Below are 56,813 nucleotides of genomic sequence, written 5' to 3' on the forward strand. Positions count from 1 at the left end.
GGCCTCGAAACCGCCCTGCACCGGTGGGCCGGCACGCCATCGTCCTAGCCACGACGGTCTGCGCCGGCGCCCCCACCTCCCCGTTACGTACGTCCACGTCTGCCGCCTCGACGCCTACGCCTCCGCTACTACGGCTTCGCGGGCCGCTGCGGCACCGGCACTGTCCCCCCGCGGGCTGCAGCCAACCCGTGCCACCGTCCGCCGCCAACGACGCGACGATGGAGCCGGATCCCATGCCCACCGGCGTCGAAACCCCGGGTGACGACAGAACGGCCGCCCCCGAGTAGACGCCCGGGCTGTGCTCGAGGTTTGGCGTGTGTCACGCAGGCAACGGGGTGGTGCGGAGGCTGGCCGCTGAGCGGACGAGTGATGCGACCGCCTGGGAGCGGGTGCTCGGCGGCCACGCGATCACCGTGGTGACGCGCGGTGCGTCGACGACGGGCACGGCGACGTGTTCGGGCCATTGCCAGGCACGGCTGGAGGCGGGGATGACGAGCAACGTCTTGCCGAGGGCCACGAGCTGAGCGAGCTGCGACTGGGTGCGCACCTCCGGTCCGGGCCCGTCCGGATAGGACCCGTCGAGCCGGGGCCACCGGGCGATCGGCAGGTCAGGCACGTCGCGAACTTCCGCCAGCGCGAGCTGATCGCGTGACGCGAGCGGATGCCCCCCGGGAAGGATCGCGACCTGGCCTTCGACGCAGAGGTCCTCGGTGTCGAACCCGGCGAGGTCGTCGTACGGGTGATGCATGAGTGCCACGTCGGCTTGCCCGTCGCGGAGCAGCCGTGCCTGCTCGCCGACCTCGCACAGGAGGACTTCGACCGGTGTCGCACCGGGTTCGCCCGCATGCGTGTCGAGGAGCCGGCGCAGCAGTTCGTGGGACGCCCCAGCCTTTGTCGCGAGCACCAGTTGCCGCTTCGGATCCCCTGCGCGCCGCGTCCGACGCGCGGCGGCCGCGACCGCGTCGAGGGCCGCTCCGGCCTCGCGGAGCAGCACGCTGCCGGCATCGGTGAGCGCCACACCACGGCGGTCCCGGTCAAGGAGCTGGACGCCGAGCCGCCGCTCCAACTGGCGGATCGCGCGCGAGAGCGGCGGCTGTGCGATTCCGAGCCGACCGGCGGCACGTCCGAAGTGCAATTCCTCGGCGACGGCTATGAAGTACCGGAGTTCGCGGGTCTCGAGATCGTCCACGCGGGCAGCCTATCGACTGATACCTGGTGAGTATCACAGCTGACTGATCCGGTATTGGACGACGAGTGCGCGGCTCGCCGAGCATGGATCGAGTGAAGGACACGAAGACCGCGCTGGTAACCGGCGGGTCGCGGTGGGGGCTCGCGACGATGCCAGGCGCAAGGAGGCCGTCGAGCATCTGCGTGCCGCGGGTGTCGACGCGTTCGGGGTCGCCCTCGACGTCACCTCAAATGACAGCGTCACCGCGGCGGCAGCGGCGATCGAGCAGACGGCGGGGCGGCTCGATGTGCTCGTCAACAACGCCGACATTGCGGGCCGGACCGACGGTGGCGCGCAGGATCCGACGACGCTCGACCTCGACGTCGTCCGCACCGTCCTCGACACCAACGTGTTCGGGGTCGTTCGGGTGACGAACGCGATGCTCCCGCTGCTCCGTCGCGCGAACTCGCCACGCATCGTCAACATGTCCAGCAACATGGGCTCGCTGACGCTGCAGACCGGCCCGATCATGGCCGCGTACGCACCGTCGAAGTCGATGCTCAACAGCGTCACGGCCCAGTACGCCCGCCAACTCTCCGACACGGACGTCATCGTGAACGCCTGCTGCCCCGGCTACGTCGCGACCGACTTCACCGGCTTCAACGCGCCGCGGACACCCGAGCAAGGTGCCGCGATCGCCATCCGGCTCGCCACACTGCCGGATGACGGACCCCGCGGCGGCTTCTTCGACGACGAGGGTGCCGTCCCCTGGTGATCCAGATGCCTCAGCTGCTCAACCTGACCATGCGAAAGCTGGGCTCGACGTCGAAGCGTCGGAGGAAGGACTGCCGGCAGCGGTCGACATCTGCGGAGGTGGCGTCGGTCCCTGACCACCAGCAATGGTCAGTCGGGGCGTGCAGCCGTGAACTTCCCTTCGGTGCGTTTGCTGTTTCAACGGGTCTCCGCGACCTGTGCTCGATGCCACCTACACAGCAGCACCGCTTGCGGCCCTGCGGGCGCATGCGGCGCCTCGCTCATCGCCCGGCCGCTCAAACGCGAGTTCTACACGCTGTCGGCCTGGGAAGACCGCGATGCCCTCTACGCGTACGCCCAGACCGAACCGCACCGCGGCATCATGACGTCCCTGCGGCCGACGATGCGCACCTCCACCTTCACCTTCTGGGAGGTCAACGCCGTTCAGTTTCCCATCACTTGGGCCGAGGCCGAACGGCGCCTGACCGAGCAGGCCCGCAACGAGGCGGCGGGCAGCGGTGCCGTCGACTATAAACCCCCGCCGAGGATCAGCGGCATCGTCCTGCGCCTGAGCACAGCCACACAGCCCCTCGCCGCGCCGACTTCACCGCCGCACTCGGCCTTCTCGGTACCCCGTAGCGGCCGCGACCTCCCACCGACGCGCCCACCACGCTCATCGCTCACCAATATCCTGCGCTGGTGAATCACCCGAGATCGCCGTATCAGCTCCCGGCATCGGGTTCTTGGGCCAGGAAGCTGGCGACCGTCCTCTTCGCACCGTGGCCGGCTGCCTGTACGAGCCGCGCGGTGACGACGAGCCCGGCCTGCTCGAGCAGTTCGGCAAGCTGGTCCGCGGGCTGCAGATACGACGTGAACGACACCGGATGACCGCCGTATGCCGTCTCCGGCCGCAGCCGCTCACCGTCTCCCGCGTATCCGGCCATGAAGAGTCGGCCCCCGGGCGCGAGGGTGCGGTGGAACTCGGCGAACACGGTCGGCAGCAGTTCCGGCGGCGTGTGATGGGTGGAGTAGTAGGCGAGGATCCCACCAATCCCACCGTCCTCGAACTCGAGCGCGGTCATCGACCCCACCAGAAAGCGGAGCTCCGGATACGCCTCACGGGCCACCGCGACCATTCTCGGCGACACATCGACACATCGACACATCGACACCGAACGCCGGCACGCCCAGCCCGGCCAGATACGCCGTCACCTTCCCGGGCCCGCACCCCAGATCCGCGACCGGTCCCTGCCCGCCGCCCTGCATCAACTCGGCGAAGACCCCCAGCATCGCCCGCGACAAAGGATCCAACGCACGCGGGTCCGGGACGCGTTCGGTGTAGGCGGTGGCGACGGTGTCGTACGACTCCCGGACGGCAGCGAGGTAGGACGGCTCAGTCATGAGGCGAATCTAGGGGACGGCACTGACACCGGCCCGCCGCCCTCTCCCACTCCCGCCGTAGCCCGCATCAGTCGATGACGGGCGGCCGACAGCCTCGACCTCGACCAGATGCTCGGGTACATCGTGCCGCGACGCCCGACCGCGAGGTCGGCGGGACCAGGGTGACCCCGGTCATCTTTGCCACGTCGTTCGAAGGCGGCGCCGGCCGCGGCCAGGGCGGTGGCGATGTCGAGGCAGCACTGCTCGACCTGAGCGGCGAGATCGCCTTCGCCCACCGTGACCCCGTGGGCGTCCGAGGCGACCTGACCGGCGATGAAGACCAGCTTCGACCCGTTCGCGATGGACACCTGCCGATAGGCGTCGACTGATCGCTCAGGTGATCGCGCAGGACGAACCGCAGCTCGGCCGCAAGCTGAGTCTCTATAAGTAAACTCAAACTCGGTTAGAATCGCCCCCATGGATGCGTGGACCGAAGTTCTCCAGGACACCGGCATGGACCCCCGACTCGACCGGGACACGTCCAACTGCTCGATCGCGCGGACTCTTGAGATCGTGGGCGAGAAGTGGACGATCCTGATCCTGCGCGAGGTCTGGTACGGCTCGTCCCGGTTCGGTGACTTCGAACGCGTCCTGGGCTGTCCGCGCAACCTCCTCGCGACGCGGCTTCGGATGCTGGTGGAGGAAGGGATCCTGGCGACCGAGACGTACAAGGAGCCCGGTTCGCGGAGTCGGCCCAAGTATGTGATCACCCCTAAGGGCATGGATCTGGTGCCCGCCGTGATGGGGCTGCTGCAGTGGGGCGACCGCTACCGCGCAGACCCTGAGGGGCCGGCGGTAGTGGCGCGACACCGCGAGTGCGGCGCGCACGTCGGTGTCCAGATCCGCTGCGAACAAGGCCACCCGGTGCAACCGAAGGACATCGAGAGCGTCCCCGGCCCCGCCTTTCGCATGAAGCCGTCCGGATGACCTGAGGACTCTTCGTCAGCTTGCCGTGATCCGGCCGCTCTGTCGTGCACGCGTCTGGTGGAGGCGGACCCTGGTGCGGTTTCCGCAGCGGGACATGGAACACCAGTGGCGGTTGCCGGCCGGCGAGCGGTCCAGGAAGCGCGTTGCGCAGCGGTCCGCTCCGTGGCGATGGGGACGTACGTCTCGATGCAGTTCACCGCGTTCAGCAGTCATTCGATCGATGGCTGAGTGGCGGTGTCGTGGATGTGCCGTGGCGCGCGGAGACCGGTGGATGCGTTCGCCCACCGTCGGGCAGGGCTTCTACCGGCCGTTCAGGGGGTGTGACCGGCGTGGCGGAGGACCGGGCGCAGGACCTCGATGACGCCGGGGTCGTCCACCGTGGAGGGGATGGGTTCGTCGTGGCCGTCGGCGATGCCGCGCATGGTCTTGCGGAGGATCTTTCCCGAGCGGGTCTTGGGCAGGGCGGCGACGACCGTGACGTCCTTGAGGGAGGCGACGGCGCCGATGCGTTCGCGTACGAGCTGGACGAGTTCGGCCTCGACCTCGCCCGGTTCGCGGTTGCTGCCCGCCTTCAGGACGACGAAGCCGCGCGGGATCTGCCCCTTGAGTTCGTCGGCGACGCCGATGACGGCGCATTCGGCGACGTCGGGGTGGGCGGCCAGGGTCTCTTCCATGCTGCCGGTGGACAGGCGGTGACCGGCGACGTTGATGACGTCGTCGGTGCGGCCCATGACGAAGACGTAGCCGTCGTCGTCGATGTGGCCGCTGTCGCCGGTGAGGTAGTAGCCGGCGTGGGCGGAGAGGTAGGAGGCGATGTAGCGGTCGTCGTCGTTCCAGAGGGTGGGGAGTGCGCCGGGCGGCAGGGGGAGCCTCACGACGATCGCACCGTCGACGCCCGCGGGCGCCGGCTCGCCCGAGGGGTCGAGGACGCGGACGTCCCAGCCCGGCAGCGGGCGGGTGGGGGAGCCGGGCTTGAGGGGAGCGGCCTCGATGCCGACCGGGTTGGCGACGATGGGCCAGCCGGTCTCGGTCTGCCACCAGTGGTCGATCACCGGGATGCCCAGCAGGGCGCTCGCCCAGTGGTACGTCTCGGGGTCGAGGCGCTCGCCGGCGAGGAAGAGATAGCGCAGGTGGGAGAGGTCGTATCCGGTGGTGAGCGCCCCCTTCGGGTCCTCCTTCCTGATCGCCCGGAAGGCGGTCGGCGCTGTGAACATGGTCTTGACCCGGTAATCGGCGGCAACCCGCCAGAACTGGCCCGCGTCCGGGGTGCCGACCGGCTTGCCCTCGTACAGGACCGTCGTCGCGCCGGCCAGCAGGGGCCCGTAGACGATGTACGAGTGCCCCACGACCCAGCCGACGTCGGAGCCGGTGAACATCGTTTCGCCCGGGCCTACGTCGTAGACGGCGCCCATCGACCAGTGCAGGGCGACCGCGTAGCCGCCGCAGTCACGTACGACTCCCTTGGGCTTTCCGGTCGTTCCGGACGTGTAGAGGATGTAGAGGGGGTCGGTGGCGGCGACGGGGACGCAGTCGACCGGCGGCGCGGCGGCGACCAGGTCGGCCCAGTCGAGATCGTCGGGCCCCAACTCAGCCGGTTCCTGCGGGCGTTGCAGGATCACGCGCTTCTCCGGCTTGTGGACGGCGAGCTCGATCGCCTGGTCCAGCAGGGGTTTGTACGCGATGACCCGCTTGCCCTCGATGCCGCAGGAGGCGGAGACGACCACCTTGGGGGCCGCGTCGTCGATACGGAGGGCGAGTTCGCGCGGGGCGAACCCGCCGAAGACGACCGAGTGGACGGCGCCGATGCGTGCACAGGCGAGCATGGCGACGGCGGCCTCGGGGACCATCGGCATGTAGATGACCACGCGGTCGCCGTGTCCCACGCCGAGTTGCGCGAGCGCTCCGGCGAAGGCTGCCACCTCGTCCCTCAAGTGGGTGTAGGTATAGGTGCGTTGGGCGCCGGTGACGGGGGAGTCGTAGATGAGCGCGGGTTGTTCGCCTCGGCCGGCTTCGACGTGTCGGTCGAGCGCGTTGAAACAGACGTTGAGCCGGCCGTCGGGAAACCAGCGGTAGAAGGGTGCGCTCGAGGAGTCCAGGGCGCGTTGCGGAGCTACATCCCAGTCGATGTTCTCTGCCGCCTTCAGCCAGAAGCTCTCCGGGTCCTCGGTACTGGCGCGGAAGACATCCTCGTACGTTCCCATCGCGTCGCGCACTCCTTTGTGGCATCGAGGGACGGTGGTGGGGCTGCGTGCGGAAACAGTGTCGGACACAAGTACCGCATACCGGCCGCCAGACCAAGCCGTCAGGTGCGGCTGCCGCTCACGCGCCGAGATGCTGACGGAGCCACTGATCCATCTGCTGGATCGCCCGGACCACCTCGGGTACGCGACCCGCGCCCAGGACGAACGAGTGCTGCCTTTCGGGTAGCGGGTGGAATTCGGAGGTGACGTTGAAGTGAGAACTCCTTGCGCTCGTATCAGCCTGTCACGCCGAAGCCGAACGCCGCGGCCGCCGTGAGGTCAGCGGCCATCAGCAGCCGGCCAGCCGGCCAGCCAGCCAGCCGGCCAGCCAGCCGGGTCAGGGTCGGTGGTCGGCGCCGTCTCAGTCGTTGTCGGGTGCCATCGAGACCACGACCTTGCCGGCCTTGGTGCGGCCCTGCTCGACGTGTGCCATCGCATCGAGCGTCTGGTCGAACGGGAAGGTGCTGTCGATGACTGGGCGGAGCTTCCCGCTGTCGTAGAGGGCGCCGAGTTTGCGCAGCTGGGAGCCGTTGGCCTGCATGAAGAAGAACTCGTAGCGCACGCCCAGTGCCTTCGCCTGTTTGCGGATCTTGCGGCTGAGCACGTTCATGACCAGGCCCAGGAAGGCGGGGGCGCCGAGCTGCTTGGCGAAGCCGGAGTCCGGCGGGCCGACGACGCTGACGGCCAGGCCGCCGGGCTTCAGCACGGTCAGCGACTTCTCGAGGTTCGCGCCGCCCAGGGAGTCCAGCACCAGGTCGTATCCGGACAGCACCTTCGAGAAGTCTTCCTTGGTGTAGTCGACGACAATGTCGGCGCCGAGGCTCCTGACCAGCTTCTCGGACTCGGTGCGCGCGGTCGTCGCCACCGTGGCGCCGAGGTGCTTGGCGAGCTGGATGGCCGTCGAGCCGAGGCCACCGGCACCCGCGTGAATCAGCACCTTCTGGCCCGGCTTCACGTGGGCGCGGTCGACGAGTACCTGCCAGGCGGCCAGGGCCACCAGCGGTACCGCGGCTGCCTCTTGGTGGGTGAGGGAAGTCGGCTTGGGCGCGACGTCGTCCATGTCGATCGCGATGTACTCCGCGAAGCCTCCGATCCGCAGGTCGCGTGGCCGAGCGTAGACCTCGTCACCGACTTCGAAGCCGTGCACGGCGTCGCCGACCCGTGTCACGACGCCGGCCAGGTCGTGGCCGAGCACGAACGGAAGCTTGTACTTCAGGACCTGCTTGAACTCCCCGTTGCGGACCATTTTGTCCAGCGGGTTGATGCTGGCGGCGCTCACTCTGACCAGGACGTCGCGGTCTCCGACGGTCGGCTCAGGTACGTCGGCGGCGCGCACGCCGTCCTTGCCGTACCTCTCGACGACGAATGCCTTCATGCCGGACGCCTCTCCACGTGGATGCTGTGGTGATCGTTGTGATTCTTCACGCAGGCCGCCCTGCGCGCCCGTTCTCGTGCGGCCGGGTTGATGTGCCGACCACGACGCTATCGTCTGAGTATAGAAAAGTAAACTCAGAAGGGGGTCCCTCTGTGAGGTCAGGTGGAGGAAGGGATCCTGGCCATCGAGACTTACAAGGAACCAGGCTCTCGGAGCCGACCGAAGTACGGGATCACGTCCAGGCGCATGGACTCCCGGCCGTACTGGCGAGACACGGCGGATGTGGCGCGCACGTCGATGCCCAGACTGTTGTGATCAGGGCTACGCAGTGCAGGCGGAAGGCATCGAGAGCACTCCCGGTTCGTGGTGGGCTCGACCTGCCGGGACGTGCTTACTCCGTTCGGCGGCGTGTCGAAGTCGATCGTGCGCCGCTCACGAACGAAGGCGGGCGCCTGTTCCCAGCCGGGCCGTGACTTCACGAGGAGTGAGGGTGGAGTGCTCCGCGGAGCACTGGACGACGACGCGGACCGGGGCGTCGCAGTCGGTGTGGCGAACGTCCAGCGAGGGACCCTCGGGGCCGAGGGCGTACGCCTCGCCCCACTGGGTCAGTGCCATCAGGACGGGCCACAGGTCCCAGCCCTTGCGGGTCAGGCGGTATTCGTTGCGGGAGCGGCTGCCGGGCTCCTGGTAGGGGACGGTCTTGAGGATGCCGGCCGAGGTCAGCTTGCGGAGGCGGTCGCTGAGGACGGCTTCCGACAGGCCGATGTGGCGGTGGAAGTCATCGAAGCGGCGGACGCCGTTGACGGCGTCTCGCAGGATCAGCAGCGTCCATTTCTCCCCGATCACGTCGAGCGTGCGCTGGACGGGGCAGTTCTCCGTGCTCGCCTCAAGCCACTCCATCCCGCCATCGTACGAGCCTGGCTTCGCCATTGACAGTCAGGTGGGCGAAAGCCTAGCTTCACTTGGAAAAGTCAGCCGAAAGTCAGAGGGAAGGGCGCCGGCCGTGGGGCGAACGCGTACGTACAACTGGGACGATCCCGCGATCTCGGCGGAGGCCGCCGGGCGCATGGCCGGCATCGACTTTCTGCGCGAACTGCAGGCGGGGCGGCTGCCGGCGCCGCCCATCAACTACACCCTCGACTTCGCTCTGGACGAGGTGGAGCCTGGCAGGGCGGTCTTCTCGCTGACGCCGGGGGAGGAGCACTACAACCCCATCGGCAGCGTGCACGGCGGAATCTTCGCCACCCTGCTCGACTCGGCGGCGGGCTGCGCCGTCCAGTCCACCCTCCCGCAGGGCATGGCGTACACCTCACTTGACCTGACGGTGAAGTTCCTGCGACGGATCACGGTGGACACGGGTACGGTGCGCGCCATCGGCACGGTCGTCAGCAAGGGTCGCCAAACCGCCCTGGCCCAGGCCCAGTTGGTCGACGCGACGGACCGACTCCTCGCCCACGCCACCAGTAGCTGCATGCTCTTCCCGGTGCCCCCACCTCCGGTGTGACTCCGCAGGCAGGCATCTCCGTCCGTGGGGGCAACCGGGACAACAGGGGCGTGGCTCGTTGCCCCTGGTGACTCGTCGATGGTGAGGCTGGTGTGTGTCGCAGCCGCGCCTGGGCGCCCGGGGGAGATGTTTCCCTCGGGCGCCGGGCGCCGGGTGCTCTGCTCAGGCAGCGTGGGTGGCGTAGTCGGTGTAGTCGGCTGCGCCGCCGCCGTAGAAGGTGTCGAGGTCGGGGGTGTTGAGGGGTGTGCCGGCGCGGACGCGCTCGACGAGGTCGGGGTTGGCGAGTGCCATCGGACCGACGATGATGACGTCGGCCAGGCCGTCCTCGATGTCTTTGGCGCGGGTGGGGAGTTCCGTGCCGTCCCCGTCGAGGATCAGCGTGGCCGGCCACAGCTTGCGGAGGGTGTGGAGGAGTTCTTCGTCGCCGGCGTGGTCGAGATGGCGATGGCGTTCTGCACGGCCCAGGCGTGCGCCAGCTTGACGTCGCGGTCGGCGCCGGGGCGGCCGGCGCGGAGCAGCGCCAGGGCGGCGTCGGCCTGGTCGGCCTCGGTTCGGCGTGCTGCAAGTTCCTTGCCGCGCAGATGGCCCTGTTCACCGGCCTGATGACGCAGTGGCTCACCGATCCCGGCCAGGCTCCCGACGCCTCCGAGATTGTCGCGGGTCTCCGCGCCCTCACCGGCATCGTCGACACACACGAGTAGCCAGAGTGCGCCCGACCTGATCGACCGCGGACCGAGGACGTCGGGAGGCACCCAGACCACCCGGTGTTCGATGTCCACAAGACACGGCAGCACCGCGATGTGGCTGCACGCCACGGCCCCGGACCGTCTCGGCCGGTGGCCCGGGTCCCGGGCTACTCCTGCCAGCCCGCTGTCGCGGTGGCACGCATCTGCCACTGCTTCACACCCGGACCGTTCGGCTCCCACCGGTCGCAGAACTGCCGCAGCGTCTCGCATCTGGCCAGCATGGCGGCCCTGCGGACCGGCCAGGGCGGCACCTGCCCGTCGTAGGCCCGGAAGAAGTGGCCGAGTGCAAAGCGGTATTCGGGGTGGTGCATCCGTACGATCCACTCACACCAGGTCAGGTCCTCCACCGGATCCCCGAGGTGCGCGAATTCCCAGTCGACCACTGCGGTGATCTCGAAAGTGCCGGGATCCAGCAGTACGTTGTTGGGGCCGAAGTCGCCGTGCACGAGCACCTTGCCCGCCCTGGGCGCGCCCACGGTCAGCAGGCTCGGTGCGGTTGCGTGGATACGGCGCAGCAGCTTCCCGCAGCTCGCCAGGACCTCTACAGGGTGCCCGGCGTCCAGGAGTTCCTGGCCGGGCACGCCAGCCACGAAGCCGAGCGTGAGGGTGGTCGCGGTCGCTGCGCGCACCGGCGGCACGGGCAACCGGCCCTGAAGCCGGGTCAGCAGCGTGTGTTCGCGACGGAGCCTGAGTTCGACATCAGGACCCTCATAGGTCTTCTCCACGATGGCACCGTCGCCGACGGTGCGGTTGGTGTAGCCGTGCTTCAGCGGACGCATCCGCCGATCATCGGACACAGGCAGCATCCTGGGCGCCCCCACATCCGGACACGTCTGCTCTCGCACGCTCCGCCGACCAGGGGCTTTCCGGAAAGCGAGCCAGAGCCGTTCTCGTGGACGGAGCCGACCGGCCGTCTCGGCAACGGTCCTCGGCTGCGGTACGCGTGAGAGGACGCGGGAAGTGGCGTGTGCTCCGATATGCGCGTGGCATGCGCGGGTAGCTGACGGCGTGTGATGCAGAACACGATTCGGATGCGGAAGAGTGTTCGCTGCCTGCCTCGGACGGGTTACGCCTGGCCAGAAGGCTACAGAGGGTGGCTAGCGGTGCTTGTTGAAGGTTGCACAGCGCTCCGTTCCGGGGACGCTGCGTGCCTTTCTCAAGGGGACGTGAGTGTTCCGCCCCGCAAATCGCTTAGGTAGGGGGCAGGCCCAACGGCCTGTCGGCGTCCGGTAGTTGGCGCCGGGTCCCTGATGACCTCGATGGAGAGGATCTTTGCTCATGTCCCCTGCCGACAGGAGCCTCGCGTGAGTTACGACGACGCCCGGGAGGGCGCCTCGCCGGCGGAGAACGGCGTGGGGCTGTCGCAGTCCATGTTCGTGCCGCTGGAGCTGCCGCTGGACTTCGAGGCCTTCTACCTCGGCCACCAGGAACCCTTCCACGCGTACGCGGAGGTCCACTTCGGTACCCGGGCGGCCGCGGAAGAGGTCATACACGAGGTCTTCCTGGAGATCCACGCCGGATGGTCGCAGCTGCTGAGCGCCGGCAACCTCGAGCAGGGCGCGTGGGCGATCGTACGGCGGGCCGTGCACGACCGCCTCGAGCTGGAGGGGCGGGCGCCTGCGTTCGTCATCAACGGCCCCATCGCCCAGGCCCTGGACAAGGCGCTGACCACCGCCCGGGACAAGCTGCAGAAGATGGAGTCCGCCAGTGGCCTGTACGAGGCGATCGCCGAACTGCCGGACCGTCAGTTCGAAGTGATCGTGCTCCGCTACGTCCTGGGCTACCCCACCGCCAAAGTCGCCTGGTACGTCGGCATCGACGAACGCACCGTCGGCCACCACCTGCGCCGCGCCAAGGAGCGCCTGCGCATCAAGCTGGGCCTGCCCGCCCAGCGAAGGAAGTCCAAGCCCACGGGAGAAGGAGCATGACCGCCACCATCGACACCCTCCTGACCGAGGCCCGGCTCCCGGTCTCCGCACCGCGGACGTTCGACGTCGCCTCCGGCCTGCGCCGCCTGGCCGCCGACGCCTCCCGCCGCACCCCCACCACCGAGGTCACCCGCGCCGCCCAGGCCGGCCAGCGCCTCGGGGTGGTGTGCCGGTGGGTCCTCAACGAGCCCGACGCCCCCTCGCACGTCGCAAAGATCGCCGAAGGGCCGGACCAGGGGCCGCTGTCGGAGGAGGAACTCGACGTCGACGGCGCGCTCGTCTTCGGCTGCCTGCTCTACCTGACCACGCATCCGGAATCCGCGCAGTTCTGGTGGCAGCTCGCCGCCGGCGCGGGCAGCCGCGCCGCCGCCTACTGCCTGCACCTGCACCACCTGTCCCTGGGCGAATCACGGCGGGCCTGGCACTGGCTGCACCAGCTCACCCACTCCATGGCCGACACGACCCCGCCCGACGCCGCCTTCCTCGAGGGCCTGGAGATCTTCGCCCGGTACGTACGCGACAACGGCTCCCGCGCCCTCGCCCCCACGCGCCGCCTGGAGGGCGAGGTCGACCGGCTCGCCGCGCGCACACCCGGCTCCGGTGTCATAGTCGCCCGCCCCGACCGCCAACTGGTCGCCCGCCTGGAGGAGTTCACAGCAGGCCGCTGAACAGGGCCGAGGCGGAGGCCGACCACGTCCACTGGACCGGCCGCGGCTGGGCCCCGCCGCCCGGCGCGGCGGGGCACGGTACCGCCGGGTCGCGAAACCGGCCGTCAGGCTGGGAATTCCGTCCTGATTCCAGTCGGTGTTTCCATCGGATGGAGAGAACTCGGGTACGTGCAGCGGCAACCGACGGCTGCACGTACCCGAACGACCTCATCCCTGCTGCCCGGCTGATCGCCCGGCCGCAGGAGGCCACCGTCAGCTGCTGACCCGCAAGCATCCGCCCTGTGAGCACCTCAACGGGGGAGCCCTTCACCGGCCACCAGTTCCGAGGCCACAGGCCGGAGCGGACTCCCCGCCACGACGCCATCCAGAAAGGGACGTCACCCATGGACCCCAACCCCCGCACGCCCCGGACAGGCCCGGAACGGTTGTCTGCAACCTGGAAGTGGATCGCACGCCGCCGTCGGATCGCCCTCTCCCACCTGCTGCGCGGCGCCTGCTACGGCGCAGGCACGGGACTGATCGGCATCGCTTTCGTGTGGGTGGAACGCCTGCTGTGACAGGCGGCCTTGGCGTGATCCTCACCTGTGATGATGATCCTTGACCGGTCCGCCGGGAGCGGCAGGCACGAGCGGGACACGCGGGTCGACCGCCGGTTTCACCTACTCAGTTGGCGACCTGCGGTTTACGCCCAATCCAGATGTTGCACGAGGAAAACGCCGGGGGCGACCTCCCGAGAGGAGGTGCGTATCCGGTCAGCGATGCCGACGGGCCAGACAGTGCCGGATGACCAGATTGCATTGACCCCGGGGAGCCGGTCGGGTTCGAGGCCAGTGAGGTCGGCGGCGGTCAAGTCGAGAACAAGCGTGGCGAGTACGGCTGACAGTGACTGGCCGATGTCACCCATGCGGGCTGCGGTGCTCTCGCCGGAGCTGTCGCGCACCACCATGGAGGCGCCGGACCAGGGACCGATCTTCCGTAACACCCGGGCCACGTGGGCGAGTTCCCTGGCAACGTTCCTGAGACCGCCATCATCGAGAGCATTGCGGTCATGGACGCTGACGTATCTGCCAAGCCGTTTGTGCCCTCGCGCGGCCCCGCACGGCCCTGTGTAGAGGCGGCGGCTGATGTGGCGCAATTGGCGCGCAACCGTCTTCGCTTGGTGGCGAGCTTGGTCAGTCCGCTTGCCACTGCGGTAGGTCCGGGAGTCCCTCAGTGCATCTACGAGTTGGTACAGGGCCGCCTCGGCTGATGCGAGGTCGCATGCCAGCGACGCGGGGTTACGACGTGCCAAGACGATCGTCATCGACATCGAAAGGGAAGTCGGCCCGGAAGCTGTCATGTACTCATATCCATCGGTGGAGATACTGCCTCAGCGACTTGCCGTTGGTCCGCTCGCGCCCGGGCCAGGAGGCCAGGTCCTGCATCGGAAGACGTCTCGCGAAGATATCGACCCCAGGCCGGGACCGGTCCCGAGTCGCATCCACCGCTTCGAGCGAAATTCGGAAACAGCCTCCAAGCGCCCCTGATCCGCGTTCTCCTCGACGGCCACACACGGTCAACGACTGCTGAGATTCTGAAACGCGTACTCACTGTCTGGCGCGCAGATGGCGGCAGGCGGTGACGAGCCTGGAAGCTCGGTGCGCAGGGCGCGGACGCGTTCTTCGAGTGTCCCGTCTCATTAGATCTTGCAGAGAGGTGCAGCAGCGTCGAGCATGCATCTCATCGATCATGGCAGGGGTGGTGCTTGTTGAGCTGGGCCTGGTCGGGACGTTGAGCGGCTGGCTTCCGGAATCGTCAGTGAAGGTGGCAGTTTCCGGGCCGGGTCCTGGTGCTGCTCGGCGGAGGTTGATGTTTGTAAGTTCTGGCTCCGGCAAGGCTTGAGGACTTGGGGCGGAAGCGCCGAAGTGCTCCGCGGGATAGGGGCGCGGCCCGGTGCCCCGCTCAAGAAGCGAACAGGTGAAGGCCGAAGATCCAACCCTCACAGGCAATACCGATGATCCCCCAATACTGCATCGGGATGCCGTAGAGGCTGTGCTCCGCATCCCAGTCCCATTTCCATTCGTCGTTCAAGAGCCTGCCCACCACGGCTGTCGCGATGGCTGCCAACGTCATACCTATCCAGGCGCCAGTCGATCCCGCGATCAGATAGCCGGCTCCGCCCCCCACGCCGTAAATGTAGAGCGCGAGAAAACCCCACCCTTGCCATATGATGATCATCGCAACCCCGTTCTCCTGCGTCGACTGCGCCGGTTTCCCCGAGAGGCAGCCTGCTGCTCGGCGGGAGCAATCCGGCCCGCATGTCGAGCTGTCTGATCGCTACGTGTTACTCACAACCGTCGGCAGGAATTGCCCGCTCTCGCAGAAGGAACCAAGGCTGGGTAGATGTTGCCGAGCAGCGATGCCGAAGCGTCGCGCCGCCTCGGTACCCATCCCGAACTCGCCGTCGCCTGGGCGGACTCCGCCTAGGAACTTCGTCGACTGGTCCCACCCCTTCCTCGGCATCACCCCCAAGACGGTCCCAGCGCCGCGAGGACCAGGACGGCTTTCGCCGTCCTCGCCAAGCGGTTGCGTGTCGAGCGGGCGATCTCGTGGATCGTGAGAACAGGCAGAAACGTGCGCGACTACGAGCGGCTCGTCTCCCGCAGCGAGGCCCACATTGGATACAGCAGCCACAGACGATCCGATTGGCCTCCACCACCTTGCGCTGATCCACAGGGCCCGTGCCTGCACGTGGGCCGCGCGAGGTTCAATTCCGGGAACGTCGAAACCAGTCGCCGGACTCCTCCTGGGCGAGGCGTTCTACCACCAGGCATGCAGTGATGAGCGGAGGGATGATGAAGAGCACGCCAGCGTACAACCACATGGTGAGGGCGGCGACGATTCCGAGGATGCCCCAGGCGATTCCACCTACGCGTAGACCGGGCCCTCCGGAGACGAATCGGAAGGCCAGAATGATGCCGGCGGCACTGAAGCTCACCAGGAGGAAGCCAATGGTCGCGAATACGCCTGTTCTCACCCAGAACGACGTGTCGCTAAACGGGATGGTGTATCCCTGGTTGCTGCCGACCAGGCCCTGTTGGATGAACCCCGCCCCGCCCAGGGCCAGCAGCCCGGCGGTAGCGAAGATCAGGCGACGGGCGCCCTTCGTGTCAGCCGGCATCCTAGGTGAGCCGGTCGGTCTATCCGTCTGGCGCATAACCCCATCCTGATGCATCCGATCCGGGACCGGTCCCGGACCGGCCAGGCCGACTCCAACGCGGCCTTCACCGTGCGGAATCCGACTCCGTACTCACTCATCATGACCGAGTACGACATCCCGCCCGGGCATCACGACGGATCGCCGCGTCCTGACACTCCGCGCCTGAGCGACCGGTCGCGATGGCGTGCTCGACGCACGTGACATTGGTAGCTGAGCTGGGGCTATGGCCGTCCGCCAGCTGTGCCGGAGCAGTGAGCCTTTGCCAACCTGGCTGACGGTGGCGTGAGTTGGTGTGGGGGCCGAGTGCGGGAAGGGGTGAAGCTCCTGGTAGCTGGGTTGTCGACCCAGAGCAACCTGCCCTAGTGCAAAACAGCCTGGCAGCCGGAGAGTTGCCCGGTTCGCCAATGGCAAGAGCCGACAGCGCGCCGTTGCCAATGGTGACCTGTGGGGCCGTCAGGCGGCGATCGTCTCGCGGTAAGACCGTTCACTTCCTGTTCGGTTCCTGTTGGGGTGTCTGCCGTTACTGTCTGACGTGCACTCAGATCGACGATCATGAGATGACAAGGGGCAGTATCCGTGGTTTCCGAATACGGGAGAAACATGTGAAGCTACTTCGCCTGCCGTTCGTCCTCGCCGTCATACTGGCGGCACTGCTGGGCACTCTCGTATCCCCCGCTTCGGCCGTGGAACGCACTTGCTGGGGGATTAAGGGAGACCTGAACAGCGAGCCTATTCTCCTGGTGGACTGGGAGCGAAACGCATCCGAGTGCTTTGGAGTCGCGGCGTCCGGCACCATTTGGCACACATGGGAAGGTGCCGACGCATGGTACGAGATGCCGGGCAACGGCCGTGCCTCGCGGGTTTATGACGCCTATGACGTCTGGCAGGACCCCAGCGGGGTTCATATAGGGAAGGCCGTAAAAGTCGTCACCTCGACGGGCAAGTATTACTGCAGCTACCTTGACTACGCGACCAACACGTGGAGTGGTAGCTGGTATCAGGTCGGCTATTACTACAGCAGTTGCGCCGCATCCCCCAAATACGGATCTCTAGCTACGCAGTGGTACTTGTATTAGCCTCGATCGTTCATGAGTCTTCGTCGGTTCGTTGACGGGCACTCTGTGTTTGTGTGGTGGGGTGCTTTGGGGCTGGGGCAGGTTGAGGGCCCGGTTGTCGCGTCGGGTGGGCGCCGGGTTCCACTTCACCGGTGTGGTGGTGCGGGTTGTCGGAGTGGTTGAAGTGGCTGGTCAGCCGGGGTTCGGCAGGCTCTGCAGCCGGTGGATTGCGTGGGTGATGACGTGGGTCCAGGGCCATCGGTCTGGCAGTTGGAGCCGGTGGCGGCGTCCTGTGTGAATGAGATGGGCGGCGGCGGAGAACAGTCGGAGGCGGAGTTTCTTGGGTTCCCAGCGGCGGGTTTCTGCGGTCAGGGCGAGCATCGGCATCCAGGCGAGGAGGTCGAGCGCGAGGGAGACGATCTCCAGCCAGATCTGGTTTTGTGCGGTGTCGTGCAGGGGCAGGTTGCGCAGGCCGGTGTCGCGGGCGTTTCTGATGCGGTCCTCGCAGTGGGCCCGTCTGCGGTGGCGGAGTTCGAGGTCGGCGAGCTGCCCGTCGGTGGTGTTGGTGGCGAAGCAGGTGAGCCGCAGCCCGTCGAGGTCGGTGAAGCGCAACTGGGCTCCGGGGTGGGGTCGTTCTTTGCGGACGATCAGCCGCATGCCCTTGGGCCAGGTGGAGAGGTCGGGCATGTCGGTGATTTCTGCGATCCAGGCGCCGGGCCGCTCGGTGCCGCCGGCGTCGTAGGCCGGTGTCCATGCTTGTCTCGGGATCTTCAGCACGGCCTGGTGGATGGCGTCGGTGATGGTCATTCCGACGGAGTACGACAGCCGCCGGCCGGGCCGGGAAAGCCAGTCGAGGAAGGCGTGGGTGCCGCCGGCTGAGTCGGTGCGGATCAGTGTCTGTCGGCCCCGCCGCAGGCGCTTGGGCAGCTGGGCCAAGGCGAGTTGGGTGGTTGCGATGTGATCACTCGCGGTGTTGGAGCCGGCGTTGCCCGGCCGCAGCAGGGCGGCCGCGGGCTCCCCTGATCCGGCCTGGCCGTGGTCGACGAACGCGACCAGCGGATGGTGGCCGAAGGTCTTCTTCCATGTGGCGGTGGCGTCCTGCTTCTCGGAGTGCGCGAGGACCAGCACGCCGTCGATGTCCACGACGACCTGGCCGTTGGCCGCCGGGCTGCTCGGCCCGGCCAACTCCCACACCCGCGTCGGCACCTCGGATCGTGCACCCCTGATCGCGGCAAGGGCCTTCGGTCCGCCTGCGGCAAGGGTGTCGATGAGGCGGGAGACCGTCGGGTCGGAGGCAACCGGGCCGAACACGCCCGGCTCGGCCCTCAGCATGCCGACGTCGGCCAGGCAGTCCCCGCCCAGCGTCACCGCCAGCGCGAGATCCAGCAGGATCTTGCCCGGATCGTGCACCGCCCGCGGCTTGCGCCACGGCGCCAACGCTGCCGATATCGCGCCGTCCAGACCGGACGTGCGGACCGTCTCGACCAACAGCACCGCCCCAGCCTGGCCAACCACTCCGCGTCCGCCGCCCTCGACACGGATACGCGGGTAGAACCCGATAGGCTTACTCACCTGAGAAGTGCCTCTTTCCTTGCAGCCAACAGGACTCTCGACAAGCCCTATCGTTGCAGGCCAGGAGCACTTCTCGCGCTCTTGGTCATGCCTCGGACACCCCACCGCGTGAAAGCGCGAGGTTAGACGCGCGGGACACCGGCGCCACCGAGTGGCAAATGCGACAATACGGCAGGTACGCCTCGCCTCCGTCATGTGACCTGCTTCTCGGGGGACGCAAGCGCAAGCCAAGGAGACCAATCCATGAAGAAATGGACCCATTTCTCCGTGACCGCCGAGACCGGGCGGCTGTGGACGATCACGTTCGACAGCCCGCCGATCAACCTGGTGTCCCCGGAGATGCTCACCGAGCTTCCGAAACTGGTCGACCAGATGGAGGCTGCTTCGGAGCTGCGCGTGGCCGTGTTCGAGTCGGCGAACTCCGAGTACTTCCTGAACCACTTCGACACCTCCCGGGTCGCCGAGACCCCCAAGGAACTGGGCGCCACCGGCCACCCACTCCTGATCGACGCCAGCACGCGCCTGTCACGTCTGCCGATCGTGTCGATCGCCAAGGTCCGGGGCCGGGTCAGGGGTGTGGGCAGCGAGCTGATCCAGGCGATGGACATGCGTTTCGCCAGTGAGCGGGCGCTGTTCGGCCAGCCCGAGACCGCCAACGGCAACCTGCCCGGCGGCGGCGGACTGGAGCACCTGCCCCTGCTGCTCGGTCGTGCCCGCGCGCTGGAGGTGGCCCTGTCCAGCGACGACTACCCGGCTGAGCTGGCCGAGCGGTACGGCTGGGTCAACCGCACGGTCCCAGACGGCGAACTCGACGCGCTGGTCGACACCCTCGCCCGCCGGATCGCCTCCTTCGACAAGGAACCGATCGCCGCGGTCAAGCAACAGGTCAACCGGTACACCCTGCCGTCCGCAGAGGACCTGCAGTCCTCCTACGACCTCTACATGCACTCATTCAACTGGCCGGGCTCCCAGCGCAGGCTTCCGGCCGCGCTCGCCGCAGGACGCAATCAGGCAGGCGACTACGAGATGCGCCTGGGCTACTACCTCGGACGCCAGCCGGCAGGAGACACACAGTGAAGCTCGTGAACTGGGTCCGCAACGGTCAGACAGGATTCGGCATAGTCGCCGAAGGAGGGCCGGGCGACGGGTACGCCATCGACGCCGCCGACTTCGACCCGGCCCTGACCAGCGTCGACGATGTGCTGCGCACAGGTGTGCGCCCGGCCGCCCAGTGGCACAGTTCGTCGAGCACCGGCCCGGCCGTGGTCGACGAACGCGACGAGCGGGTGATGGCCGAAGGTCTTCTTCCAGGTCGCGGTGGCGTCCTGCTTCTCGGAGTGCGCAAGGACGAGCACGCCGTCGATGTCCACGATCACGTGACCGTCGGCGGCCGGACCGTTCGCTCCCGCCAGTTCCCAGACGCGCGACCGTACTTCAGCCCGCGCCGACCGGATCGCGGTGAGTGCCTTGGGTCCAGCTGCGGCGAGGGCGTCGATGAGCCGGGAGACCGTGGGGTCCGACGACACCGGGCCGAACACGTCGGGTTCGGCCCGCAGCATGGCGACATCGGCGAGGCAGTCCCCAGTCCCCCCGCCCAGAGCCGTCGCTAGCGCGACATCCAGCAGGACCTTGCCCGGGTCGTGCACTGCCCGCGGCTTACGCCACGGCGCCACTGCCGCCGATATCGCGGTGTCCAGGCCGGACTTGCGGAGTGTCTCGACCAGCAGCACTGCCTCAGCCTGCGAGACCGCCCCGCTGCCACCGCCCTCGACGCGGACACGCGGGTATAACCCGATAGGCTTGCTCACCTGGAGAGTGCTTCTTTCCGTGCAGCCAACAGGACCCTAGGGCATGGATCGGCACCGCGACTCGTGGGGCATCGGCCCCTCCCATTTCACTCGTCGGCCGTCGCGGAGTTGGGCGTTGATCGCTGACTGGTGGTTGGCGTGGATCGCCATGCTCAAGGAGTGGGCGGCTGGGTGCTGCCGGCTGGCAACCTCCGGGAGGTCGGGACGGCGGAACGGACCGCCCGCGACCGCGCTCTCCACCCGCTGTTCGGCGGCCTCACCATTGAGGGAACTGCCAGTCCCGATCCGGGTGCCACACCGTCCCGTGCGGCTCAGCGACCGGGTGCCGCACCCGAGCAAGGCCGGCAGCTCGGTCGTTCACGCCCCACCGCACGGAGCCGGCTGTTCTCGCGGCGGTGGTCGTGAGATGCAGATGGCCGGAGGGGACCGACAGGCTGGAGCCGGATGAGCCGGGAACTCTCCAGGTGCATGCGCTACCTCTGACGGTGTGCACGACTGGGCCGGGACCCAGCGGTGTGGATGCCCGAGTCAGGTCTGCTGTTCGTACTGGAGCTTGGAATACTGTTGGGTGGCGATGTCCTTCGGCGTGCCCACGATCAGGTTCATGGTGGGGACATCGTCGTCGATCGCCTGTCCGGCTATTTGGGCGAGGAGCACGAGGTCACCGTCGTCCGGTGCCATGTCCCAGGGGTCGGAGAACCCGCCGATCTGAACGCAGATTTGGTGCCGGGCTCCGCTGGAGGCTCTGTCCAGGACGGCGTTCTCGAACCGGTCCAGTACTTCTTCTTGTTCGTCGCTGTCCGCAAATGAGCGAGTCTTTGGGGCGTCTCGCCAGTCCTCGTGGAGGGTCAGTCCGGTCACGGGATACAGCGTGCGTGGTTCATAGACCTTCACCTGCCTTTCCTCACCGTCGAGTTCATACGTCGCGGCGCGTTCCGTGGTCTGTACTCCGGCGGGGACATGGAGTACCACGGACGACTCCGGCTCGTACTCGATCGAGGTGAAGAACAACAAGTGCCCATCGGCGGGCAGTTCGATGTCCAAAGCATCGTGAGGCAGGGCCGCGCAGTCGATGGTCAGCACGAGAGGCTTCTTCCCCTCGGGCCAGCCCACCGAGTGCGGCAACGAGGGGAGCCCACCCGTGCGGGCGGCCGGCCGAGCGCTCTCGCGCTGGGCGGGGGGCAATTCCTCGTGCAGGACCAGATAGACGCATGGGCGGCAGCGCTCCATCAACTCCTGTGCGACAGCGCCGGGAACGCCGTGCTCGTCGGCCATCTCGTGAACGAGCCGTTCGTGGATGAAGGTCATACCTGGGATCCTGCCACGGGCCACTGACAGCTCTTTGAGTGTCGTCGCTCCAGGGTGAGGGCGGCGGTGAACCTTCCCCTTGATCGTGGACACCTGGAGACTGGGATCTGAGGTTCGAGAGGAAGCAGTGCCAGGTGGGGGGCAAGTACACGAAGCGGTACACCGAGCACACGGTAAGGCGATCAAGGAATGCGTGAACAGGCCAGGCGGCGTGCGCTGGTCTGTCAGTTCCTCTTCAGGACGCGCTCGGTGAGTGCGCCAACGGCGGTGCTGAGTTCTGGGGTGAGCGCCGTTGTCAATGCGTTCGTGGTGGTGCAGTCGTCTCCGATGACGAGTCCCGTCTGGTCGGAGAGCGAAGGGTCGGTGGCCGCGAACACGACCGGACGCGCGCCGTCGGCTGCGGGACGCTGCACTCCCTGGCGGATCTGCTCCCAGTGCGGACGCAACGCAGGCGGCAGGATCTGGGGAGTCATCTCCGCGGCGTTCGGAGTCGCGGATGGTCCTGGGTCGGCCGCGAACACCGACACGCCGCTGTCGCGCAGCCGCTCCGCCAGGTCCTGGTTGTATGCCAGGTGCGCGAGCTTGGCCCGGCCGGACGCGGCCATTCCGTAATACTCGTCGTGCTCGATCTCTTTGTAAACGGGCGTTCCCGACATCAAGGCCACGCTGATGGATGACGACGTGACGTCGACGACCCGGCTTGGTCTGCCCGTCCGCAAGGCGTCGAGCAAGGCCTCGGTCAACACGGTCGGGGAGAGGTGGTTCAGTGCGAAGCTCGCCTCGATTCCGTCGGCGGTCTCCCGCCGCGTCGACCACATGCCGCCGACATTGTTCACCAACACCTGCAGCGGGCCCTCCTCGGCCAACTGCGCTCCGAGTGCGCGAACTTCGGCCAGTACGGAAAGGTCTGCCTGGATGAAGCGGGCGTCCCCGATCCGCCGCACGGCCTGCTCGCCGTGCTCCTCGTCCCGCCCCACGACGGTGATCGCGTATCCGCGCTGAGCCAGTTCGATCGCCACTTCCACGCCGATTCCGCGTGTTCCACCGGTGATGACTGCCTTCGGTGCCATGTGTTTCCTTCGTTCCTTATGGAGTCGGCCGTTCCAACTCTCCTCATGCAATCCGAGCGAGACTGAGAGATCCAAAGCCGGCAAGGCATCGAGGTATGCCTCACCGGCATAGCCGCAGGAGTGGCAAGCTGGTTGGGTGCGGTTCGACATCGATCTCAAGCATCTGCGCTACCTACTCGCGGTGGCCGACGAAGGTACGTTCACGAAGGCGGCCGAACATCTGGGCATGACGCAGCCCGCGCTGTCGCGGGCGATCCGGTCCCTGGAGGGCGCGGTCGGGACGGCATTGTTCGTCCGGGCCCCGCATGGGGCCGAACTGACCGAGGCCGGCCGGATGCTCAGCCAGGAGGCTCGCAGCCTGGTCGAATCAGCCGATGCCGCACTGACCCGGGTAGCAAGGTACGGACGGGAGGGACCGCAGCTTCGAGTGACCGCACGCGGGTGCGACATCGACGTCCTGCAACAGCTCGTGACCTCCTACAATGAGCGGCTTCCGTGTGAGCTCCCCGCGCGAGGAGGCATGGTTGACTGGCGGGTCCAGGCTGATCAGGTGCGTGCTGGTGAGGCGGACGTCACGCTGCTGCGCGCTCCCTTCGACTCTCGCGACCTGGACAGCGATCTGATCCGGACCGACCCTCGCGTCGCCGTGCTCCCAGACACTCATCCGCTTGCCGGGCGTGAGGCGATCCATCGCAGTGAACTTGCGGGCGAATCATTTCCGGTCTGGTCACATCTCACGCCGGCTGAAATGAAGTACTGGCTTGGCACGGACCTCACCGACTACGACTGGCAGCCTGGCCCGGTGGTGCATGACACTGCTCAGTTCATCGGCAGCATCAGGTTGGGTCAGGGCGTCGGATTCCTTCCCGTTGCACACGTGCCTGAGCACCTGCCGGCTGGGATCACCGTCATACCGGTCGTCGGGCTGTCGCCCAGCCAGTTGCGGATCACCTGGGCGACGTCCGCGATCTCTCCCAATGTGGCGAGGTTCGTGCGTCACGCCACGGAACACACGACGGCGGTCGTGACGGCCTGACACTCGTCAACGTGCGCCGCGAACAACGTACCTTCGCCTGCGAGTCCCTTGTCGACCCTGGTCATCGGCAGGTCGAGTCGGGCGGCGGGTGGTGCCATAGATGATGACCGCGGGTTCGGGCTCAATTGGTCATCGCGACACTCTGATCTAATTGTCGTTCATGGCGGGCCGATGGCGCTTCGGGCTGTGCACGCGGGGGAGTGGTCTTCGCGTACCTGCAGGATCTCGGTTGCGGGCAGGCGCCCGTCCCTGACCGTGCTCCGCGGCTGGCTCCAGCCAGCGGTGACAGCGCCTTGCGGTCCGCGTCGGTGAGCTCGTCCGCCCTTGACAGCACGTCACGGATCAATCTGGCGAAGCCGGTTGCAATACCCCTGGGGTTTCGAGGAGCTTTCTCGTTCCGGGGCTCCGCCGACAGGCGCGTCAGCGAGCCGACGCGCGTACCGGCCGCGCACACGCCACGACACCACCCTGCATTGGGGTACCTCGCCGTCGGCGCCGTGGCGTGAGCGCGCAACATGGCCGTTCCAGCCGCACGCTCGATCGACTCGACCACCACACCGGCTGAATGCGGCAGCAACCGTCCCATACCCCCTGGACCGCAACACCCGGTAGATGCCCAGATCAGGCAGGTGACGTCACAAGATCTCTGACAGAGCCTAATGACGTGACCGCCGACGCTCGCTGGATGGCAGTGGGTGTCTTCCATACCCGAAGGCCGCCGGGTACGGCCGGCGGCCCTCGTTTTTTCAAAGTGCCGTCTTGGCCGAGTGACGGCCGGTGCGGTTAGGCGTCGCTGGTGGTGTCGTCGGTTGCCGCCTCACCGAGTATGGCCGCGGTAAGCACGTTGCCGCCGATGCCCCAGCCGCCGTCGGTGAGCTCTTCGACCAGCACGTGTTGCCGCGGGCACGCTCGCCGTAGATCTCGACGTACAGCTCGGTCGTGCGGGTGACGATCTCTTCTTCTGCTTCTGGGTGAGGGTCTTCTCGGGGACTTTGAAGTTCGCGAAAGGCATGACTGATGTTTCTTTCTCTCAGTGAGCCTCTTTCATCCTGAATAGCCGCAGGTCAGCAGGACGTGGATGGCTTGGACGATGCGGCTGATGCGTCGGGTCGAGCAGCGTGCTCTGCGCATGATGCGCCAGGACTTGAGCCGGGCGAAGGCGCGTTCGCCGGGGGCTCGTAGGCGGGCGTGGTCGCAGTTGAACTGCTGGTAGTGCTCAGGCCGTTCGCTGTGGTGGTAGTAGGGGGTGCGGACGGTGGCGCCGGCGCCCTGGTAGGCGCGGTCCGCCAGGACCAGGATGTGTCGGGTCAGGCATGCCTGGACGATGCCGTGGGCGCGGGCGGAGGTCAGGTCATGGGTGCGGCGTGGCGCGGGAGAACCACAGCGGTGTGCCGTCAGGGGCAGCGATGACCTGGACGTTCATGCCGTGTTTCTTGTGCTTCTGCGAGTAGTACGGCTCATCCGCGTGGACTCGGTCGGTGGGGATGAGCGTTCCGTCAACGATGACGTGGTCGCCCTCACCGAGGCCGGTGAGGGCTTCGTGCAGGCCGGGAGTCCAGGAGGCCAGGACGTCCAGGGTCTCGTCGACGTAGCGCCAGGCAGGGCTCTCGGATATGCCGAAACCGGCGCCGAGCTGGGAGAACGTCTCGTTTCTACGCAAGTGGACCAGGGCGAGAAGAGCCTGCTCGAAGCAACCGAGCCTGCGCCAACGAGTCTTGCGTTTGCGACGGTGCTCGTGCAGCAGCCAGGCAACATGCTCGACGAGCTCGTGGGGGACGTCCAGCATGGTGGTTACGGAACCAACAGGGCCTCTCCGTTCGCCGGTGTACTGAGTGGAATCACCACGCCAACGACGAGGGGCCCTGCCTCGTCATCACAACCACTGACCAGCCCATTTCACCCCTGCAGCCCAGGATGAAAGAGGCTCAGTCAAGGACGAAGAGCCCAGAGCTGGTTGACAGCTGTGTGGTGCGGGGTCACCCAGCGCATCGATCCCTGGAAGCCGTCGATCGTGGCAGCGCTGAATTCCGGCCGAAAGTACAGGCCCTCAAGCGGTGAACGGCTCTCACGTCCCCGGCCGTGGCGTCGACGCTGAACGTGCCCATCCTGTCGCCCGGGCCGAGGAAACGCGGCCAGCTGCTCATGTGTCCTCCGCGCCAACGAAGGTGTCGCCGCAATCCCATCTGGTGTCGCAGACGTACACGCTTACTACGCATGGCCGTTCCTACTCTTGGTTGTCCTTCAACCGTCAACAATCAGCCGCCCGCGGGTGCACCCGGCTGAACATGGGCCTTGCATTACGACGCCGCGTGCGCTCTGCCCAGCGGCAACGTCGTCGTCGCGCCAGGCGACCGACTCCCCCTTGACCGACATCTGAGGAGACGACCACGATGATCCCCGACGACGATCCGTCCCGCTCGCTGACCGTCGCGAACGTTCCTCTTCCGCGACCAGGGCAGCCCGGACAACCTGCACTACCGAACGCACCCGCACATCGAAGACACCCCGCTCCGGACCGAAGACGTCTGCACGACGATTCGGGGTGCCCTAGATAGGTATGGGACCCCCCACCCCCGCTTCTCCGGAACAGGAGCGGTCACCCTCCGTGCCGCTTCACTTCCCCGTGACTGTCGCGGCGGTCGGTCCATCGCGTTTGGGCTGGTTGGACGCGTTGCGTGGCATCGCGGCACTCGTTGTGGTGTTTGATCACTCGTCGGTCGCCTTCATGGCTGAGTTCCGGCGGGTGCTGATTCCGGAGTTCAACACCGGTCGGTACGGCATCATGGTGTTCTTCTTGGTGAGCGGCTATATCATTCCCGCGTCGCTCGAACGGCGAGGAAGCATCCGAACGTTCTGGATCGGACGGATCTTCCGCATCTACCCGTTATGCATGGTCGTCGTTACGGCGGTCCTCGCCGCCCATCTATTGGGCATCGCGCAGATCCGCGACTTCGGCGGGGAGAGCATCGCTGCGGTCGCCGTCGCCCATCTCGCCTTGTTCCAGGAGTTGCTGGGGACTCCCAGTCTTCTTCTCGTCCTATGGACACTCTCGTACGAAATGGCCTTCTACCTGCTGGTCGTCGCCCTTTTCTCGGTCCGGCTTCACCAGCGGTCGGCAGCGTCCGCCGTCATTTTGGCATCGCTGGCCGCGGCCAGCGTGACGGCAGGGAGCGCGCTGCCTGCCTCTACCTTGTCCGGTGCGGTAGGCGTCAGCCTGTTGGTAGCTGTTGCCGCAATCACCATGACGGTCGCCATCTGCTGCGCAAGCGCAGGATCTCCCGTGCTCCGTGTGTTCGGTGCTGTGCTGGGAGGAGTGCTGGCACTCGTTCTGGTCACGTGCAACAGCACAGTCCCCATGTGGGAGAGTCTTGTGATCCTCGCCGTGATGTTCCTCGGCACCGCCGTCTACCGGGCTGAAAGCGGTCAGAACACCTGGCAGTACGCGGCCGGCGCCGCCGTGGTTGTGGTGGCTTGTGCTGTGGGGAGTGCGTATCGGTACGGCGGAGGGTCCAACTTCACTCGGCGGGGTTGGATCGTGGCATTCCTGCTGGCCATGGCCACTTTTGGTGTCGGACTGGTGTTTCGCCGCCGGCGGATACCGCGGTGGTTGGTCGGGCTGGGAACGATCAGCTACTCGGTCTACCTGGTACACCCGGTGTTGCTGGCGGTGACAGATGGCACGATCGGCCGCTTGGAGCGGGACAATCTCGCGCTAGAGATCGCGTTCTATGCCGTGCTACTGCCTGTGAGTGCGTTGACGTACCGGGCTATCGAAGTGCCAGGTCAGACATGGGGCCGGAGACTGGCGCGTCGCATTCCGGCTCCACTACGGGCATCTGGTCCCAAGGGCGCTGAATTGCCGCCTGCAACACCCGACGCCTCGGACCGATGAGGTCCGAGGCGTCGGCACGGTCGCTTCTGGCGGTGGAGCGGTTTTGAATGGCGAGAACTCCGGCCCCGCAGGAGGACGTGGAGGGAATCCGGAAGCACGGCTGCTCGTTCCAGACTATGTAGCCGATCTGACTGAACCTCTTTCATCCTGTGTTTTCGCGGGTGGGGAGGGTGTGGATGGCGGCGACCGTTCTGCCGATGCGGTTCGTTGAACACCGGGCTTGTCGTAGCAGTCGCCAGGATTTGAGGCGGGCGAAGGCGCGTTCGGCTGAAGCGCGGAGACGTGCATGGTCGCGGTTGTACTGCTGGTAGTGCTCTGGGAGTTCGCGGTGGCCGTAGTAGGGGGTGCGGACGGTGCCGCCGGCGCCTTGGTAGGTACGGTCGGCCAGGACGAGGATCTGCCGGGTCAGACATGCCTGCACGATGCCGTGGGCGCGGGCTGCTGTCAGATCGTGGGTGCGGCCTGGTGTCGCACGGGTGAACCAGAGCGGCGTGCCGTCCGGATGCGCAGTTCCAGCAGTTCGGGTTCGTTGTTGGGCACCGTCGCGAGAGCACCTTCACCCCGTCAGCGTCGATGACCGTGCAGTGGTGCTCGGCCTTGCCCGCGTCCGTCCCCGCCCACAGCTCAGGCAACTTCTGCCTCCTCGAAGATCGCTGTCCTGGTCCCAGCAGACGACCACGCCAACGTGTCCCTACGAAGCGACTGAACCGCGTATCCCAATCAGTGGCCGTGTCGTCGCGGGGCCCACCACCAAGGAGGGAGCCCTTTCCAACCTGCCATGTCGGTATTGCAGTTGGCGTGACAGGTGAGTGCCACAGATGCCTCTTCGTCTTGCGTCCGAATTCGAACACGTCCTGCGTTGCTGCCACCGCTCTCTCGTCGATCAGCGCCTTGCTCATGCGACCGAGACGCAGGGCGTGAGCATTCTCAGCCCTGCCCGCGAGTCATCATTCGTCCGATTGGAAGAAGTGCGGGCTGTTTCCCCGGTCTGCGCAGTCGGTCGAGCAGGCCAGGTCGCGTTGTGCCTGGAGCTGGGCGAGGCGAGTGCTCAGCGTGCGGGTGATGTGCTGGTAGCTGTCGCTGCCCAGAGCGAGGCGCAGCGGAGCGGGTTCCTCAACGACGCTGGCGATCATTGCGTCGACCATCTTGCCTGGGTCGCCCGGCGATTGGAGCGAGGTGTCGTCGAGGATGTCATTGATCCTGCGGGAGGGTGAGGCGTCATAGGCGGGGATACGGGGCCCGACTCTCGCGCTCCTGTTACGGAAGCCGGTGCGCGCACTGCCGGGTTCGACGATCGTGCAGCCGATCCCGAACACGGCCACCTCCTGCGCAACCGTCTCCATGAACCCTTCGATGCCCCACTTCGTTGCGTGGTAAAGAGAGCTGCCGGGAATCGTCACCTGGCCTCCGAGGCTGGAGACCTGGAGGATGCGGCCGTGACCCTGCTCGCGCATGTGGGGAAGGACCGCGCGAACGAGCTGGATCGATCCGATCAAATTGGTGTCGATCTGGTGGCGGACCTGCTCGTCGGTTACCTCCTCGGCGGCGCCCAGCAGCCCGTAGCCGGCGTTGCTGACGACCACGTCGATGTGGCCCATCGCGGCCCAGGCGGCGTCGGCCGTCGGCCGTATCTCGCCAGTATGTGTCAGGTCGAGAGCGGCGAGCCACAGCCGGTCGCCGTGTTGCGCCTTGAGGTCGTCGGCGGCTGAGAGATCCCGAAGTGTGCCGGCGACACGATCGCCGGTAGCGAGCAGCTTTTCCGTCATCAGGCGGCCGAAGCCGCTGCTGATGCCGGTGATGAACCAGGTTCTCATGGGTGGTTTCCTTCCGGGGGAAGCGGCGGGAGGACGTCCCGCCACGCGCGCGCCTAGCGCTTGTCGACGACGGGCGCGCCGTTCAGGATCACTATGCTGAGGTCGCGAAGGTTGTCGATGTCCGCGGTGGGGTCAGCGTTCAGCACGAGCAGGTCGGCGCGCTTGCCGGGGGCCACCGTGCCGAGGTCGGATCGGACACACTGCCGCGCCGCGCCGCTGGTGGCCGCGGCCAGCACCTGGGTGGGCGTCATCCCGGCCGCGACCATGAGTTCGGCCTCTTCGAGGGTGTTGGCTCCGAAAAGGCCCCGGCCGCTGAAGGTGTCGCTGCCCAGCGCGATGTGTACGCCGGCCTCAGCGACCTTCTTGAGATTGCCACGGGCGTCCAGGTGGGCATCGTCGATCCAGAGCGTGGGCGTGTAGGTGGTGCCGTGTTCGAGCATCAGGTCTATGAGCGAGTGGTCGGTGAGGGGCTCGACGGTGACACCGTGCTCCAGGCCGTCCGCGCCCGCCTCGATCGCCTCGCGTGCCGCGGCTTGCTGGGTGGTGTGGACGGTGACCCGAAGGCCCCGCTCGTGCCCGGTCTCGATACCAGCCCGAAGGAGATCGACGGGAAGCCGTTCCAACTCGACACCACCAGGAAAGGCAGGATTCTGCCAGAGGTACTTCGGCCCGCCAGCGTGCGCACACGCGCCTTCCGACAGGAGTTTGACCGCGTCGACCTTGCGGTCGGCGAGGTGGTGCACCAGGTCGCGGATCTGCTGCACGCTGTCGACCTCTCCCGTGAAGCGCTCGCGCGCCCAGGGGTTGCCGCTGAAGACAGTGGCGGCGGGATGCCCGTCGCGTCCGGTGATACCGCAACCGGTCGCCAGCAGTCGCGGGCCCCGCAGCGCGCCCGCGGCGATTTTCGCCCGCGTGTCCAGAATTCCGCCCGTCGGATCGCCCACCGACTTGATGGTGGTGATCCCGTGGTCGAGGAACAGCCCGAGCCTTCCGGGAAGTTCGTTCTCCTCGAAGGCACGCATCGAATCCGGGTCGGAGACCGCGCGCACGTCGTAGAAGTGGATATGAGTGTCGATCAGGCCCGGCATGACCCATCCTTCGGCCGCATCCACCTCCTGCCTGCCCCTGAGCGGCTCGGCCGACACGGAAGCGATCTCTCCGCCGTTGATGGCGACGTCGTACAGACCGGCGAGCGCCTGGCGGCCGTCGAAGACATGTGCGCGACTGATCACGAGGTCGTAGGTCGCGGGGCCACGAGCCCCCGTGCTCGCAATTGCCTTGGATTCCTGGGGCATCGCTCTCATCCCTGGTGCGTTCTGAGTAGGTGTTCGGGCCGCGTTACACGCGGACGGCTCATGCGGGGCCGCTGACATCGAGAGTCAGGAGGGCCCGGAGTGCCCGGGCTGAAAAAACTGTAATCAAACTAGTTACAGTTAAGTCGTACCTCATGACGCAGGGTGGGTGTGTGTCAGCGCCTGATCAGTGATTCCTCGGTTCGTTGCCGGAGGTCAGTATCTGATGCAGCAGGCCGGCGATCGTCGTCCTGCCGAGCTGTTCCTCCAGAGCTCGTTCCGCGCTCCGGAACTCGACGTCAAGCAGGTCGCCGATGTTGCGTCCGACCTCGCACGCCCCGCTGGGCGGATGGGTGTACCGCGAGAAGATCTGCCCTTCCTCGACGGCGGCGTACGCGTCATAGAGCGTGATATCCCGCGGGGCGCGAGCAAGGGACCAGCCGCCCCCCCGACCCTCGGCGGACCAAACAAGGTCAGCGTCTCGCAAGCGGCCGAGGACGCGCCGCACGAGGACTGGGTTGCTCTCAAGGCTGTCCGCGATCTCCGCGGAAGTCAACGAGCCCCCACGCCGGTGCGCCAGCATCGCCAGCGCGTGAATCGCGACCGCGCTCCTACTGCTGAGCCCCGCCATCTCCTACTCCTTGCCGTCACCGTCAAACTGCAACCACAGTAGTTGCAGTTTGATCGACAATCAACCGAGTCGCCTCACAGAGGCATGACTCAGGTGAGGGGCGAGGACCTCATCGGTGCCGACCAGGTCGCGACCCAGATCGGCCTGGACGGCGTCCGCGAGGCGCGGCTGGTCGCCGAAGCGGCCCTCGACCGCGTCCGGGACAAGTTCGGCCCCCGGGTCATCGGTCCCGCCGCCGTCTTCCGCCGCGCCTCATGACCCGGCCCGCCAGCCGCGGAGGGAAGCCGTGATCCTCAACCCGCCCGGCCTGGGCCACGGTGCTGCCCAGCGGCTGCCGCACTGGCCCTACCTCCAGGCCGTCGACGACGCCTCACCCAGCGGGGCATCCCGCCCGGCACCGTACGGGCCGACTACGACCATCCCCGGTTGGGGGACAGGCTGTTCATCGTGCTCGGGTGGGACACCAGCCGCACCGCCGCCCGCATGGGCGGGATCCGCTTCAACTGGGATGACGAGACCGGCTGGGCCTACTCCCTGCAGCGGCCTCAGCCTGCGCACCGGCCTGAGCAGGCCGCTGACAGTGCTGCACCGGGTCTACGCGGCACCGGAGGGCGTGGCCGCGGTGGGGGAGCAGTTCGTGTGCCACGGGCGTCTGCCCACCGGGGAGTACGGCGCGGAGTGGGACGGTGCGTCGCAGGTGCGCGCCACGATCGACCGATTCCGCGCCACCCTGTTCGTGGAGGACAGGAAGGGCTATCACCTGTTCGGCGCAGCGTGGTCGTGTCAGTACGGGGCAGCCGGGAACTCAGCCTGGAGACGGTCTTCCTGACGCTCTCTGGCGGGTTGGCACCAGCGTACAGACCCTGACCTGATCAGGCGCTGAGGACCTCGTCGCTGTCGCGGTGGCGAGTGAAGTGACATCGGCACAGGCCTGCGGCCGCTGACTTCGTGCGGACGTACGGAGTCGCGGAGGAGGCTTCGTTCTCTGTCACGAATCGGCGCGGCGTGTGCGCCCCTATGTTCGCGGCATGACGAAACTCGACCAGGTACGAGCCTGGTGGGAAGAGCGACTGCCCGCACTGCTCGACGAGTACGGGGTACCGGGTGTGGCGGTTGCCGTGGACCTGGCGGGAGAGGTCGCCGACCACGGCGCGGGTGTGCTGAGCCTGTCGACCGGGGTGGAGGCGAACGCCGACACATTGTTCCAGATCGGTTCCACCACCAAGGTGTGGACCGCGACGCTGGTGATGCAGCTCGTCGACGAGGGCCTGGTCGAGCTCGACGCCCCGGTGCGTAGCCACCTGCCGGAGTTCCGCATCGCCGACGAGTCCGCCGCGGCAGCGATCACCGTCAGGCAACTCCTCAATCACACTGCCGGGTTCGAAGGCGACATCTTCACGGACACGGGCAAGAACGACGACTGTGTGGAGAAGTACGTCGCCACCTTGAGCGACGTCCCCCAACTCTTCGCACCGGGACAGTTGTTCTCCTACAACAACGCGGGCTACTGCGTACTGGGCCGGCTGGTCGAGGTGGTGCGCGGCAAGCCCTATGGCGCTTGTCTGCGCGACCACCTATTCACGCCGCTCGGTCTCACCCACGCGGCACACGGAGCGGACGAGGCGATCCTCCACCGGGCCGCGGTCGGACATCTGCCGCCGTCTCCCGGGGAGCCCCTCCAGCCCGCGCCCGTATGGTCCATCGCCCCCTCGAACTCGCCCGCCGGTTCCTTGCTCGCGATGCGCCCGCGCGACCTGCTGGCCTTCGCCCGGATGCACCTCAACGACGGCACGGCCGGCAACGGCACGGTGGTGCTGAGCGAGGCCACGGCCAAGGCCATGCGCGAGCGCGAGGCGGAGCTGCCCCGTCTCGGCGTGATGGGTGACGCCTGGGGTCTTGGCTGGGAGATCTTCGACGGCGAGAGCACTGGGCTGATCGGGCACGACGGAACCACCATCGGCCAGTCCGCCTTCCTGCGGCTGGTGCCCGAGCACGACCTCGCCATCGCCCTGCTGACCAACGGCGGCAACACCCTCGGCCTCTACCGCGCGGTCGTCGGCCACATGCTGCGGGAACTGGCGGACGTCGACCTGCCCGCGATGCCGGTGCCGCCGGCCGACCCCCGGCCCGTCGACGCCGGCCGCTTCCTGGGCACGTACAGCTCTCGCATGTTCGACAACACCGTCACCCAGGACGACGACCGCCGGGTCTGGGTGACCTGCGTCCCCAAGGGGCTCGCCGCCGAGATGGGCATGGAGACCACCACGGTCGAGCTGGTCGCCTTCGACGGCGACACGCTGATCGCCAAGGAGGAGGAGCACGGATTCCACCAGCCGTACGCCTTCGTCGGTGGCATGCCTGACGGTCCCGCGCAGTTCCTCCACACCGGCAGGGCGGACCGCCGTACCGCTCAGTGATGCCCCGGGCCGACGGTCTGCCTCGGCCCGCTCGACCTTCTGCTGGAGACACCATGAAGTACGCAGGGACGACGACGATCGCGATGGCCGGGGCGCTGACGCTCGCGCTGACCGCGTGCAGCGGTGGCGGCACCAGCACGTCCGGCCAACCCGTCGACGGCGGGACCTTCACCTACGCCATACCCGCCGACCCCGGCAACCTCGACCCGCATGCGACCACACTGTCCGTCGCCCACCAGGTCGACCTGTTCATGTACGACTCACTGGTGGCCATCGACTCCTCCGGCAAGGAGGTCGCCTCGCTGGCGAGTTCCTGGAAGAGCACGCCCACGATCGCGAGTTACACCCTGCGCAAGGGCGTCACCTGTTCCGACGGCACTCCGCTCACCGCGAAGGACGTGGCCGACAACATCAACTACGCCGCGAACCCGAAGAGCGGGTCGACGGTGACGGGCCTGTATGTGCCGGCCGGTGCGCAGGCGAAGGCGGACGACGCGGCCGGCACCGTCACGGTGACCGCGCCGAGCGCCGACGCCTTTCTCGGCCGCAACGTGGGCACTTTGCCCATCGTGTGCCGCAAGGGCCTCAGCAATCGTTCGATCCTCAAACAGGGTGGCTCGGGCACCGGCATGTTCACACTCACTGAGGCCGTCGCCGACGACCACTACACCTTCACTCGGCGCAAGGACTACACGTGGGGGGCCGGCGGTCCCAAGCCCGGCACCAAGGGAGTCCCCGACAAGGTGGTCCTGAAGGTCGTACGCAACGAGGCCACCGCCGCCAACCTGCTGCTCGCCCGGCAGATCAACGCGGCCCGCATCGTCGGCCAGGACAAGGAACGCGTGGCGGCCCGGCTCGACTTCAAGCGCGCGATGCACTCACCACTGGGCGAGCTGTGGTTCAACCAGCGACGCGGCGAGCCAACCGCCGCACCCCAGGTCAGGCGTGCGCTCACGCAGGCACTCGACCTGGCGCAGCTGCGCAAGGTGGTCACCAACGGCGGCGGAGGGGCACCCACCGGCCTGGTCGCCAAGGGGCAGGGCCCGTGCACCGAGGACACCGTCGCCGGCAACCTGCCGGGCCACGATGAGGCCGCCGCGGAGGCCGCCCTCGACTCGGCGGGCTGGACCAAGGGCTCCGACGGCATCCGGCAGAAGGACGGCAAGAAGCTCGCGCTGACCTTCTACTACCCGACCAGCCGTGGCGCCCCGATGCAGAACGCCGCGGAACTCCTGCGCTCCGTCTGGCAGAAGACCGGCGTGAAGGTCACCCTGCGCGGCGCAGCGGACAGCCAGTTCGACCAGGTCATCTCCGGACAGGGCTCCTGGGACGCCATGTTCCTGCCGCTGACGGTGACCCTGCCCACCCAGGCGGTGCCCTTCGTCTCGGGCGCCACCCCGCCGGGCGGGAACAACTTCGGCTCGATCGCCAACGCCGAATACCAGACCCACGTCAAGGCCGCCTCGGCGCTCACCGGCGCGAAGGGCTGCGACGAATGGGCCGCCGCCGAGAAGGCGCTGTTCCGGCAGGCCGACGTCGTACCCTTCGCCGACCTGGCCACGCCGGTGTTCGGCAACGGCACGACCTTCGACATAGCCGACGGCTCCATCGCCCCGACCACGATCCGCATGGTCGGATGACCGGCCGGCCGTAACCCGGAGGCACGCACACAGATGAACGCACAGACGGCTGATCGGCTTCTGGCCGGACCCGGCACCGAGCAACCGCACGCATCGCCGGGCCTGGCCAGGGGAGTGGTGGAGAACCCCTGGGTCCGCTTCGCGGCACGCCGCCTGACCCGGCTGGCGCTGTCGGTGTGGGTGCTGGTCACGGTGGCGTTCGCGATGATCCACCTCATTCCCGGTGACCCCGTGCGCGCCGCGCTCGGTATGAACGCCTCGCAGCAGGTGATCAACCAGCGCAGGGAGATGCTGGGGCTGAATGACTCGCTGCCGACGCAGTATCTGCGCTTCCTGCGGGACCTGGCCGGGGGCGACCTCGGCACCTCCGTGACCAGCGGCCTCCCCGTGAGCCAGGTGATCGGTGACCGGCTGCCGTCCACCGCGGCGCTCGCTGTGGCGTCCTTCCTGCTGGCGGTGGTGCTGTCGGTGCCGCTGGGCACGGGGATGGCGGTGCTGACCCGCGGCGGCCGTCACCACGGCGGCGAGCTCGCCTTCACCTCGACCAGCGTCCTGGTGGCCACGATCCCGGAGTTCCTCCTCGCCGTGGGACTCGTCTGGGTCTTCGGCGTGCAACTGGGCTGGTTCCCCGTGGCCGGCCGGGGTGGGCCGTCTTCCTATGTGCTGCCCGTGCTGTCACTGGCCGCCGGGCCGGCGGCGGTTTTGGCCCGCATCGTCCGTATCGAGATGGCGTCGGTGCTGAACGCGGACTACATCCGCACCGCCCGCGCCAAACGCCTGCCACCCCGAAGGGTCTATCTGCGCCATGCCCTGCCCAATGCCGTGACCGCGAGCCTCACCATCGGCGGACTGCTGCTGAGCAGTCTGGTGGCCGGCACCGTCCTGGTGGAGAACGTCTTCGCCTGGCCGGGCCTGGGCAGCACCATCGTCCAGTCGATCCTGTCCAAGGACTACCCCGTTGTGCAGGGCGTCGTCCTCGTCTACGGCACGGGCGTGCTGCTGGTGAACGTCGCGGTCGACGTCGCACTGGCCGTGCTCGACCCCCGTTCCGCGATCCGGGAGAGCTGACCGATGGCGGTGGAGTACGAAGCTCTCAGGGCCGGCGAGGACCAGGAACCCCAGGACGGGGCCCACACCGCGGCGCAGGACGTGGGTCTACGGGGCCGGCCGGGCGGCAACCGGTGGCTCGGCGTGCTGCGTTCCCCGCTCGGCTGGTGCGCGGCCGCGCTGCTGCTGATCGTCCTGCTGCTGGCGGTGTGCGCCCCGCTGCTGTGGTCCGGCCGGGCCGACGCCATCGACACCGGCGAGATCCTCCAGGGGTCCTCGGGACGCCACTGGCTGGGCACCGACAACCTGGGCCGGGACATCTTCTTCCGGTTGCTGGTCGCCACCCGGCTGTCGGTCGCCCTGGCCCTGCTGGCCACGGTGCTCGGCGTCGCGACCGGTCTGGTGCTCGGCGTGGCACCGGCCCTGCTGGGACGCCGGGCCGGACGGATGGTGATGGCGGTGGTGAACGTCGCCGTGGCCTTCCCCGGGCTGCTGCTCGCGCTGTTCTTCGCCGTGGTGTTCGGGGTCGGCGCCAAGGGCGCGGTCCTCGCCATCGGCTTCGCGATGGCTCCCGGCTTCGCCCGGCTCACCCAGACATTGGTGGCGTCGGTCAGCGAACGGGACTACGTACAAGCGGCCCGCGTGGCCGGAATCGGCAGAGTGCGGGTCCTCACCCGCCATGTCCTGCCGAACGTCTCCGACCCGTTGATCGTCAACGCCACCATCAGCGCCGGCGGCGCGCTGCTCGCCTTCTCCGGGCTCTCCTTCCTCGGCCTGGGCGTACAGGCACCGTCGTACGACTGGGGACGGCTGCTCGGGGACGGCCTCAACGGCATCTACACCCACCCCGCCGCGGCCCTGGCGCCCGGCGCCGCCGTGGTGATCGCCGGACTGGCCTTCAACCTCACCGGAGAGGCAGTGGCCAAGGCCGTCGGTGTCCCCACCCCGTCCCGGTCGCGCGCCACGCGTCCCGCCGAACCACCCGTGGCCGCCCCGGCAACGGCGGTCGCACCGGTGGCGGACGACGCCGACGCCCCCGGCAGGGAGCCGGTGCTGAGCGTGGAGGGGCTGCGGGTGAGCTTCCCCGGTTCGCGCGGCCCGGTCACCGCGGTGCGCGGTGTCGGCTTCCACGTCGGCGAGGGCGAAGCGGTGGGCGTCGTGGGGGAGTCGGGGTCCGGCAAGAGCCTCACCGCGCTCGCCGTGAGCCGACTGGTCGAGCACCCCGGTGAGGTGGACGCCGACCGGGTGGACTTCCTCGGTACGTCCCTGCTCACCGAGACGGCCCACGGTGCCGCCACCCGGCGCCTGCTCGGAACCTCGCTCGCCATGGTCTTCCAGGACCCCATGACGTCCTTCAACCCGACCATGCGGATCGGGCGGCAACTGGCCGAATCGGCGGAGCAGCACCTCGGAACCGGCCGGCGCGAGGCGCGGTCGCGGGCCGTCGAACGACTGCGCCAGGTACGGATGTCGGCGGCCGAACGGCGCGCGGCGCAGTACCCGCACGAGTTCTCCGGCGGCATGCGCCAGCGCGCGATGATCGCCCTCGCGCTGATGGGCCGGCCCCGGCTCATCGTCGCCGACGAACCCACGACCGCGCTGGACGTCACCGTGCAGCGGCAGGTGCTGCGGCTGCTGGACCGGGTCCGCGCCGCCGACGGCGTGGCCCTCCTGCTGATCAGCCACGACATCAACGTGGTGGCGCAGACCTGCGACCGCGTCCTGGTGATGTACGCCGGCCGCATCGTGGAGGAACTTCGCTCGGACCGGCTGTTCACCGCCGCTCAACACCCCTACACGCGTGCGCTCATCGCCACGGTGCCCCATATGGAAACCGAGCTCGGCAGGCCGCTCACCGTCATCCCGGGCCGGCCCGTGACACCGGACCGGATTCCGGCCGGGTGCGCCTTCGCGGCCCGGTGCGCCTTCGCGCAGGACCGGTGCCGCACCGACGACCCGCGGCTGGAGACAGCCGAGCCGGGCCACCGGGTCGCCTGCTGGTATCCGCAGACCGACATCGCGGCCCGCTCCGTCGACGAGCGGCCGAGTGACTCCGTAGGCGGGAAGGCCGGCCCCGTCGGTGCGAAGACCGACCCCGTCGGCGAAGAGGCTGACCCCATCGCTGAAGAAGGTGAACGGCCGTGAGCGAGCTGTGCTTCGAAGACGTCACCGTGCGCTACGGCACGGGACGCAGGGCCATGAAGGCCGTCGACGGGGTCAGTCTGACCGTGCCCTCGGGGCAGGTGGTCGGCCTGGTGGGGGAGTCCGGCTCGGGCAAGTCCACCCTGGCCCGCGCGGCGGTCGGCCTCGCGCCGCTCGCCGCGGGACGGGTCATGCTCGACGGCCAGGACGTCAACCACCGTCCGGCGAGCGGACCCGGCAGGGCGGTGCAGATGGTCTTCCAGGACCCGTACGCCTCCCTGGACCCGCGGATGAGCGTCGGCGACTCGGTGGCCGAGGCCATCCCGCGCGCCGCCCGGTCCGACGCCCACGCGCGTCGCGCCGAGGTCACCCGGCTCTTCCGCCTGGTGGGCCTGGACACCGCGCACATCTTCGCCCGGCCGGCCGAGCTGTCCGGCGGACAGTGCCAACGGGTGGCGCTGGCACGGGCGTTGGCGGCCCGGCCGCAGGTGGTCGTCGCGGACGAGATCACCTCGGCGCTGGACGTGTCAGTCCAGGGCACCGTGCTCAATCTCGTGCGCGACCTCCAACGGCAGACCCGGCTGGGCATGCTGTTCATCTCGCACAACCTCGCCGTGGTGCGCTACGTCAGCGACATCATGGCGGTGATGTACCTCGGCCGTATCGTCGAGTGCGGCCCGGCCCAAGAGGTGCTGACGGATCCGCAGCACCCCTACACCCGGGAACTGCTGGCGGCGGCACCGCACCGCGACGGATACACATGGGACGGCGCGCGTGAGGAGAGCGGCGCAGTCACGGACGCCGAACCGCCCGACCCGCACCATGTGCCGGCCGGATGCCGCTTCCACCCGCGCTGTCCCGTGGGGCCGCTGGCGCTGCCCGGCCGCACCGACTGCCTGACCCTCGACCCCGCCGTGGGCGCCGCCGGCCGTACGCACTCCACTGCCTGCCACTTCGCCGCCGGTCTGCCGACGCCGTCGGGCACGGCGACGTGAACGCGCCCCGCTCTCTTGCCCCTTTCACACCCGCATGTCATCACTGAGGAGGCCCTTCATGACTCGGTCCCTGCGCCTGGAGGACCTGGCAGGCATCGCGACCCCCGAACAGCCGGCGCTGTCGCCGGACGGCGAACGGATCGTGTACGTGCTGCGCACCAGCGACCTGGACGCCGACCGGATCGTCCACAACCTATGGCTGGTACCCCGTGCCGGAGGCGACGCCCGACAACTGACCCGAGGCGGCGGCGACCAGGCGCCGGGCTGGTCCCCGGACGGCACGCGGATCGCGTTCCTGCGCGCGAGCGACGGACCCCCGCAGCTGTGGCACCTGCCGGCCGACGGCGGTGAGGCCGAGCGGCTGACCTCGCTGCCGCTCGGCGCCGGAGCTCCCGTGTGGAGCCCCGACGGCACCCGCATCGCCTTCACCGCGCCGGTCGACATCGCGGCCGCCCCGGACGCGCCCGGGCCGAGCGCGCCGGGCCGGCCGGTGGTCGTCGACCGGCTCGACTTCCAGACCGACGGAGCAGGCCTGGTCGGCACCGTCCGCCGGCATCTGCACGTACTCGACCTCACCACCGGCCGCTGCCGTCAGATCACCGACGGGGACTGGTACGCCTCCCCGCCGGCCTGGTCCCCGGACGGTTCGCGGCTGGTCTTCACCGCCGCGACGGCGCCGAACGCCGACCTGACCGCGCAGTCCGCGACCCACATCGTGGCCGTCGACGACCACGCTGCGGTACCCGTGCGGGTCGGCCCCACCGAAGGCGTGGCCACGAGCGCCGGCTGGACGGCGGACGGCAACGCGCTGCTGGTCGTCGGCCACCTCGACGAACCGGTGGGCCACGCACGGCTGCTGCACGTCCCGATCGACGGGGAACCAGGGACGGGCGTCACGGACCTCGCCTCGTCGCTCGACCGCAATGTCATGCCGGGCGGCCCCGGCTACCCGGGCGCGCTGCCCCAACTCACCGGCGACGGCCGCGCGGTGGTGTTCTGCGTCCGGGATCGCGGCTGCACTCATGTGTACGCCGTCGACCTCGACGGCATGGAGCGGGAGCGCCGGCCCCGCCTGCTGCTCGGCGGTGCCGGACACACCGTCTCGGGCATGGCGGTTCGCGGCAGCACGGTCGCGCTCGTGCTCGCCACGCCCACCTCCTTCGGCGAGATCGCCGTCCTCGATCTCACGTCGGGGGCATGGACCGTCCGTACCGCGCACGGCTCAGCCCTGTCCGACGTCGAGCTGTTCCCGCGCGTGGAGCGGGAGTTCACCATCTCCGACGGCACCGTGGTCCAGGGCTGGCTGATCGGCGACCGGCCGGCCGGTGACGATGCGCGGCCGCTGCTGCTCGACATCCACGGCGGCCCGCACAACGCGTGGAACGCCGCCGCCGACCCCGTCCACCTCTACCACCAGCTCCTCGCCGCCCGCGGCTGGAACGTACTGCTGGTCAACCCGCGCGGCAGCGACGGATACGGCGAAGAGTTCTTCGACGCCGTGAACGGCGCATGGGGCGTAGCCGACGCGCAGGACTTCCTGGAGCCGGTGGACGCGCTGGTCGCCGAAGGCATCGCCGACCCCGCCCGGCTCGCGGTCACCGGATACAGCTACGGCGGCTACATGACCTGCTATCTGACCGGCCACGACGACCGGTTCGCCGCGGCCGTCGCCGGCGGCATCGTCAGCGACCTGACCAGCATGGCCGGATCCGCCGAGGACGGGCACTTCCTCGCCGCGTACGAATTCGGCGGACCGCCCTGGGCGGATCCCGACCGGTACGCCGCCATGTCACCCCTGACCCGGGTCGACCAGGTCCACACCCCCACCCTGATCCTCCACGGCACCGACGACCTGGTCTGCCCGGTGGGCCAGGCCGCGCAGTGGCACACCGCCCTGCGCGAGCGTGACGTACCGACCCAGATGGTCCTCTACCCCGGCGGCTCGCACCTGTTCGTGCTCGAGGGCCCTCCGTCGCACCTGCTGGACTTCAACGGCCGTGTCGCCGAGTGGGTGGAGCGCCACGCGGGCAGTCGCGAGGGCAGGAGGCGGCCGCCGATCGACGTCGCGCACTGGCAGCGACGGCTCGCCGTCCTGGCCGCGCGGCACCAGGTGCCCGGCGCGACCCTCGGCATCCTGCGGACCCGACCGGACGCGAGCGGCGTTCAGGACGACGTGCTGGTCGAGGCCGCCTACGGCGTACTCAACACGGAGACGGGGGTGGCGGCGACCACCGACTCGCTCTTCCAGATCGGCTCGGTGTCGAAGGTCTGGACGGCCACCCTGGTCATGCAACTGGCCGACGAGGGCCTGCTCGATCTGGACGCACCGCTGATCACCGTCCTGCCCGAACTGGCCCTGGCCGACCCGGAGACCACCAAAGCCGTGACGATGCGGCATCTGTTGACGCACACCAGCGGCATCGACGGCGACGTCTTCACCGACACCGGACGCGGCGACGACTGCCTGGAGAAATACGTCGCGGGCCTCGCGGACGTGCCGCAGAACCACCCCCTCGGTGCCACCTGGTCGTACTGCAACTCCGGCTTCTCCCTCATGGGCCAGGTCGTGGAGAGGATCACCGGCGTCACCTGGGACCAGGCGATCAACGAGCGGGTTTTCGCCCGCCTGGGACTGCGGCGCACCGTGACCCTGCCCGAGGAGGCGCTGCTGCACCGGGCTGCCGTCGGCCACGAAGGATTTGACGACGACGGTTCGCCGCGGCGGGCACCCGTGTGGTGCCTGCCCCGTTCACTGGGACCAGCCGGCCTGATCACCTCCACCACCGCCGACGTGCTGACTTTCGCCCGTGCGCATCTGCACGGCGGGCGCACCGCCGACGGCGGCCGCCTCCTCAGCGAGGCCGCGACCACGCAGATGGCCGACCGGCACGCCGAACTGCCCGATCCGTACACCCTCGGCGACTCCTGGGGCCTGGGCTGGATCCGTTTCACCTGGGACGGACAGCTCGTGCTGGGCCACGACGGAAACACCATCGGCCAGTCCGCGTTCCTGCGTCTGCTGCCGGCCGAGGGACTCGCCGTCACCCTCCTCACCAACGGCGGCAACGCCCGCGATCTTTACGAGGATCTCTTCCAGGAGCTCTTCGCCGAGCTGGCCGGCCTCGACATGCCGCGCACGCCGGCACCGTCGGCCCATCCGCCCACCGTCGACGTCGGACCCCATGTCGGCGTCTACGAGCGTGCCGGAGCACGCATGGAGGTGCTGGAGCGGGACGGTGGGGGGGTGCTGCGGATCACGCTCACCGGTCCGCTGGCCGATCTGGTCCCCGACCCGGTGGAGGAGCACCAGATGTTCCCCCTGGATGCCTCCGGTGATCGCTTCGCCGTACGGGACGAGGACACCCGCACCTGGCGCCCGGTGATCTTCTACACGCTGGCCGGCGGCGAGCGATACCTGCACCACGGTGCACGCGCCACACCCATGGTGACCACCTCATGACGGCACGCTCCCAGGTCGGCCACATGACGGCGGCCCTGCCGCAGATGCTCGCCGACCTCGAGACCCTCGTGCGCTGCGAGTCGCCGACGGCCGACCTCGACGCGGTCGCCAAGAGCGCCGACGTGGTCACCGAGCTGGGCACGGCCCGGCTCGGCGTCCGCCCGGAGCGGATCACGATCGAGGGACGTACGCATCTGCGGTGGCGGCTGGGCGACGCACCCTCCCGGGTGCTGCTGCTCGGCCACCACGACACGGTCTGGCCGATCGGCTCGCTCGGCCGTCACCCCTTCGTGGTCGAGAACGGCGTCGTACGCGGTCCCGGGTGCTTCGACATGAAGGCCGGGCTGGTCATGGCCTTCCACGCCGTCGCGGCCCTGTCCGACCCGTCGGGCGTCACCGTGCTGGTCACCGGCGACGAGGAGATGGGGTCGCCGACGTCGCGGTGGCTGGTCGAGGAGGAGGCGTCGGGCTGTGCCGCGGCGCTGGTGCTGGAGGCGTCCGCGCACGGCGGCGCCCTCAAGACCGCGCGCAAGGGTGTGTCGCTGTACGGGGTCGAGGCGCACGGCCGGGCCGCGCACGCCGGCCTCGAACCCGAACGCGGTGTCAACGCCACCGTCGAACTGGCCCATCAGGTCATCGCGGTCGGCGCACTCGCGGACCCCGGGCGGGGCACGAGTGTGACCCCGACGGTTCTGACCTCGGGAACCACCACCAACACCGTTCCCGAAGCCGGGCGCTTCGCCGTCGACGTACGGGTGCGCGACGCGGCCGAGCAGGCGCGGGTGGACCGGGCGATGCATGCGCTGCGGCCGGTGTCGGGCGGCGCACGGCTGGAGATCACCGGCGGCCCCAACCGTCCGCCGCTGGAACACATGGCCTCCGCCGAACTCTTCGCCCGCGCGGTCACTCTGGCGGATCGGCTCGGACTGGCCACCCCGGCAGGCGCGGCCGTCGGGGGAGCCTCCGACGGGAACCTCACCGCCGGTGTCGGCACGCCGACCCTGGACGGGCTCGGCGCGGTGGGCGGCGGAGCGCACGCCGACGACGAGCATGTGGTCCTCGCCGAACTGCCCGGCCGCACCGCGCTGCTGACCGCCCTGACGGACGATCTGCTGACCGATCCACCGCCCCGCGGGCGGGCGTATCAGTTGGCCGGATTCGTCCGGCCGCTCGAGGGAGACCCTTCATGACCGACGTACCACCGGCAGGAAGCGCCATGCCGGTCCTCGACCCCGATCAGCCCACCAGGGAAGCGATCCGCGCTGCCGCCGACGAAGCCGCCGCCCAGGCCGCGGCTGCCGCTGCCGCCGCCAAGACGCACCTCCGCGAGGTGACGTCCGGGCGCGAACTCGACGCGGTGCACGACCTGTTCAACGTCATCTGGCAGCCCGGCCCCCTCGGCGCACCGATGACCGGCGAGCTGCTGCGGGCCCTGGCGAAGTCGGGCAACTACGTCGGCGGAGCCTTCGACGGCGACGAACTGATCGGCGCATGCGTCGGCTTCTTCGGCGCGCCGGCCGACGAGGCCCTGCACAGCCACATCGCCGCGGTGTCCAACATGGCCCGGGGCCGCAGTGTGGGCTTCGCCCTCAAACTGCATCAGCGTGCCTGGTCCCTGCAGCGCGGCGTGTCGGCCATCCACTGGACCTTCGACCCCCTGATCCGCCGCAACGCCTACTTCAATATCGTCAAACTCGCGGCCCGTCCCGAGGAGTATCTGACCAACTTCTACGGCGGCGTCCATGACGCCATCAACGACGGCGACGACACCGACCGCCTGCTGACGCGGTGGCAGCTGTTCGGCGAGCCGGTCCGCGCGGCCTGCGCCGGCGATTTCACCCCGGCCGACGCCGCGAGCTGCCGGGCGGTGGGCGCCGCGGTGGCCCTGGACCGAAACCCGAGCGGCGCCCCGGTCCCGGGCACGCTCGCCTCCTCCACCCTGCTCGTCGCGGTCCCCCCGGACATCGAGCGCCTGCGCCTGACCGCCCCGGGGACGGCCAAGGACTGGCGCGCGGCACTGCGTGAGGTCCTCGGCACCTTGATGGCGGAGGGCGCCCGGGTCACCGGTTTCGACCGGAGCGGCTGGTACATCCTGCGGCGCCCGGGGGACTCCCGTGCGACGGAGTCCGATATGAAGAGCGAGGAAGAGCGATGAAGCTGACGGGCGTTGAGCTGCGCCACATCGAGATGCCCCTGGTGGCGCCGTTCCGTACGTCTTTCGGCACCGCCAACAGTCGCGAAGCACTGATCCTTCGCGTGGTCACCGACGAAGGCGAGGGATGGGGCGAGTGCGTGGCGATGGCGAGCCCGCTGTACTCCTCCGAGTACACCGACGCCGCCGCCGACATGCTGCGCCGCTTCCTGATCCCCACCCTCGCACGCGTGGACCGTCTCGATGCGAGCTCGGTCGCCACCGCGCTGGCCCCCTTCCAGGGCCACCGGATGGCCAAGGCGGCGCTGGAGATGGGCGTCCTGGACGCCGAACTGCGGGCGGCGGGACGCCCGTTGGCCCGCGAACTCGGCGCGGTGCAGGACCAAGTGGCGTGTGGCGTCTCGGTCGGCATCATGGACTCCGTACCGGCGCTGATCGACAGCGTTGCCGAATATCTCGAGGCCGGATACGTCCGTATCAAGCTCAAGATCGAGCCCGGCTGGGACGTCGCGCCCGTGCGTGCCGTACGCGAACGCTTCGGGGACGACCTGCTGCTCCAGGTCGACGCGAACGCCGCGTACACCCTGGCCGACGCCCGTCAGCTGGCACGCCTGGACGGCTACGACCTGCTGCTGATCGAGCAGCCGCTGACCGAGGACGACATCCTCGGCCACGCCCGGCTGGCCCAGCAGATCCGCACGCCTGTCTGTCTCGACGAGTCGATCACGTCGGCGCGCGCGGCGGCGGACGCGATCCGGCTCGGTGCCTGCGCGATCGTCAACATCAAGCCCGGCAGGGTGGGCGGCTATCTGGAGGCGCGGCGCATCCACGACGTCTGCGCCGCGCACGGTGTGCCGGTCTGGTGCGGCGGAATGCTGGAGACGGGCATCGGCAGAGCCGCGAACCTCGCGCTCGCCGCCCTGCCGGGCTTCACCCTGCCCGGGGACACCTCGGGCTCGGAGCGCTACTACAAGACCGACATCACCGAGCCGTTCGTCGTCCGTGAGGGCCATCTGACGGTGCCCACCGGGCCGGGCATCGGCGTGGACCCGCTGGAGGCCGAGCTGGACGGCGTCACTCGCCGTATCGAGTGGATCCCCGGCCAGGCCGTGTGACCACGATTTCCTGGACGGGCACCAAGAATGTGTGCAGGTTTGTGAACGCGCACCGAGCATGGTGCTGTCGTCGCCGTAGTCCTCGGAAGGCACCATTCCATGAACGCACACGCACATGGCAGCCTGGCCAGGGTCCAGCATCACCTGGGCAGCACTCTGCTCGACGTCGTCCACAACGGGGCGCGTGACACCGAGGACATCGGCGGCATCGTCATCCACGACCCCGTCGAGGATTCCGCCCCGCCACCCCACGCGCTGGTGCTCGGCGTCGGTCTGCGCGAATCGGGCGAGATCGCCCGCCTCCTCGGAGAACTGGGACACCGGCGCGCCGTCGCCCTGGTCGTGCGTGCGCCGGTACCGCTCGACTCCAGGGTGGCGGCCGCGGCCGAGGCGTCGGGCGTCGGCGTTCTCGGACTGACCCGCGGGGCGTCCTGGGTCCAGGTCACCGCCATGCTGCGGGCAGTTCTCGCCGAGGGGGACATTGGTGGAGACGGCCCCGAGACGCTGGGCGGTACCCTCTCCGGCGACCTGTTCGCCGTGGCCAACGCGATCGCCGCACTGATCGACGCACCCGTGACGATCGAAGATCGGCACTCACGGGTGCTGGCTTTCTCGGGGCAGCAGGACAAGGCCGACGCCTCTCGGATCGAGACGATTCTCGGCCGTCAGGTCCCCGAGCGTTTCTCCCGCATGCTCACCAGCCGTGGCGTCTTCCGTGACCTCTACCGCAGCGCCGGGCCGGTGCACATCCCGCCCCTGGAGGACGGTGCGGACGGTCCCACCGTGCCGCGCGTAGCCGTCGCGGTGCGAGCGGGCGACGAGGCGATCGGCTCGATCTGGGCCGCCGTCCGCGAGCCGCTCAGTCCGCAGCGATCCTCGGCCCTGCGGGATGCGGCCAAGGTCGTTGCCCTCCACATGCTGCGGCTGCGGGCCGGCGCCGACGTCGAACGCCGGCTGCGAGCCGATCTCATGAGCACCGCCCTCGAAGGCAGGGCCGGTGCGCGCGAGGCACTGAGCAGGCTTGGCCTGGCCGGTCGGCCTCTCGTGGTCATGGCGCTCGGCCTGCGGGACGCCGCCGACGCCGGTGCGTCCGCCGGCGAGGACGCGAGTCTCACCTCCGAGCGGGAACGACTGGCCGACGCCTTGGCGATGCACCTCGGCGCCGTGCATCCGCACAGCGCCTCCGCTCTGCTCGGCGATACGGTCTACGGGCTCGTTCCCGCGCAGCAGGACCGCGACGCCGGCGAGGAACGGGCCGTGCGCATAGCAGCCGACTTCCTCGACCGGGTCGGAGCGCGGACCGGCGCGGTGATCGGCATCGGTCCGACCGGTGAGGATGCCGGCGGTCTCGCCCGTGCGCGCTCCGGTGCCGACCTAGCTCTGCGGGCGCTACGTGTCGAGGGGGCCGAGCGGCGGGTGGCGCGGCTGGCCGACGTGCATGTCGAGGCGCTGCTGTGCGAACTGCGCGAGATCGTGGCGGCCCGTGGCGACGAGTTCACCGGCCCCATCGCGCGGCTGGCCGCGTATGACGAGCAACGCCGGGCCAACCTCATCGAAACCCTGCGTGCCTGGCTGGACGCATTCGGGGACATCAGCGCGGCTGCGGCGGCCGTGCACGTCCACCCGAACACGTTCCGCTACCGTCTGCACCGGCTCGCCAAGGTCGGTGGCATCGACCTGGACAACCCGGAAGCACGTTTCGCCGCCATGCTCCAACTGCGCGTGATGCCCGCGAACGGCCACCGGTAGTGCCTGCGCTACCGCCGAAGGGGCAGTGGGCTGATACATCGCCTCCAGTTCCTTGTATGTAGGCTGCACTGTTCCGACCGGCCGGTCCAGGGCTGTGGAGAGGGCTGACGCAACCTCAAGCGCCGCCGCACCAGCCGCAAGACCGGCAGGGCCGAGTCTCGTGGGCCAGGGCCTCGTCGTCCCGCCGCCTTGCTTCGCGGGCTTTCTGTCCGGCTCACCTCGCCGAGACGACAGGACGAAAAGAGTCGGCCGGATCCGGCCACAGGAGACGTTCTGGCGGCGAAGGTGCTCAGTCGGTGCCCATCAGTCCAGCAGAATGCTGCGCAGGTTGGGGACGAGATGCCGGACGAGCTGTTCGTCCGACATCTCGGCCAGCGGTCCGCTCCTGAAGACGTACCGGGAGAACGTCACCCCGATGAGATAGGCGCCCACAGACGCCACACGCTCCTCCAGTTCGGGACCCGGAATCACCTGCCGGTACATCTCCAGACTGTCCTGCTGCATCGCGGTGAACAACGGTTTGGCGGTCTCCTCCTCCGAAGCCACCGCACGCAGCATGGCCACGAACGGGTCGCTGCCTCCGCTCTCGGTCATGCGCCGGACGTAGGACCGGGCGATGCGCGTCGGCAAGGTCTTGGGATCGCCGGCCACTTCCGCCATGAGCGTGCGGGGGCTGGGAACTGCGGCGAGGAACAGCTGTTCCTTGGATGTGAAGTGCCGCAGGACCAGGCCGTGGGTCACTCCGGCCCGGCGTGCGATGTCGCGGACGGTCGTCTTGGTGTAGCCGCGCTCGGCGAAGGCGGCCCGGGCGGCTTCGAGGATCGCGGCCCTGCTTGCTTCCGGGTCCCGCCTGCGCTTCTTGGCCGGAGTTGCGTCCTGGTCGGTGAGGTTCGTGGGTGGCGTGTCCATCCCGGAAGTGTACACATGGTTACTAACATGCCGACCGATTGGTCATTGGAGGTGGGAACCAAAGCCGCCTAGTTGCGCTTATTCATCCCATTTTCTCTGAGGTGGCCAACCTTTTAAGTGACCGCCTGGACACTAGGAGCCCGAAGAACTACAGTCACTAATGACCGAGCGGTCACCAGCGAGGCGACTCGCTCGGTCTTTTCGGCGGCCGTACCGTCGCTGCCGTTCACCACAAGAGAAAGAAGGCCAGTCATGGCATCTGAGTCCCTCACTCCGGCCAACACCACCGTCGTTCTCGTCGACTACGCCGTAGGTTTCGCGAATCTGCTGCGTTCCCATGACCTGGCGGAGCACGTCAACAACGTCGTGGGCCTGGCGAAGACGGCGAAGTGGTACGAAAGCGGTCTGGTCGTGACCAACGGCCAGTCGAGCAAGCCGTCCGGCCCGCTCTACCCGGAGCTGCTGGAGGCCATCGGCGACCAACCGGTCATCGAGCGCGCGGTCGACTTCAACTCCTTCTTGGACGAGTCGTTCGCCGAGGCGGTCCGGGCGGAGGGCCGGGAGAACCTGGTGATCGGCGGCATCGCCACCGACGGGTGCGTGCTGCAGACGGTGCTGGGCGGCCTGCGCGAGGGCTACCGCGTGCACGTGGCGGTCGACGCCTCCGCCAGCCCCTCGCTCGAGGCCCACAACGCGGCGGTGCAGCGCATGGTCCAGGCCGGTGTCGTCCCGGTGACCTGGTTCTCCCTGGCCGCCGAGTTCCAGCTCGACCCCAAGTTCCACGACGCCCCGCACCGCTTGCGCCTGATGCAGGAGAACGTGCCGGCCATGGCCATGAGCGCACGCTCCTTCGGCAACGCCGTCGAACTGGGCAAGCGCGCCGCCGCAGCCGCCTGAGGCCGTCGACGCGAGCACCCGCGAGTACCGGCCAGTCACCGCACCCATCCATACCCACCCCATAGCGGGTCTCGGCCCGCCACGCAGAGAGGAAAGCGCCTCATGAGCGACGTACAGGAGGACCGGCTGCTGTCCGGGCGGACCGTTCTGGTGGCGGGAGCGAGCGGTGGCATCGGCGAGGGAACGACCCTCGCGCTGCTTCGCCAGGGAGCCACTGTCGTGGCCACCGGTCGTAGCGAGGAACGACTGGCCGGTCTCGCCGACTACGTCAAGGAAGCCGGGTCCGGCACCCTGATCACCCGGATCATCAATGTCGGCGATGCCGACAGCGAGAAGGTGCGCGCGCAGCTGTCGCCCTATGGCGCGCTGGACGGCGCCGTCGTCTCGATCGGCGACTGGGGCAGCCCGGAGCGCACCGGCATCCTCGACATCTCCGACCGTGAGTGGGAGGAAATGATCGCCTCCAACCTGACGAGCCATTTCCACGCGCTGCGTGCGCTCACCCCCCTGCTGTCCCGAGAAGGAGCGCTGGTGCACCTGAGCGGTTTCAGCGCGGACATCCCCTATCCGTTCGCCGCCCTCGTGGGAGCCACCAACGCGGCGAAGAAGTCGCTGGTGCGCTCACTGGACGCGGAACTGAACGGTGCGGGCCCGCGCGTGTACGAGCTCATCATCGGCCCCATCCGTACCCGCCCACGGGCCGCGATCGGCGCGGACAACCCCGGCTGGCTCAGCGCCGAGGACCTCGGCAGGCACGCGGGCCGGCTCATCGCCCGCAGCGGCCCGTACGCCGACGCCCCGCTGCAATACCTGATCACCCGCGCCCACGGCGTGCGGACCACCCCGCCCCAGTAAAGGACACGTGCGGATCCCCGTCCCCGAACGGAGACCGTGGAGGCATCCATGCACACCATTGACAGCTCACCCTCCACCTCTCGGCTGCCCCTCCCCGACAGTCTCGCCGCGGTCGCGATCCGGCCGGGCGACAGCGATTACGACAACGTGCGGCACACCTACACCCGCACCGGATCACCGGCCGCCGTAATAAGTGTCCGCGATCACGAGGACATCGCAGCCGCCCTGGCCCACGCCCGCACCGCACAGCTTCCCCTAACCGTGCGCAGCGGCGGCCACGGCATCAGCGGCCGCTCCACCAACGACGGCGGCATCGTCCTCGACCTCTCCGAACTGAGCGCCGTGCAGGTGCTCGACGCCCGATCCGGTCTGGTCCGCGTGGAAGCGGGAGCCCGCTGGGGAGACGTCGCCGCCCAGCTCGCGCCCCACGGTCTGGCCCTGTCCTCCGGAGACACCGGGGACGTCGGGGTCGGCGGGCTTGCCACCACCGGCGGTATCGGCCTCATGTCCCGCCTGCACGGCCTGACCATCGACCACATGCGCGCCGCCGAACTCGTCCTGGCGGACGGCTCCCTCGTGCGGACCGACGCCGCACACGACCCGGACCTGTTCTGGGCGGTGCGTGGCGCGGGAGCCAACTTCGGCGTCGCGACGGCGTTCGAGTTCCAGGCCGAGCCGGTGGGCGAGGTGATCGCCGCGGTCACCACGTTCGACGCCGGGGACACAGCCGCGTTCCTGACCCGGTGGGGGGCCGCCGTGGAGGCGGCGCCTCGAACGGTCACCAGCTTCCTGACTCTCATGGTGGGCCCCGTTGGACAGCCTGTCGCCCAGGCGATGACCGTGCACGCGGGGGCGGACACCGAGACGGCGCGCAAGGCGCTCGCACCCGTGCTGTCCGCCGGACCCGTGCTGCGGAACCAGGCCTTCGTCACTCCATACCACCAGCTGCTGCCGGCCACACACGCGGCGCAGTACGCGCAGCAGCCGCTCACAGTGTCGCGCTCCGGGCTGCTGGAGCACCTCACCGAGCCCGCCGCCGCGGCCATCGCGTCGGTGCTGGTGGCCGGAAGCGCGCCCATGGTGCAGCTGCGGTCCGTCGGCGGAGCGGTCAACGACACGCCGTCGACAGCGACGGCCTACGCGCACCGCACGCAGAACTTCTCGCTGATGGCCGCCACCGTGCCGACGGGGCGCAGGAACCTGGACCGGTACTGGGAAAGGCTTCACCCGCACCTGAACGGGCTCTACCTGAGCTTCGAAACGGGCACCGGACGACAGCAGTTGCAGGACGCCTTCCCCCGGGCGGTGCTGGACCGGCTCGTGCTCCTCAAGTCCCGCTACGACCCCCATCACGTCTTCGACAACAACTTCGCCCTGCCGTCGGCGGACCTTCCCAGGTGACCCGCCCACAGCAGCCCCCGGGCGATGCGTCGACACCGACCGCGCCCCGGTCAGCGCACCCACCACCCGTGCTTCCGGCGGAAGGCCCGACAACCATGCCCAGCACACACCTCACCGAGTTCCCGTCCATCCCCACCTCGGGCGAACGGGGCGTGGAGCCCTTCGACCTGGACGGACTGCATCTGCTCGCCATTCCCCAGCTCGCCTACGACGTGCCAGGCACCCCGGTGGACATGAACGGGGGAGACAGCGACACCGACCTATGGGAGCGGCTCTCGTGCGGGGACGGCGCCAAAGGCCCCCGCCTCTACGACTGGGCAGCCGCGCAACTTCCCGCCGTCCCGTTCTTTGACGGCGGCGAGCCCAGCCATCACAGGTGGGTCATGGCCCGCCGCAGCATCGCCCGGCTGGACGAAATCGCCTACTACCTGGCCCATGCCCCCACCGGCACCTCCGTCGGCGAACTGGTCGAGGTCGCAGGAAGCCGCTGGGCCATCGAAGCCAGTTTCCAGAGCGCGAAGAACGAATGCGGCCTTGACCAGTACGAGGTCCGACGGTACGTCGGCTGGTACCGGCACATCACCCTGGCCATGCTCGCCCACGCCTTCCTCGCTGCTATGGCCGCCAAGAGCGGAACGGAAAGGGGGGCCGCAGAAACGGATCAGCCCTCGCGCCCCTCACCTTGGCAGAAATCCGAAGGCTCATGGCAACTTGCCGCCCCAAGGCAGGACACCACGCGCACATTGATCAGGTACTGACATGGTCCCGGTGGCGGCGCAGGCACCAGGCGACTGCCAGACGCTGCCACTACAAGCGTCGCACCGCTGGTCACGAACTCCCGTCACATGACGGCCCATCAGCTCGCTACACTCGGAAACAGGCTCCTGACCAACGGCGATAGCGAACTGCAACTGGAGTACTAGGTGAAAGAGCGCGGTTCGAAGCTGATCCCTCCGCGGTCGGCCATCCGTAGCACTCGCCTGCCGTATCGCGGCGGTTGGCGCAGGTGAAGGGTGAAACTCCAGGCGCTGAACTTCAGGAGGAAGCCGGCGCCTTCCAGGTACCACCGCCTCTCACTGCGGGGGAGCGTCGGCCCTACCTGTTGCAGCCTCCTCATTTGCAGCGGCAGATGAATGGAGCGCAGGTCGCCGGATATCGGCCCCATGCAGTCGAAGACCAGCGTGGCCGGTGCGACCCAGAACTTGACGTCCCGCCAGGGCGACGGCGGCTCGACCCGGCGCACGATGTAATCGAGGTCGAGGTGCAGTTGCAGGGTCGACGGTGCGGTGTCATCGATGTCGTCCTGTTCGAGGAACTCCTCGGGGGTCAGGTCGTCGGGCGGGCCCTCGTCGTCGGTGACGGCGAGGGCGTGGATCTGGCACGAGTCAAACGACATCGCGTCAAGGTCCCGCTCCGTCCAAGTGGCCTTGCTCAATCCTGACTCGGGGTGGACCACCATCTGCATACCGCGAGTATCGACCAACACGAGCACATCGCGATAGGGATCACGACTCCAAACGCGGCCCAGTGCGTCTCGTGGTCAACGCCCAGGTCCTTGGCCGCCGACGCGTACGTCCCACCCGGGCTCGAGTGATACAGCGCGACGGCATCCGCCCGGAACTCAGGCGAGTACTTCGACGTCAGCGGGTCACGCGAACGGCCGAGGTTGAACACCAAACTTAGAGCCCGCGCAGATAGGCGGCGTGGAAAGTAGGTGGGCACAGGCCCCAGTGATCATGTAGTTGCGACGCTCTGTAACTACTGGCGAGATCTGTGCCAGTCCTGTGTTTCAGGTCGCCTGCCTGGCCAGCCTGTGCAGGGTCCGCGCGGCAGGTGATCCGGGGTCAGCCGTGATCAGGACGACTTCCTGGTCATCCTCGGGCACGAGCAGGACGTCACAGTTCAACCGCAGCGTGCCGGTCTCCGGGTGATCGAGGATCTTGGTGCGGTGCCCGGGGGCGTGGACCGGACGCGTTTGCCATATCTGTCGGAACTCCTCGCTGCCGGTGTGCAGTTCGGCCAGCAGAGCGGTCAGCTGCGGGTCATGGAGCTCTCGTACATCCGCCCCTGGCCAAGGAAGCGGCGCCGGGCCAGGTTCGTCCTCCCGCCTCCGAGATCGCCGCCGAGCAGTGCCTGGGCCAGGGGGTTCCAGGCGACGACGTCGTACGCCGCGTCAGTGACGATGGCACCGGTCTCCGGCAACCGCTCCAGCATCCGGGCCACATGGGGCGTACCCACCGCACGGCGCTGATGCCGGGCGGCGCGCTCGATCCCGCCAGGCGGAACAGGTGGCTGCGCTCGGCCGGCGTGAGCCGTAGTGCCTGGGACAACGCGTCCAGGATCCGAGTGGACGGCCGCGGGCCCCGGGCCTGCTCCAGCCGTGTGTAGTAGTCGACCGACATGTGGGCGAGTTCCGCCACCTCTTCGCGGCGCAGGCCCGGTGTCCGGCGATCGGTGCCTGTCGCCGTCAGGCCGATCTCGTGTGGACGCAGGCCCGCCCGGCGGTCCCGCAGGAAGCGGGCCAGCTCCTGCCGTGCCATGCCGCTTCCTCCCACTGCCTGGTACAGGTTGTCCCTGGCAGGGCGCCCACAGCCAGGGAACGGTAGTTCCCATGAACGATCGCACAGCTCTTGTCACCGGTGCCAACAAGGGCATCGGCAAGCACATCGCCCCGGCTCCTCGCCGCCGAGGGCCTCACCGTGTACGTGGGCTCTCGCGACCGCGGGCTCGGACAGCGAGCCGTCGAGGAGATCGGCGCAGGCGCCCGCCTGCTGGTCCTCGACGTGACAGATCTTGACCGTCACTCGCCCCGCCGACCGACACGAGCGTCGAGGAGTTCCGGCGCACATACGAGACCAACGTCTTCGGGGTGGTGGCGGTGACCAATGCCTTCCTGCCCGCCCTGCGCCGGTCCCCGCATCCGCGCATCGTCAACATCTCCAGCGGCACCGCATCGCTGACCTGGAGCACGAACCCCAACCCCCAGTTCACCCCGGGAAGCGGTGGCGCCGCCGCCTACCGGTCGTCCAAGGCCGCCCTCAACGCCCTCACCGTCATTTACGCCCAGACGCTGGCCGAGGACGGCTTCAAGGTCAACGCGCTCGCCCCCGGCATACGGGCCACCGACCTCAACCCCCTGGCCGCCGCTGCCGGCGACGACCCGGCCGAGGCCGCCCAGGGAGCCGCCCGCCTGGCCCTGCTGCCAGACGACGGCCCCACCGGTGGCTTCTGGAACGCCCGTGCCCTGGTGAGCGGCGCTGAGATCCCAGGCGACGGCACTGACTCGCACGCCCCAAAAGCGTATTCCCACAGCGGCGGTCCTCCTCGGGCCGAAGCGTGCTTGGCAGCAGCGCAAGGAGGCTGCGCAGACAGGTGCGCGATCATGGGCAGTGTTTCAGGCGGTCGTCCCACCGGTGGGTCGTCCAGGCCCGGCAGATCAGGCTACGGACGGCGATGACGGTGTCGGCGAGGTCGAAGAAGACGTGGATGACGGTCGCGCGGCGCTCGTGGCAGCGGGCGAGGCGGTGGAAGGCGTTCTGCCAGGCGTGGGTGCGTTCGACGGGCCACCGCTGGCTCGCCTGGATCGGTGCCTTCTCGCCCTTGTGCGCGATGCGGCCATGCAGGCCGCGGGTGGTGAGTTCGGTGCGGGTCTTGTCCGAGTCGTAGCCGGCATCCAGGTGCACGGTGATGTCGTCGGGCAGCGGTCCAGGTCCGCCAGCCGGTCCAGGGTCGGAGCCAATAGCGGGGAGTCGTGGCGGTTCGCTCCGGCGAGAACCCTGCCGAGCGGGATCCCGTAACCGTCCGTCATACCGGAGCGTCTCAGGCCCTGTTTGCCGCGGTCGACGGGTGAGGGCCCGGCCACCTCACCGCCGCCGGGGGCCTTGGTGATGGCGCCATCGACAGCGATCTGGTCGAGCACGAGCCCGACAATCCGGTCGTAGGACTCAGGCGCGATCCGTTTGAGCCGGGCGAAGACGCCGAGTCGTATCCACTCATCGCGGCGGTTGCGGATGGTGGTCGCCGAGCAGGTCGTCTCGGAGATCGCCTGGTAGGAGCAGCCGAACCGCAGGAGCTGCAGCAACTTGTCGAACACGATCCGGGCGCTGATACGGCGGCGGTGGCAACCCAACGGATGGGACGGATCGATCGTAGGGTGCTTGGGCAACAACGCCGCGAATTGGTACCACAGCGGGTCGGTCAGCCATGAAGGAAGAACGGGCACAGGTCTCCCAGTGGTCACAGAGCGTGGCAACTCCATGATCACCGGGACCTGGCCTGCCTCGATGCCGGGGCTCCCCATGCCGCCTATCTGCGCGAGCTCTTACGTGCAGGACATGTCGCCACGCGGCAGTCCACCCGAGACAAAGAAGGCGTCCAAGGCGCCTATAGCGCAGCCACTCGGCTCAGGATGAACCAGCACTCCGTGGCCCCCTGCATCGACGTCTACCAAGACTGCATCGCCACCCATTGCCTGGCGCATGCCACGAGCGCCACTGAGCGGAGTGGCCGGGTCGCGTCGATTCTGCAGAATCAGTACATTGCGCTTTCCAATGGGTTTGACCTTCGGCTCCGGGCCGGTTGGTTGCGAGGCCCAGGCCGAACAGGGCG

The 56,813-nt window shown here is 68.5% G+C and carries 48 protein-coding genes and 10 pseudogenes (2 of these 58 only partly in view); 30 read left to right on the top strand and 28 right to left on the bottom strand.

From position 1 onward, the window contains the following. Nucleotides 1-48 carry the 3' end of an FAD-dependent monooxygenase gene (locus KCH48_RS04945; RefSeq protein ID WP_210570945.1) on the top strand. Its footprint begins 1,515 nt before the window's first position, so the window shows 48 of its 1,563 coding nt (coding positions 1,516-1,563); its start codon lies off the left edge, out of view; the stop codon is at nt 46-48. Nucleotides 49-319: 271 nt separating this feature from the next. Here the strand turns inward: KCH48_RS04945 and KCH48_RS04950 are convergent, their stop codons facing one another. Next, entirely contained in the window at nt 320-1,189 is an 870-nt protein-coding gene (locus KCH48_RS04950; RefSeq protein WP_210570723.1) for a LysR family transcriptional regulator, read from the bottom strand. Nucleotides 1,190-1,232: 43 nt separating this feature from the next. On the opposite strand from KCH48_RS04950, the gene KCH48_RS04955 reads away from it, so the two are divergent. Further along, a complete protein-coding gene (locus tag KCH48_RS04955) occupies nt 1,233-1,943 on the top strand; it encodes an SDR family NAD(P)-dependent oxidoreductase (RefSeq protein WP_374104653.1) in 711 nt (236 codons plus the stop codon). A gap of 147 nt (nt 1,944-2,090) precedes the next feature. Next, complete coding sequence (locus tag KCH48_RS43385) at nt 2,091-2,624, top strand: hypothetical protein (RefSeq protein ID WP_374104644.1); 534 nt, start codon at nt 2,091-2,093, stop codon at nt 2,622-2,624. 19 nt (nt 2,625-2,643) lie between these two features. On the opposite strand, the pseudogene KCH48_RS04965 reads toward KCH48_RS43385, so the two are convergent. Then, nucleotides 2,644-3,322: pseudogene (locus KCH48_RS04965) on the bottom strand (class I SAM-dependent methyltransferase). 9 nt (nt 3,323-3,331) lie between these two features. Then, nucleotides 3,332-3,780 (bottom strand): annotated as a pseudogene (locus KCH48_RS04970) (RidA family protein). Nucleotides 3,781-3,814: 34 nt separating this feature from the next. Here KCH48_RS04970 and KCH48_RS04975 point away from each other — a divergent pair. Next, nucleotides 3,815-4,288 carry a helix-turn-helix domain-containing protein gene (locus KCH48_RS04975; protein WP_210570947.1) on the top strand — a complete coding sequence of 158 codons (474 nt, stop codon included), beginning with the start codon at nt 3,815-3,817 and terminating at the stop codon, nt 4,286-4,288. Between the two features lie 15 nt (nt 4,289-4,303). Here the strand turns inward: KCH48_RS04975 and KCH48_RS04980 are convergent, their stop codons facing one another. From KCH48_RS04980 to KCH48_RS04995, 4 genes are all read right to left on the bottom strand, one after another. Continuing rightward, nucleotides 4,304-4,501: a CGNR zinc finger domain-containing protein gene (locus tag KCH48_RS04980; RefSeq protein ID WP_210570725.1), complete on the bottom strand. Its 198-nt coding sequence runs from the start codon at nt 4,499-4,501 to the stop codon at nt 4,304-4,306. A 98-nt stretch (nt 4,502-4,599) separates the two neighbouring features. Next, nucleotides 4,600-6,489, bottom strand: coding sequence for a propionyl-CoA synthetase (locus tag KCH48_RS04985; protein WP_210570727.1), 1,890 nt, complete (start codon nt 6,487-6,489; stop codon nt 4,600-4,602). A gap of 400 nt (nt 6,490-6,889) precedes the next feature. Beyond that, nucleotides 6,890-7,903, bottom strand: a complete 1,014-nt coding sequence (locus KCH48_RS04990; RefSeq protein ID WP_210570729.1) for an NADP-dependent oxidoreductase — start codon at nt 7,901-7,903, stop codon at nt 6,890-6,892. 432 nt (nt 7,904-8,335) lie between these two features. Further along, on the bottom strand, nt 8,336-8,803 hold the full coding sequence (locus tag KCH48_RS04995; RefSeq protein WP_210570731.1) for a helix-turn-helix domain-containing protein: 468 nt from the start codon (nt 8,801-8,803) through the stop codon (nt 8,336-8,338). Nucleotides 8,804-8,906: 103 nt separating this feature from the next. Between KCH48_RS04995 and KCH48_RS05000 the strand changes: the two genes are divergently transcribed. After that, entirely contained in the window at nt 8,907-9,407 is a 501-nt protein-coding gene (locus KCH48_RS05000; protein ID WP_210570733.1) for a PaaI family thioesterase, read from the top strand. Between the two features lie 162 nt (nt 9,408-9,569). Here KCH48_RS05000 and KCH48_RS42850 read toward each other — a convergent pair whose 3' ends face one another. Further along, nucleotides 9,570-9,698 carry a hypothetical protein gene (locus KCH48_RS42850; RefSeq protein ID WP_282615096.1) on the bottom strand — a complete coding sequence of 43 codons (129 nt, stop codon included), beginning with the start codon at nt 9,696-9,698 and terminating at the stop codon, nt 9,570-9,572. Nucleotides 9,699-9,874: 176 nt separating this feature from the next. On the opposite strand from KCH48_RS42850, the gene KCH48_RS42020 reads away from it, so the two are divergent. After that, nucleotides 9,875-10,108 (top strand): hypothetical protein, encoded by a 234-nt coding sequence (locus tag KCH48_RS42020; RefSeq protein ID WP_246884723.1) that lies wholly within the window; start codon nt 9,875-9,877, stop codon nt 10,106-10,108. Between the two features lie 152 nt (nt 10,109-10,260). Here KCH48_RS42020 and KCH48_RS05015 read toward each other — a convergent pair whose 3' ends face one another. Continuing rightward, complete coding sequence (locus tag KCH48_RS05015) at nt 10,261-10,932, bottom strand: phosphotransferase family protein (protein WP_210570740.1); 672 nt, start codon at nt 10,930-10,932, stop codon at nt 10,261-10,263. Nucleotides 10,933-11,457: 525 nt separating this feature from the next. Between KCH48_RS05015 and KCH48_RS05020 the strand changes: the two genes are divergently transcribed. From KCH48_RS05020 to KCH48_RS05030, 3 genes are all read left to right on the top strand, one after another. Beyond that, nucleotides 11,458-12,081: an RNA polymerase sigma factor gene (locus KCH48_RS05020; RefSeq protein ID WP_210570742.1), complete on the top strand. Its 624-nt coding sequence runs from the start codon at nt 11,458-11,460 to the stop codon at nt 12,079-12,081. Then, the gene (locus tag KCH48_RS05025) at nt 12,078-12,749 is read left to right on the top strand and encodes a hypothetical protein (RefSeq protein WP_210570744.1); all 672 of its coding nucleotides are present in this window, start codon (nt 12,078-12,080) and stop codon (nt 12,747-12,749) included. Before KCH48_RS05020 ends, KCH48_RS05025 begins: the two co-directional genes overlap by 4 nt. A 383-nt stretch (nt 12,750-13,132) precedes the next feature. Continuing rightward, nucleotides 13,133-13,306, top strand: coding sequence for a hypothetical protein (locus tag KCH48_RS05030; protein WP_210570745.1), 174 nt, complete (start codon nt 13,133-13,135; stop codon nt 13,304-13,306). Nucleotides 13,307-13,431: 125 nt separating this feature from the next. Here KCH48_RS05030 and KCH48_RS05035 read toward each other — a convergent pair whose 3' ends face one another. The 3 genes from KCH48_RS05035 to KCH48_RS05050 all read right to left on the bottom strand — a co-directional run bounded on the left by KCH48_RS05035 (nt 13,432) and on the right by KCH48_RS05050 (nt 15,945). After that, entirely contained in the window at nt 13,432-14,088 is a 657-nt protein-coding gene (locus KCH48_RS05035; RefSeq protein ID WP_210570747.1) for a hypothetical protein, read from the bottom strand. A 602-nt stretch (nt 14,089-14,690) separates the two neighbouring features. Then, the gene (locus KCH48_RS05040) at nt 14,691-14,966 is read right to left on the bottom strand and encodes a hypothetical protein (protein ID WP_210570749.1); all 276 of its coding nucleotides are present in this window, start codon (nt 14,964-14,966) and stop codon (nt 14,691-14,693) included. A gap of 529 nt (nt 14,967-15,495) precedes the next feature. Next, nucleotides 15,496-15,945, bottom strand: coding sequence for a hypothetical protein (locus KCH48_RS05050; RefSeq protein ID WP_210570751.1), 450 nt, complete (start codon nt 15,943-15,945; stop codon nt 15,496-15,498). Between the two features lie 605 nt (nt 15,946-16,550). Here KCH48_RS05050 and KCH48_RS05055 point away from each other — a divergent pair. Beyond that, a complete protein-coding gene (locus KCH48_RS05055; protein WP_210570753.1) occupies nt 16,551-17,024 on the top strand; it encodes a hypothetical protein in 474 nt (157 codons plus the stop codon). 171 nt (nt 17,025-17,195) lie between these two features. Here KCH48_RS05055 and KCH48_RS05060 read toward each other — a convergent pair whose 3' ends face one another. Beyond that, nucleotides 17,196-18,575: an IS1380 family transposase gene (locus tag KCH48_RS05060; protein WP_210570759.1), complete on the bottom strand. Its 1,380-nt coding sequence runs from the start codon at nt 18,573-18,575 to the stop codon at nt 17,196-17,198. A 243-nt stretch (nt 18,576-18,818) separates the two neighbouring features. Here KCH48_RS05060 and KCH48_RS05065 point away from each other — a divergent pair, with 243 nt between their 5' ends. Beyond that, nucleotides 18,819-19,652: an enoyl-CoA hydratase/isomerase family protein gene (locus KCH48_RS05065; RefSeq protein WP_210570761.1), complete on the top strand. Its 834-nt coding sequence runs from the start codon at nt 18,819-18,821 to the stop codon at nt 19,650-19,652. A 110-nt stretch (nt 19,653-19,762) separates the two neighbouring features. Here KCH48_RS05065 and KCH48_RS05070 read toward each other — a convergent pair. The 3 genes and pseudogenes from KCH48_RS05070 to KCH48_RS05080 form a co-directional block, all read right to left on the bottom strand. Next, nucleotides 19,763-20,383, bottom strand: a pseudogene (locus tag KCH48_RS05070) (transposase); the annotation flags it as partial. Between the two features lie 528 nt (nt 20,384-20,911). After that, entirely contained in the window at nt 20,912-21,691 is a 780-nt protein-coding gene (locus KCH48_RS05075; RefSeq protein WP_246884724.1) for a DUF1963 domain-containing protein, read from the bottom strand. A gap of 224 nt (nt 21,692-21,915) precedes the next feature. After that, nucleotides 21,916-22,761, bottom strand: coding sequence for an SDR family NAD(P)-dependent oxidoreductase (locus tag KCH48_RS05080; RefSeq protein ID WP_210570763.1), 846 nt, complete (start codon nt 22,759-22,761; stop codon nt 21,916-21,918). Between the two features lie 136 nt (nt 22,762-22,897). On the opposite strand from KCH48_RS05080, the gene KCH48_RS05085 reads away from it, so the two are divergent. Next, a complete protein-coding gene (locus tag KCH48_RS05085; protein ID WP_210570765.1) occupies nt 22,898-23,797 on the top strand; it encodes a LysR family transcriptional regulator in 900 nt (299 codons plus the stop codon). A gap of 783 nt (nt 23,798-24,580) precedes the next feature. On the opposite strand, the pseudogene KCH48_RS05090 reads toward KCH48_RS05085, so the two are convergent. Beyond that, nucleotides 24,581-24,809: pseudogene (locus KCH48_RS05090) on the bottom strand (tautomerase family protein). 32 nt (nt 24,810-24,841) lie between these two features. Beyond that, nucleotides 24,842-25,642: pseudogene (locus tag KCH48_RS05095) on the bottom strand (transposase family protein). A gap of 760 nt (nt 25,643-26,402) precedes the next feature. Between KCH48_RS05095 and KCH48_RS05100 the strand changes: the two are divergent. After that, nucleotides 26,403-27,689, top strand: a complete 1,287-nt coding sequence (locus KCH48_RS05100) for an acyltransferase family protein (protein WP_374104645.1) — start codon at nt 26,403-26,405, stop codon at nt 27,687-27,689. 142 nt (nt 27,690-27,831) lie between these two features. Here the strand turns inward: KCH48_RS05100 and KCH48_RS05105 are convergent. The 4 genes and pseudogenes from KCH48_RS05105 to KCH48_RS05120 form a co-directional block, all read right to left on the bottom strand. Then, nucleotides 27,832-28,197 (bottom strand): annotated as a pseudogene (locus KCH48_RS05105) (transposase family protein); the annotation flags it as partial. A gap of 439 nt (nt 28,198-28,636) precedes the next feature. Continuing rightward, the gene (locus KCH48_RS05110) at nt 28,637-29,503 is read right to left on the bottom strand and encodes an SDR family oxidoreductase (protein ID WP_210570769.1); all 867 of its coding nucleotides are present in this window, start codon (nt 29,501-29,503) and stop codon (nt 28,637-28,639) included. A 53-nt stretch (nt 29,504-29,556) separates the two neighbouring features. Further along, nucleotides 29,557-30,798 carry an amidohydrolase family protein gene (locus KCH48_RS05115; protein WP_210570771.1) on the bottom strand — a complete coding sequence of 414 codons (1,242 nt, stop codon included), beginning with the start codon at nt 30,796-30,798 and terminating at the stop codon, nt 29,557-29,559. Between the two features lie 184 nt (nt 30,799-30,982). Beyond that, on the bottom strand, nt 30,983-31,426 hold the full coding sequence (locus tag KCH48_RS05120) for an Rrf2 family transcriptional regulator (RefSeq protein ID WP_210570773.1): 444 nt from the start codon (nt 31,424-31,426) through the stop codon (nt 30,983-30,985). Nucleotides 31,427-31,510: 84 nt separating this feature from the next. Here KCH48_RS05120 and KCH48_RS05125 point away from each other — a divergent pair, with 84 nt between their 5' ends. The 12 genes from KCH48_RS05125 (at nt 31,511) to KCH48_RS05180 (ending at nt 48,143) form a co-directional block, all read left to right on the top strand. Then, nucleotides 31,511-31,684 (top strand): hypothetical protein, encoded by a 174-nt coding sequence (locus KCH48_RS05125; protein ID WP_210570776.1) that lies wholly within the window; start codon nt 31,511-31,513, stop codon nt 31,682-31,684. 250 nt (nt 31,685-31,934) lie between these two features. Further along, entirely contained in the window at nt 31,935-32,255 is a 321-nt protein-coding gene (locus KCH48_RS05130; protein WP_210570778.1) for a hypothetical protein, read from the top strand. Nucleotides 32,256-32,454: 199 nt separating this feature from the next. Continuing rightward, the gene (locus tag KCH48_RS05135) at nt 32,455-33,843 is read left to right on the top strand and encodes a serine hydrolase (RefSeq protein ID WP_210570779.1); all 1,389 of its coding nucleotides are present in this window, start codon (nt 32,455-32,457) and stop codon (nt 33,841-33,843) included. A 53-nt stretch (nt 33,844-33,896) separates the two neighbouring features. Beyond that, a complete protein-coding gene (locus tag KCH48_RS05140; RefSeq protein WP_210570781.1) occupies nt 33,897-35,483 on the top strand; it encodes an ABC transporter substrate-binding protein in 1,587 nt (528 codons plus the stop codon). 33 nt (nt 35,484-35,516) lie between these two features. Then, nucleotides 35,517-36,551: an ABC transporter permease gene (locus KCH48_RS05145; RefSeq protein WP_210570783.1), complete on the top strand. Its 1,035-nt coding sequence runs from the start codon at nt 35,517-35,519 to the stop codon at nt 36,549-36,551. 3 nt (nt 36,552-36,554) lie between these two features. Further along, the gene (locus KCH48_RS05150) at nt 36,555-38,675 is read left to right on the top strand and encodes a dipeptide/oligopeptide/nickel ABC transporter permease/ATP-binding protein (protein ID WP_210570785.1); all 2,121 of its coding nucleotides are present in this window, start codon (nt 36,555-36,557) and stop codon (nt 38,673-38,675) included. Next, complete coding sequence (locus KCH48_RS05155; RefSeq protein WP_210570787.1) at nt 38,672-39,667, top strand: ABC transporter ATP-binding protein; 996 nt, start codon at nt 38,672-38,674, stop codon at nt 39,665-39,667. Before KCH48_RS05150 ends, KCH48_RS05155 begins: the two co-directional genes overlap by 4 nt. Nucleotides 39,668-39,725: 58 nt before the next feature. Further along, nucleotides 39,726-43,127 (top strand): serine hydrolase, encoded by a 3,402-nt coding sequence (locus tag KCH48_RS05160; RefSeq protein ID WP_210570789.1) that lies wholly within the window; start codon nt 39,726-39,728, stop codon nt 43,125-43,127. Continuing rightward, on the top strand, nt 43,124-44,317 hold the full coding sequence (locus tag KCH48_RS05165; RefSeq protein ID WP_210570791.1) for a M20 family metallopeptidase: 1,194 nt from the start codon (nt 43,124-43,126) through the stop codon (nt 44,315-44,317). Before KCH48_RS05160 ends, KCH48_RS05165 begins: the two co-directional genes overlap by 4 nt. After that, a complete protein-coding gene (locus KCH48_RS05170) occupies nt 44,314-45,282 on the top strand; it encodes a GNAT family N-acetyltransferase (RefSeq protein WP_210570792.1) in 969 nt (322 codons plus the stop codon). Before KCH48_RS05165 ends, KCH48_RS05170 begins: the two co-directional genes overlap by 4 nt. Further along, nucleotides 45,279-46,394, top strand: a complete 1,116-nt coding sequence (gene menC / locus KCH48_RS05175; RefSeq protein ID WP_210570794.1) for an o-succinylbenzoate synthase — start codon at nt 45,279-45,281, stop codon at nt 46,392-46,394. Before KCH48_RS05170 ends, menC begins: the two co-directional genes overlap by 4 nt. A 99-nt stretch (nt 46,395-46,493) precedes the next feature. Next, the gene (locus tag KCH48_RS05180; RefSeq protein ID WP_210570796.1) at nt 46,494-48,143 is read left to right on the top strand and encodes a CdaR family transcriptional regulator; all 1,650 of its coding nucleotides are present in this window, start codon (nt 46,494-46,496) and stop codon (nt 48,141-48,143) included. A gap of 303 nt (nt 48,144-48,446) precedes the next feature. On the opposite strand, the gene KCH48_RS05185 is transcribed toward KCH48_RS05180, so the two are convergent. Further along, a complete protein-coding gene (locus KCH48_RS05185) occupies nt 48,447-49,052 on the bottom strand; it encodes a TetR family transcriptional regulator (RefSeq protein ID WP_210570798.1) in 606 nt (201 codons plus the stop codon). Nucleotides 49,053-49,304: 252 nt separating this feature from the next. Between KCH48_RS05185 and KCH48_RS05190 the strand changes: the two genes are divergently transcribed. From KCH48_RS05190 to KCH48_RS05205, 4 genes and pseudogenes are all read left to right on the top strand, one after another. Next, on the top strand, nt 49,305-49,949 hold the full coding sequence (locus KCH48_RS05190) for an isochorismatase family protein (protein ID WP_210570800.1): 645 nt from the start codon (nt 49,305-49,307) through the stop codon (nt 49,947-49,949). Nucleotides 49,950-50,051: 102 nt separating this feature from the next. Further along, nucleotides 50,052-50,804 (top strand): SDR family oxidoreductase, encoded by a 753-nt coding sequence (locus KCH48_RS05195; protein ID WP_210570807.1) that lies wholly within the window; start codon nt 50,052-50,054, stop codon nt 50,802-50,804. 48 nt (nt 50,805-50,852) lie between these two features. After that, nucleotides 50,853-52,205 (top strand): FAD-binding oxidoreductase, encoded by a 1,353-nt coding sequence (locus KCH48_RS05200; RefSeq protein ID WP_210570809.1) that lies wholly within the window; start codon nt 50,853-50,855, stop codon nt 52,203-52,205. Between the two features lie 263 nt (nt 52,206-52,468). Further along, a pseudogene (locus KCH48_RS05205) lies at nt 52,469-52,868 on the top strand (IS701 family transposase); the annotation flags it as partial. Nucleotides 52,869-53,124: 256 nt separating this feature from the next. Here KCH48_RS05205 and KCH48_RS05210 read toward each other — a convergent pair. The 3 genes and pseudogenes from KCH48_RS05210 to KCH48_RS05215 form a co-directional block, all read right to left on the bottom strand. Further along, nucleotides 53,125-53,601, bottom strand: a complete 477-nt coding sequence (locus tag KCH48_RS05210) for a hypothetical protein (protein WP_210570811.1) — start codon at nt 53,599-53,601, stop codon at nt 53,125-53,127. A 35-nt stretch (nt 53,602-53,636) separates the two neighbouring features. Further along, nucleotides 53,637-53,927 (bottom strand): transposase, encoded by a 291-nt coding sequence (locus KCH48_RS43390; protein ID WP_374104646.1) that lies wholly within the window; start codon nt 53,925-53,927, stop codon nt 53,637-53,639. A 67-nt stretch (nt 53,928-53,994) separates the two neighbouring features. Further along, nucleotides 53,995-54,745 (bottom strand): annotated as a pseudogene (locus KCH48_RS05215) (helix-turn-helix transcriptional regulator). 71 nt (nt 54,746-54,816) lie between these two features. Here KCH48_RS05215 and KCH48_RS05220 point away from each other — a divergent pair. Next, a pseudogene (locus tag KCH48_RS05220) lies at nt 54,817-55,456 on the top strand (SDR family NAD(P)-dependent oxidoreductase). Nucleotides 55,457-55,585: 129 nt separating this feature from the next. Here the strand turns inward: KCH48_RS05220 and KCH48_RS05225 are convergent. Next, nucleotides 55,586-56,427: pseudogene (locus tag KCH48_RS05225) on the bottom strand (IS5 family transposase). Between the two features lie 99 nt (nt 56,428-56,526). Further along, a protein-coding gene (locus tag KCH48_RS05230) for an alpha/beta hydrolase (RefSeq protein ID WP_210570813.1) crosses the window boundary here: on the bottom strand, nt 56,527-56,813 show its 3' end. It continues 1,246 nt past the right edge of the window; only the last 287 of its 1,533 coding nucleotides appear in the window; the start codon falls outside the window, past its right edge — the gene reads right to left on this strand; its stop codon occupies nt 56,527-56,529.

It is taken from the genome of Streptomyces sp. GESEQ-4 (genome assembly GCF_017948455.1).
Taxonomy (GTDB): domain Bacteria; phylum Actinomycetota; class Actinomycetes; order Streptomycetales; family Streptomycetaceae; genus Streptomyces.

What these genes read in the sequence shown, in the direction of transcription:
- KCH48_RS04985 (WP_210570727.1), bottom strand. Translation starts at nt 6,489, where the DNA reads ATGGGAACGTACGAGGATGTCTTCCGCGCCAGTACCGAGGACCCGGAG.
- KCH48_RS05140 (WP_210570781.1), top strand. Translation starts at nt 33,897, where the DNA reads ATGAAGTACGCAGGGACGACGACGATCGCGATGGCCGGGGCGCTGACG.
- KCH48_RS05040 (WP_210570749.1), bottom strand. Translation starts at nt 14,966, where the DNA reads ATGATCATCATATGGCAAGGGTGGGGTTTTCTCGCGCTCTACATTTAC.
- KCH48_RS05210 (WP_210570811.1), bottom strand. Translation starts at nt 53,601, where the DNA reads ATGTCGTTTGACTCGTGCCAGATCCACGCCCTCGCCGTCACCGACGAC.
- KCH48_RS05170 (WP_210570792.1), top strand. Translation starts at nt 44,314, where the DNA reads ATGACCGACGTACCACCGGCAGGAAGCGCCATGCCGGTCCTCGACCCC.
- KCH48_RS05050 (WP_210570751.1), bottom strand. Translation starts at nt 15,945, where the DNA reads ATGCGCCAGACGGATAGACCGACCGGCTCACCTAGGATGCCGGCTGAC.
- KCH48_RS05185 (WP_210570798.1), bottom strand. Translation starts at nt 49,052, where the DNA reads ATGGACACGCCACCCACGAACCTCACCGACCAGGACGCAACTCCGGCC.
- KCH48_RS05025 (WP_210570744.1), top strand. Translation starts at nt 12,078, where the DNA reads ATGACCGCCACCATCGACACCCTCCTGACCGAGGCCCGGCTCCCGGTC.
- KCH48_RS05145 (WP_210570783.1), top strand. Translation starts at nt 35,517, where the DNA reads ATGAACGCACAGACGGCTGATCGGCTTCTGGCCGGACCCGGCACCGAG.
- KCH48_RS05190 (WP_210570800.1), top strand. Translation starts at nt 49,305, where the DNA reads ATGGCATCTGAGTCCCTCACTCCGGCCAACACCACCGTCGTTCTCGTC.
- KCH48_RS42850 (WP_282615096.1), bottom strand. Translation starts at nt 9,698, where the DNA reads ATGGCACTCGCCAACCCCGACCTCGTCGAGCGCGTCCGCGCCGGCACA.
- KCH48_RS05015 (WP_210570740.1), bottom strand. Translation starts at nt 10,932, where the DNA reads ATGCGTCCGCTGAAGCACGGCTACACCAACCGCACCGTCGGCGACGGT.
- KCH48_RS05110 (WP_210570769.1), bottom strand. Translation starts at nt 29,503, where the DNA reads ATGAGAACCTGGTTCATCACCGGCATCAGCAGCGGCTTCGGCCGCCTG.
- KCH48_RS05115 (WP_210570771.1), bottom strand. Translation starts at nt 30,798, where the DNA reads ATGCCCCAGGAATCCAAGGCAATTGCGAGCACGGGGGCTCGTGGCCCC.
- KCH48_RS05075 (WP_246884724.1), bottom strand. Translation starts at nt 21,691, where the DNA reads ATGACCTTCATCCACGAACGGCTCGTTCACGAGATGGCCGACGAGCAC.
- KCH48_RS04990 (WP_210570729.1), bottom strand. Translation starts at nt 7,903, where the DNA reads ATGAAGGCATTCGTCGTCGAGAGGTACGGCAAGGACGGCGTGCGCGCC.
- KCH48_RS05160 (WP_210570789.1), top strand. Translation starts at nt 39,726, where the DNA reads ATGACTCGGTCCCTGCGCCTGGAGGACCTGGCAGGCATCGCGACCCCC.
- KCH48_RS05135 (WP_210570779.1), top strand. Translation starts at nt 32,455, where the DNA reads ATGACGAAACTCGACCAGGTACGAGCCTGGTGGGAAGAGCGACTGCCC.
- KCH48_RS04975 (WP_210570947.1), top strand. Translation starts at nt 3,815, where the DNA reads ATGGACCCCCGACTCGACCGGGACACGTCCAACTGCTCGATCGCGCGG.
- KCH48_RS05195 (WP_210570807.1), top strand. Translation starts at nt 50,052, where the DNA reads ATGAGCGACGTACAGGAGGACCGGCTGCTGTCCGGGCGGACCGTTCTG.
- menC (WP_210570794.1), top strand. Translation starts at nt 45,279, where the DNA reads ATGAAGCTGACGGGCGTTGAGCTGCGCCACATCGAGATGCCCCTGGTG.
- KCH48_RS04980 (WP_210570725.1), bottom strand. Translation starts at nt 4,501, where the DNA reads ATGACTGCTGAACGCGGTGAACTGCATCGAGACGTACGTCCCCATCGC.
- KCH48_RS05165 (WP_210570791.1), top strand. Translation starts at nt 43,124, where the DNA reads ATGACGGCACGCTCCCAGGTCGGCCACATGACGGCGGCCCTGCCGCAG.
- KCH48_RS05080 (WP_210570763.1), bottom strand. Translation starts at nt 22,761, where the DNA reads ATGGCACCGAAGGCAGTCATCACCGGTGGAACACGCGGAATCGGCGTG.
- KCH48_RS05120 (WP_210570773.1), bottom strand. Translation starts at nt 31,426, where the DNA reads ATGGCGGGGCTCAGCAGTAGGAGCGCGGTCGCGATTCACGCGCTGGCG.
- KCH48_RS05125 (WP_210570776.1), top strand. Translation starts at nt 31,511, where the DNA reads ATGACTCAGGTGAGGGGCGAGGACCTCATCGGTGCCGACCAGGTCGCG.
- KCH48_RS05130 (WP_210570778.1), top strand. Translation starts at nt 31,935, where the DNA reads ATGACGAGACCGGCTGGGCCTACTCCCTGCAGCGGCCTCAGCCTGCGC.
- KCH48_RS05065 (WP_210570761.1), top strand. Translation starts at nt 18,819, where the DNA reads ATGAAGAAATGGACCCATTTCTCCGTGACCGCCGAGACCGGGCGGCTG.
- KCH48_RS05200 (WP_210570809.1), top strand. Translation starts at nt 50,853, where the DNA reads ATGCACACCATTGACAGCTCACCCTCCACCTCTCGGCTGCCCCTCCCC.
- KCH48_RS05030 (WP_210570745.1), top strand. Translation starts at nt 13,133, where the DNA reads ATGGACCCCAACCCCCGCACGCCCCGGACAGGCCCGGAACGGTTGTCT.
- KCH48_RS05035 (WP_210570747.1), bottom strand. Translation starts at nt 14,088, where the DNA reads ATGACAGCTTCCGGGCCGACTTCCCTTTCGATGTCGATGACGATCGTC.
- KCH48_RS04995 (WP_210570731.1), bottom strand. Translation starts at nt 8,803, where the DNA reads ATGGAGTGGCTTGAGGCGAGCACGGAGAACTGCCCCGTCCAGCGCACG.
- KCH48_RS05150 (WP_210570785.1), top strand. Translation starts at nt 36,555, where the DNA reads ATGGCGGTGGAGTACGAAGCTCTCAGGGCCGGCGAGGACCAGGAACCC.
- KCH48_RS05180 (WP_210570796.1), top strand. Translation starts at nt 46,494, where the DNA reads ATGAACGCACACGCACATGGCAGCCTGGCCAGGGTCCAGCATCACCTG.